The sequence below is a fragment of the Bosea sp. BIWAKO-01 genome, assembly GCF_001748145.1.
GTDB lineage: Bacteria > Pseudomonadota > Alphaproteobacteria > Rhizobiales > Beijerinckiaceae > Allobosea.
This window is the reverse complement of sequence record NZ_BCQA01000001.1, coordinates 5886362-5942179: the sequence shown is the minus strand read 5'-3', so window position 1 is coordinate 5942179 and position 55818 is coordinate 5886362. Positions and strand designations below refer to the sequence as shown.

Annotated in this window: 53 protein-coding genes (2 of these 53 only partly in view); 25 read left to right on the top strand and 28 right to left on the bottom strand. The window is 65.3% G+C overall.

Annotation, left to right across the window (positions count from 1 at the left end):
• The 3 genes from BIWAKO_RS27680 to BIWAKO_RS27670 form a co-directional block, all read left to right on the top strand.
• Positions 1 to 413: the 3' end of an ABC transporter ATP-binding protein gene (locus tag BIWAKO_RS27680; protein ID WP_244523567.1), read on the top strand. 625 nt of this gene lie to the left of the window's left edge; the window shows 413 of its 1038 coding nt (coding positions 626-1038); its start codon lies off the left edge, out of view; the stop codon is at positions 411 to 413.
• Positions 391 to 1485 carry an ABC transporter ATP-binding protein gene (locus BIWAKO_RS27675; RefSeq protein WP_069881383.1) on the top strand — a complete coding sequence of 365 codons (1095 nt, stop codon included), beginning with the start codon at positions 391 to 393 and terminating at the stop codon, positions 1483 to 1485. Before BIWAKO_RS27680 ends, BIWAKO_RS27675 begins: the two co-directional genes overlap by 23 nt.
• 125 nt (positions 1486 to 1610) lie before the next feature.
• Positions 1611 to 3053, top strand: coding sequence for a S41 family peptidase (locus BIWAKO_RS27670; protein WP_069881382.1), 1443 nt, complete (start codon positions 1611 to 1613; stop codon positions 3051 to 3053).
• A gap of 36 nt (positions 3054 to 3089) precedes the next feature.
• Here BIWAKO_RS27670 and BIWAKO_RS27665 read toward each other — a convergent pair whose 3' ends face one another.
• Positions 3090 to 3968 carry a LysR family transcriptional regulator gene (locus BIWAKO_RS27665; protein WP_069881381.1) on the bottom strand — a complete coding sequence of 293 codons (879 nt, stop codon included), beginning with the start codon at positions 3966 to 3968 and terminating at the stop codon, positions 3090 to 3092.
• Positions 3969 to 4153: 185 nt separating this feature from the next.
• On the opposite strand from BIWAKO_RS27665, the gene BIWAKO_RS27660 reads away from it, so the two are divergent.
• Positions 4154 to 5443, top strand: coding sequence for a TolB-like translocation protein (locus BIWAKO_RS27660; RefSeq protein ID WP_069881380.1), 1290 nt, complete (start codon positions 4154 to 4156; stop codon positions 5441 to 5443).
• A 1258-nt stretch (positions 5444 to 6701) separates the two neighbouring features.
• Here BIWAKO_RS27660 and BIWAKO_RS27650 read toward each other — a convergent pair.
• Positions 6702 to 7019 (bottom strand): hypothetical protein, encoded by a 318-nt coding sequence (locus tag BIWAKO_RS27650; protein ID WP_069881378.1) that lies wholly within the window; start codon positions 7017 to 7019, stop codon positions 6702 to 6704.
• A gap of 441 nt (positions 7020 to 7460) precedes the next feature.
• On the opposite strand from BIWAKO_RS27650, the gene BIWAKO_RS37430 reads away from it, so the two are divergent.
• Positions 7461 to 7868 carry a helix-turn-helix domain-containing protein gene (locus BIWAKO_RS37430; protein ID WP_069881377.1) on the top strand — a complete coding sequence of 136 codons (408 nt, stop codon included), beginning with the start codon at positions 7461 to 7463 and terminating at the stop codon, positions 7866 to 7868.
• Entirely contained in the window at positions 7865 to 8149 is a 285-nt protein-coding gene (locus BIWAKO_RS27640) for a BrnA antitoxin family protein (RefSeq protein WP_069881376.1), read from the top strand. Before BIWAKO_RS37430 ends, BIWAKO_RS27640 begins: the two co-directional genes overlap by 4 nt.
• A gap of 137 nt (positions 8150 to 8286) precedes the next feature.
• Here BIWAKO_RS27640 and BIWAKO_RS27635 read toward each other — a convergent pair whose 3' ends face one another.
• The 4 genes from BIWAKO_RS27635 to BIWAKO_RS27615 all read right to left on the bottom strand — a co-directional run bounded on the left by BIWAKO_RS27635 (position 8287) and on the right by BIWAKO_RS27615 (position 13412).
• Positions 8287 to 8547, bottom strand: coding sequence for a DUF7696 family protein (locus tag BIWAKO_RS27635; protein WP_069881375.1), 261 nt, complete (start codon positions 8545 to 8547; stop codon positions 8287 to 8289).
• A gap of 743 nt (positions 8548 to 9290) precedes the next feature.
• On the bottom strand, positions 9291 to 10316 hold the full coding sequence (locus BIWAKO_RS27625) for a helix-turn-helix domain-containing protein (protein ID WP_141740258.1): 1026 nt from the start codon (positions 10314 to 10316) through the stop codon (positions 9291 to 9293).
• A 445-nt stretch (positions 10317 to 10761) separates the two neighbouring features.
• Entirely contained in the window at positions 10762 to 12936 is a 2175-nt protein-coding gene (locus BIWAKO_RS27620; protein ID WP_069881373.1) for a xanthine dehydrogenase family protein molybdopterin-binding subunit, read from the bottom strand.
• 11 nt (positions 12937 to 12947) lie between these two features.
• Positions 12948 to 13412, bottom strand: coding sequence for a (2Fe-2S)-binding protein (locus BIWAKO_RS27615; protein ID WP_069881372.1), 465 nt, complete (start codon positions 13410 to 13412; stop codon positions 12948 to 12950).
• Positions 13413 to 13895: 483 nt separating this feature from the next.
• Between BIWAKO_RS27615 and BIWAKO_RS27610 the strand changes: the two genes are divergently transcribed.
• The 3 genes from BIWAKO_RS27610 (at position 13896) to BIWAKO_RS27600 (ending at position 16011) form a co-directional block, all read left to right on the top strand.
• Positions 13896 to 14126: a hypothetical protein gene (locus BIWAKO_RS27610; RefSeq protein WP_069881371.1), complete on the top strand. Its 231-nt coding sequence runs from the start codon at positions 13896 to 13898 to the stop codon at positions 14124 to 14126.
• Positions 14127 to 14180: 54 nt separating this feature from the next.
• A complete protein-coding gene (locus BIWAKO_RS27605; RefSeq protein ID WP_069881370.1) occupies positions 14181 to 15101 on the top strand; it encodes a cation diffusion facilitator family transporter in 921 nt (306 codons plus the stop codon).
• A 604-nt stretch (positions 15102 to 15705) separates the two neighbouring features.
• On the top strand, positions 15706 to 16011 hold the full coding sequence (locus tag BIWAKO_RS27600) for a hypothetical protein (protein ID WP_141740257.1): 306 nt from the start codon (positions 15706 to 15708) through the stop codon (positions 16009 to 16011).
• 12 nt (positions 16012 to 16023) lie between these two features.
• On the opposite strand, the gene BIWAKO_RS27595 is transcribed toward BIWAKO_RS27600, so the two are convergent.
• The gene (locus BIWAKO_RS27595; protein ID WP_069881368.1) at positions 16024 to 16584 is read right to left on the bottom strand and encodes an NADPH-dependent FMN reductase; all 561 of its coding nucleotides are present in this window, start codon (positions 16582 to 16584) and stop codon (positions 16024 to 16026) included.
• A 394-nt stretch (positions 16585 to 16978) separates the two neighbouring features.
• On the opposite strand from BIWAKO_RS27595, the gene BIWAKO_RS27590 reads away from it, so the two are divergent.
• Complete coding sequence (locus BIWAKO_RS27590; protein WP_069881367.1) at positions 16979 to 17734, top strand: HugZ family pyridoxamine 5'-phosphate oxidase; 756 nt, start codon at positions 16979 to 16981, stop codon at positions 17732 to 17734.
• A gap of 149 nt (positions 17735 to 17883) precedes the next feature.
• Here the strand turns inward: BIWAKO_RS27590 and BIWAKO_RS27585 are convergent, their stop codons facing one another.
• The 6 genes from BIWAKO_RS27585 to ehuB form a co-directional block, all read right to left on the bottom strand.
• Positions 17884 to 18909, bottom strand: a complete 1026-nt coding sequence (locus BIWAKO_RS27585; RefSeq protein WP_069881366.1) for an amino acid ABC transporter substrate-binding protein — start codon at positions 18907 to 18909, stop codon at positions 17884 to 17886.
• Between the two features lie 124 nt (positions 18910 to 19033).
• Complete coding sequence (metC, locus tag BIWAKO_RS27580) at positions 19034 to 20218, bottom strand: cystathionine beta-lyase (protein ID WP_069881365.1); 1185 nt, start codon at positions 20216 to 20218, stop codon at positions 19034 to 19036.
• Positions 20219 to 20308: 90 nt separating this feature from the next.
• Entirely contained in the window at positions 20309 to 21460 is a 1152-nt protein-coding gene (locus tag BIWAKO_RS27575; RefSeq protein WP_069881364.1) for an amidohydrolase, read from the bottom strand.
• A 99-nt stretch (positions 21461 to 21559) separates the two neighbouring features.
• Positions 21560 to 22219, bottom strand: a complete 660-nt coding sequence (gene ehuD / locus BIWAKO_RS27570; protein WP_069881363.1) for an ectoine/hydroxyectoine ABC transporter permease subunit EhuD — start codon at positions 22217 to 22219, stop codon at positions 21560 to 21562.
• Positions 22209 to 22868, bottom strand: a complete 660-nt coding sequence (locus BIWAKO_RS27565; RefSeq protein ID WP_069881362.1) for an amino acid ABC transporter permease — start codon at positions 22866 to 22868, stop codon at positions 22209 to 22211. Before BIWAKO_RS27565 ends, ehuD begins: the two co-directional genes overlap by 11 nt.
• 28 nt (positions 22869 to 22896) lie before the next feature.
• A complete protein-coding gene (gene ehuB / locus BIWAKO_RS27560) occupies positions 22897 to 23772 on the bottom strand; it encodes an ectoine/hydroxyectoine ABC transporter substrate-binding protein EhuB (protein WP_069881361.1) in 876 nt (291 codons plus the stop codon).
• Between the two features lie 281 nt (positions 23773 to 24053).
• Between ehuB and BIWAKO_RS27555 the strand changes: the two genes are divergently transcribed.
• A complete protein-coding gene (locus BIWAKO_RS27555; RefSeq protein ID WP_069882856.1) occupies positions 24054 to 25082 on the top strand; it encodes an alpha/beta hydrolase family protein in 1029 nt (342 codons plus the stop codon).
• Here BIWAKO_RS27555 and BIWAKO_RS27550 read toward each other — a convergent pair.
• The 3 genes from BIWAKO_RS27550 to BIWAKO_RS27540 all read right to left on the bottom strand — a co-directional run bounded on the left by BIWAKO_RS27550 (position 25072) and on the right by BIWAKO_RS27540 (position 28066).
• Positions 25072 to 26148 carry a helix-turn-helix domain-containing protein gene (locus tag BIWAKO_RS27550; protein WP_069882855.1) on the bottom strand — a complete coding sequence of 359 codons (1077 nt, stop codon included), beginning with the start codon at positions 26146 to 26148 and terminating at the stop codon, positions 25072 to 25074. The two genes, BIWAKO_RS27555 and BIWAKO_RS27550, sit on opposite strands and share 11 nt — an antisense overlap.
• 222 nt (positions 26149 to 26370) lie before the next feature.
• Entirely contained in the window at positions 26371 to 27246 is an 876-nt protein-coding gene (locus tag BIWAKO_RS27545; protein WP_069881360.1) for a LysR substrate-binding domain-containing protein, read from the bottom strand.
• Between the two features lie 103 nt (positions 27247 to 27349).
• Positions 27350 to 28066: an amino acid ABC transporter ATP-binding protein gene (locus BIWAKO_RS27540; RefSeq protein WP_069882854.1), complete on the bottom strand. Its 717-nt coding sequence runs from the start codon at positions 28064 to 28066 to the stop codon at positions 27350 to 27352.
• Positions 28067 to 28567: 501 nt separating this feature from the next.
• On the opposite strand from BIWAKO_RS27540, the gene BIWAKO_RS27530 reads away from it, so the two are divergent.
• The 3 genes from BIWAKO_RS27530 (at position 28568) to BIWAKO_RS27520 (ending at position 31306) form a co-directional block, all read left to right on the top strand.
• The gene (locus tag BIWAKO_RS27530) at positions 28568 to 28876 is read left to right on the top strand and encodes a BTB/POZ domain-containing protein (protein WP_069881358.1); all 309 of its coding nucleotides are present in this window, start codon (positions 28568 to 28570) and stop codon (positions 28874 to 28876) included.
• A 330-nt stretch (positions 28877 to 29206) separates the two neighbouring features.
• Positions 29207 to 29338 (top strand): hypothetical protein, encoded by a 132-nt coding sequence (locus BIWAKO_RS37170; protein WP_274533595.1) that lies wholly within the window; start codon positions 29207 to 29209, stop codon positions 29336 to 29338.
• 531 nt (positions 29339 to 29869) lie between these two features.
• Complete coding sequence (locus tag BIWAKO_RS27520; protein ID WP_069881356.1) at positions 29870 to 31306, top strand: DUF1254 domain-containing protein; 1437 nt, start codon at positions 29870 to 29872, stop codon at positions 31304 to 31306.
• 137 nt (positions 31307 to 31443) lie between these two features.
• On the opposite strand, the gene BIWAKO_RS27515 is transcribed toward BIWAKO_RS27520, so the two are convergent.
• From BIWAKO_RS27515 to BIWAKO_RS27495, 5 genes are all read right to left on the bottom strand, one after another.
• The gene (locus BIWAKO_RS27515) at positions 31444 to 32826 is read right to left on the bottom strand and encodes a TAXI family TRAP transporter solute-binding subunit (protein ID WP_069881355.1); all 1383 of its coding nucleotides are present in this window, start codon (positions 32824 to 32826) and stop codon (positions 31444 to 31446) included.
• Between the two features lie 201 nt (positions 32827 to 33027).
• Positions 33028 to 34155, bottom strand: coding sequence for a serine hydrolase domain-containing protein (locus BIWAKO_RS27510; protein ID WP_176733417.1), 1128 nt, complete (start codon positions 34153 to 34155; stop codon positions 33028 to 33030).
• Positions 34156 to 34218: 63 nt separating this feature from the next.
• Positions 34219 to 35736 (bottom strand): aldehyde dehydrogenase, encoded by a 1518-nt coding sequence (locus BIWAKO_RS27505; RefSeq protein ID WP_069881353.1) that lies wholly within the window; start codon positions 35734 to 35736, stop codon positions 34219 to 34221.
• A 20-nt stretch (positions 35737 to 35756) separates the two neighbouring features.
• The gene (locus BIWAKO_RS27500; RefSeq protein WP_176733416.1) at positions 35757 to 37112 is read right to left on the bottom strand and encodes an NAD(P)/FAD-dependent oxidoreductase; all 1356 of its coding nucleotides are present in this window, start codon (positions 37110 to 37112) and stop codon (positions 35757 to 35759) included.
• Positions 37099 to 37512 carry a RidA family protein gene (locus BIWAKO_RS27495; protein WP_069881352.1) on the bottom strand — a complete coding sequence of 138 codons (414 nt, stop codon included), beginning with the start codon at positions 37510 to 37512 and terminating at the stop codon, positions 37099 to 37101. Before BIWAKO_RS27495 ends, BIWAKO_RS27500 begins: the two co-directional genes overlap by 14 nt.
• A 245-nt stretch (positions 37513 to 37757) precedes the next feature.
• Here BIWAKO_RS27495 and BIWAKO_RS27490 point away from each other — a divergent pair, with 245 nt between their 5' ends.
• The 7 genes from BIWAKO_RS27490 (at position 37758) to BIWAKO_RS27460 (ending at position 47328) form a co-directional block, all read left to right on the top strand.
• Entirely contained in the window at positions 37758 to 38894 is a 1137-nt protein-coding gene (locus BIWAKO_RS27490; RefSeq protein ID WP_069882852.1) for an NAD(P)/FAD-dependent oxidoreductase, read from the top strand.
• A 169-nt stretch (positions 38895 to 39063) separates the two neighbouring features.
• On the top strand, positions 39064 to 40734 hold the full coding sequence (locus tag BIWAKO_RS27485) for a peptide ABC transporter substrate-binding protein (RefSeq protein WP_069881351.1): 1671 nt from the start codon (positions 39064 to 39066) through the stop codon (positions 40732 to 40734).
• A gap of 10 nt (positions 40735 to 40744) precedes the next feature.
• Positions 40745 to 41695: an ABC transporter permease gene (locus BIWAKO_RS27480; RefSeq protein ID WP_069881350.1), complete on the top strand. Its 951-nt coding sequence runs from the start codon at positions 40745 to 40747 to the stop codon at positions 41693 to 41695.
• A gap of 3 nt (positions 41696 to 41698) precedes the next feature.
• On the top strand, positions 41699 to 42589 hold the full coding sequence (locus BIWAKO_RS27475; protein ID WP_069881349.1) for an ABC transporter permease: 891 nt from the start codon (positions 41699 to 41701) through the stop codon (positions 42587 to 42589).
• 74 nt (positions 42590 to 42663) lie between these two features.
• Positions 42664 to 43566, top strand: a complete 903-nt coding sequence (locus BIWAKO_RS27470; protein ID WP_069881348.1) for a LysR substrate-binding domain-containing protein — start codon at positions 42664 to 42666, stop codon at positions 43564 to 43566.
• Positions 43567 to 43948: 382 nt separating this feature from the next.
• Positions 43949 to 46117, top strand: coding sequence for a TonB-dependent receptor (locus tag BIWAKO_RS27465; RefSeq protein ID WP_176733415.1), 2169 nt, complete (start codon positions 43949 to 43951; stop codon positions 46115 to 46117).
• A complete protein-coding gene (locus BIWAKO_RS27460) occupies positions 46117 to 47328 on the top strand; it encodes an ABC transporter substrate-binding protein (RefSeq protein ID WP_069881347.1) in 1212 nt (403 codons plus the stop codon). The genes BIWAKO_RS27465 and BIWAKO_RS27460 overlap by 1 nt, the downstream gene beginning before the upstream one ends.
• Positions 47329 to 47388: 60 nt before the next feature.
• On the opposite strand, the gene BIWAKO_RS35590 is transcribed toward BIWAKO_RS27460, so the two are convergent.
• The 6 genes from BIWAKO_RS35590 to BIWAKO_RS27435 all read right to left on the bottom strand — a co-directional run bounded on the left by BIWAKO_RS35590 (position 47389) and on the right by BIWAKO_RS27435 (position 50856).
• Positions 47389 to 47856 carry a hypothetical protein gene (locus BIWAKO_RS35590; protein ID WP_141740255.1) on the bottom strand — a complete coding sequence of 156 codons (468 nt, stop codon included), beginning with the start codon at positions 47854 to 47856 and terminating at the stop codon, positions 47389 to 47391.
• A gap of 253 nt (positions 47857 to 48109) precedes the next feature.
• On the bottom strand, positions 48110 to 48283 hold the full coding sequence (locus BIWAKO_RS27455; protein ID WP_201788657.1) for a hypothetical protein: 174 nt from the start codon (positions 48281 to 48283) through the stop codon (positions 48110 to 48112).
• Positions 48284 to 48438: 155 nt separating this feature from the next.
• Positions 48439 to 48663: a hypothetical protein gene (locus BIWAKO_RS27450; RefSeq protein ID WP_069881346.1), complete on the bottom strand. Its 225-nt coding sequence runs from the start codon at positions 48661 to 48663 to the stop codon at positions 48439 to 48441.
• Between the two features lie 576 nt (positions 48664 to 49239).
• Positions 49240 to 49464: a hypothetical protein gene (locus tag BIWAKO_RS27445; protein WP_069881345.1), complete on the bottom strand. Its 225-nt coding sequence runs from the start codon at positions 49462 to 49464 to the stop codon at positions 49240 to 49242.
• 483 nt (positions 49465 to 49947) lie between these two features.
• The gene (locus BIWAKO_RS27440; RefSeq protein WP_141740254.1) at positions 49948 to 50220 is read right to left on the bottom strand and encodes a hypothetical protein; all 273 of its coding nucleotides are present in this window, start codon (positions 50218 to 50220) and stop codon (positions 49948 to 49950) included.
• A gap of 324 nt (positions 50221 to 50544) precedes the next feature.
• Positions 50545 to 50856 carry a hypothetical protein gene (locus tag BIWAKO_RS27435; RefSeq protein ID WP_141740253.1) on the bottom strand — a complete coding sequence of 104 codons (312 nt, stop codon included), beginning with the start codon at positions 50854 to 50856 and terminating at the stop codon, positions 50545 to 50547.
• 348 nt (positions 50857 to 51204) lie between these two features.
• On the opposite strand from BIWAKO_RS27435, the gene BIWAKO_RS27430 reads away from it, so the two are divergent.
• Entirely contained in the window at positions 51205 to 51789 is a 585-nt protein-coding gene (locus BIWAKO_RS27430) for a YHS domain-containing (seleno)protein (RefSeq protein WP_201788656.1), read from the top strand.
• 76 nt (positions 51790 to 51865) lie between these two features.
• Here the strand turns inward: BIWAKO_RS27430 and pip are convergent, their stop codons facing one another.
• Positions 51866 to 52828, bottom strand: coding sequence for a prolyl aminopeptidase (gene pip / locus BIWAKO_RS27425; RefSeq protein ID WP_069882849.1), 963 nt, complete (start codon positions 52826 to 52828; stop codon positions 51866 to 51868).
• 172 nt (positions 52829 to 53000) lie between these two features.
• Between pip and BIWAKO_RS27420 the strand changes: the two genes are divergently transcribed.
• The 3 genes from BIWAKO_RS27420 to BIWAKO_RS27410 form a co-directional block, all read left to right on the top strand.
• A complete protein-coding gene (locus BIWAKO_RS27420; RefSeq protein ID WP_069881342.1) occupies positions 53001 to 53675 on the top strand; it encodes an HAD family hydrolase in 675 nt (224 codons plus the stop codon).
• 99 nt (positions 53676 to 53774) lie between these two features.
• Entirely contained in the window at positions 53775 to 54155 is a 381-nt protein-coding gene (locus tag BIWAKO_RS27415) for a VOC family protein (RefSeq protein ID WP_069881341.1), read from the top strand.
• A 143-nt stretch (positions 54156 to 54298) separates the two neighbouring features.
• Positions 54299 to 55818, top strand: the 5' portion of a protein-coding gene (locus tag BIWAKO_RS27410; protein ID WP_069881340.1) for an arylsulfatase. It continues 70 nt past the right edge of the window; the window shows 1520 of its 1590 coding nt (coding positions 1-1520); its start codon is at positions 54299 to 54301; the stop codon falls past the right edge of the window.

Genomic DNA, 55818 nt, shown 5'->3' with positions numbered 1-55818 from the left:
ACCTGCTCGTCGGCCTCCAGCAGGAGCGCGGCATGGGGCTGCTGCTGATCACCCATGATTTCGGTGTCGTCGCCGAGGTCGCCGACCGTGTCATCGTGCTCTATGCCGGACGCGCCGTGGAGGCGGGGACGCCGGACGAGATCCTGACCAACCCGGCCCAACCCTATGCCAGGGCCCTGGCGGCATGCGTTCCCCATCTCGACAGCAGCGTGCAGACGCTGCCTTCGATCCCCGGCCTGTCAGCCAGCCTCGCGACCGCCGGACCGGGATGCGGGTTCGCGCCGCGCTGCCCGCTGCGCCGGCAGTCCTGTCTCGAGACACGCCCTGCCTTGCGCGAGATCGCGCCCGGCCGGCGCGTCGCATGCCATTTCAGTGAAGAGGTTCTCGCCGATGCCAGCCGTGCCGTCGCCTAGAGCGGCTGACGCCTCGCCGCCGCTGATCGAGGTCAACGGTCTGGTCTGTCACTACCCGGTTCGCGGCGGCCTGCTGCGGCGGCAGGTCGGGGCGATCCAGGCAGTGTCGGACGTCTCCTTTTCGGTCAGGCGCGGGGAAGCGCTCGGCATCGTCGGCGAGTCCGGCTGCGGAAAATCCTCGCTGCTGAACGCCCTGCTGCGCCTGGTGCCGGCCACGGGCGGATCCTTCCTCTACGAGGGCAGCGACGTCCTGCAGATGGACGCGCGCGCATTGCGGCGCTGGCGCCAGGACGTGCAGCTGGTCTTCCAGAATCCGTTCGCATCGCTCGATCCGCGCATGACGGTGCACAAAATCGTCGAGGAGCCGCTGCGCATCGCCGGGCTCTCTCCGCGCGCCTCTGAACGGCATGAGCGCGTTCTGGCGATGCTCGAGAAGGTGGGGCTCGATCCGCAACATGGCGATCGCTATCCGCACCAACTCTCCGGCGGCCAGCGCCAGCGAGTCGGCATCGCGCGTAGCCTCATCCTGGAGCCAAAAGTCCTGTTTCTCGACGAGCCCGTCTCGGCGCTCGACGTCTCGGTTCAGGCCCAGGTGCTCAATCTGCTCGGCGAATTGCGCCGGGACCTCGGCCTGACCTTCGTCTTCATTGGCCACGATCTCTCGGTGGTTCGCTATGTCAGCGACCGGATCGCTGTCATGTATCTCGGCCGTATCGTCGAGATGGGTCCCCGCGACGCCATCTTTGCGCAGCCGCGCCACCCCTACACGATGGCCCTGATCTCGGCGATCCCGCAGGCCAGGGGGCGCGAGGCCAGCCGGCAGCGCCAGCGCATCACGCTCCAGGGCGACCCGCCCAATCCCGCCGATCCGCCCTCGGGCTGCCATTTCCGGACACGCTGCTGGAAAGCCACGGATCTTTGCGCACGCGTTAGCCCGGAACTCACGGCGGATGGTGCGGCGGGCGCGCATCTCGCGGCCTGCCATCATCCCGAGCCGGCCTCGCCGGACGCCGGGATCGGCCTGCCTCCCGGTCGTTCTCCTGCCGCGCCCGAGCTTCGCGAACACCAGTGAAAGGCGGCCGGCGCGGCCGCCCCGGCGATAGCCGAAGCCCATCACGGCAGATGGAATCGGGGCGGGGGGCAGACGGCCCCGTCGACCGTGATCACCACAATCGATCGTCAGAACCGTTGGATGCCATGACCGCCTTCGCAGCCTTCCTGAACAACCGCCTCGTCGAGCCCGGCCCGCTTGAACGACTGATCGCAGCTGAGGAGGCCCGGGCCGATCTGGCGACGCTGCAGGAGATCATTCGCACCCGCCATTCCTATGTGGCGGCAGTCGGCTATCCCTACGAGCGGGCGATCCAGGCTATGGCTGAGCGGCTTCCGGAACGGGTTTCTGTCCGCAATCTCACGCTTCAGGTCCAGAAGCTCGTCCAGCATCTCGGCGATTCACACGCCCAGGTCGTCGACTGGATGCAGGTTCTGCCGGACGGCCATAGCCCGGTCGCGATCGGCGTCGAACACAATCTGGCCTTTGCCTTTGATCCGGACACGCGGCGCCTGCTCGATGGCGCGCATCCGTTCGTCCGCTCGATCGACGGCCTGCCGTTCCTGCAATGGCTGGAGAAAGCCGGCGACATCACGAGCGGCCCCTATGCCTCGCGCTCGCAGCGCCTCACCCGTGCTCTGCGGCTGCTCCGCCATGTGAGCTACATGCGCCGGGAGCTCGGGCTGCGCGATGATCCGAATATCGCATTCGAGCTCTGCGACGCCGGCAATCAGTCGGTCAGGACGGTCCTGGTACCGGTCGCGGCGGCGCCGATGGCGCCCGGGCCCTTGCTGCCGCTGCCGACCGAAAGCGGCATCCGGCCGGGGAATATCGGCTATCTCCGCATCCATTCCCAGAATGACAGCGCGCTGGCTGCACGCATCGACGAGCTGATGGCGCCGCTGCGCGATACGGATGCCCTGATCATCGATGCGCGCCAATGTGGCGGCGGTACGCGGGAGTGCCTGTCGGCGCTCTTTCCCTATTTCATGACGCCGGAGGACGGCCCCTATATCCATAATGTCGCAAGGCTGCGGGCTCCGGTGGAGACCCCGCTGGAAAGCCTCGTCGATCTTCTCAAGGTCGATGACAAGGCGATGTCCTATCGGGCCGACCCCGATCTCCCTGCCGATGACAGGATCGCGCTCGAGGCACTTCTTGCCGGGTTCGAGCCGCAATGGCAGGTGCCGGATGGTGACTTCACCGACTGGTATTTCGGGGTGCTGCGCGCGGTTGCCGGCAAGCCGCACTATGACCGGCCGGTCTATGTCCTGATGGACTGGGGCGTAGGCAGCGCCGGCGACATCTTCGTGTCGACCTTCAAGGGCTGGCGGAACGTCACGCTGGTCGGCTCGGCCAGCAACGGGCGCAGCGGCAACAGCATCCCGTTCCTGCTGCCGCAGAGCCGCATCAGGGTGCGGCTCTCGACGATGGCCTCCTTCCAGAAGAGCGGGGAGATGTATGACGGTTTCGGCATCGCCCCCGATATCGCCATGGAAGCCCGGATGTCGGATTGGCTCGGTAAAACCGACACGATCCTCGACCGGGTCCTGGCCATGGCGCGCAAGGGCAGGCCGCAGGCGTTATGACGGCCGGCATCGCGCGATGCGTCTTCCCCGGGATGCCTATGACACGAGCATCTCGGAAAAGGCCTTGGTCAGCATGGACGGCGCCATGGTGATCGATTGCGCCAGCAACACCTCGACCGGGATCGGCGGGTTCAGGTCCTTGATCGCGAACTGTCCCGAGAAAGTATTGGCGATGAACGGATTGACGACGCCGATCCCGACGCCGGCCGCGACCAGCGCGCAAATGGTGATCGATGAATTGGTCTCAACCGCGACATCCTCGGGATAGCCGTTCTCGCCCAGCAATTCCCGCATCCGGATGACGATGTTGTCGGAGTCGTTGAGCAGGATCAGCCTGAAGCGCTGGAGCGTGTCGAGATCGACAGAGGGCAGGCGGGCGAGTTCATGGTCGTGGGGCACGATGCAGACGGCCTTGGCCCGGGCAATCGTCGAGCATTGAAACAACGCCGTATCCATCGCCCCGGTGGTGAGGGCGAGGTCGATCAGCTCCTGGCGCAGATGGTCTTCGAGCTGGGGCGTCGCCTCGGTCTGCAGGCTGATGAAGGTGCCGGGGAAGCGCTGCATGAAGCGCTCGATCACCTTCGGCAGCAGCCCGGTGGCGAGCGTCGGCGTGCTGCCGATACGCAGCACGCCTGCACCCGATTTCCTGAGGATGCCGACCACGGTTTCGATCTTCGCGAGCCCTTCGAAATGCTTGCGGACCGACTGGTAGAGATGGCGCCCTTCGCGCGTCGGGCGCAGCCGCCCGTGATGGAGCTCGAAGAGCTGCACGCCAGTGGCCTGCTGCAGGTCGGCGAGCTTGCGGCTGATCGAGGGCTGGGTGGTGTTGAGCGCGATCGCGGCCTTGGTCGTCGTGCCGGTTTCCATGACCGTCTTGAAGACCTGAATCTGTTGGAAGTTCAGTGGCCTGCCCATAAAACCTCGTCCTCCCCAGCATCTGAATCAGTGTATATCATTTCTGTATAAAGACGTTTCAAAAAAGAATTTTTCGTATTCCCCCGAAACCATATTCTCGGCGCCTGTTCGCTTCGCCGGCTCGGCGGAAACAACCGCTACGGGCGGCGCTCCGCCCGGACCTCTCGAGAGCACAAGTGACGCCGATGCATAGTCTGGTTCAACCGATCCCGCGAACCTGTCCGATCTCGCGGATCGGCAACGGCGCCGGCCATCACTTCTTCGGCTATTACGACAAGACCAATTGGGGCGCAGGGAACCGCATCCTGCTCGGGCACCGCGTCGCTGCGCGCGATTTCGAGCTCGCGCCCGACAGCGTCGCCGAGATCGGCTATTTCGACCTGGCAGGCAGCGGCGAGTTCCATGTCTGCGGCCGCACGACAGCCTGGAACTGGCAGATGGGCAGCCAGCTGCAATGGCTCGACGCGGCACGCAGCGAGAGGCTGATCTATAATATCCGCACCGATGGAAGCACTGGCCTCTATCCCGGCTTCGGTTCCGTCATCTTCGACCGCGCCAGCGGCTGCTCGCGCCAGTTGGACACGCCGATCTATGTCGCGGCCCCGAATGGTCGCTACGCGCTGACCGTCGACTATGAACGGCTCTACGTCACCCACAAGACGATCGGCTATGCCGGCCTCGCCGGGCGCCGCGCCGACCTGCAGCCTTGCCCGGGGGATGACGGCATCCACCGTCTCGATCTCGAGACCGGGGAAACCAGGCTGCTCGTCAGCTATGCCGATCTGAAGGCGCTGGATCACCGCCCGTCGATGGCCAAGGCGATCCACTGGGTCAGCCATATCGAGATCAACCCGTCCTCCAACCGCATCCTCTTCCTGCATCGCTGGACCGAGCGCGTCGAGGACGAGACCTGTTTCCTGCATCGGCTGATCACCATGGATCCCGATGGCGGCTCGATCAGGCTGCTGGAGTGCTCGGACCATCCGCTGCCGCAGCTGCAGGACGACTTCGACCCGACCGCGGTCGGCACCTTCGACTACGAGAAGTCCGAATATCAGATCTCCCATCCGCTCTGGCGCGATGATGATCACATCATCGTCTGGGGGCCGCATGCAGGCGCGATCCACTACCATCTCTACGAGGATGCCGAGCCTGCCCTTGTCTCCATCGTCGGCAAGGGCGTGCTGACCGAAAATGGGCACATGACCTATTCGCCGGTCGATCAGCGCTGGCTGCTGACCGACACCTATCCCGACCCTGTCAGCAATGAGCGGATCCTGATCCTCTACGACGTCGCCAACGACATCCGCTACGATATCGGCACCCTTTATGCCGACCCGAAGCTGACGAAGGAGAACCGCTGCGACCTGCATCCGCGCTGGAGCCAGGACGGCCGCACCGTCTGCATCGATTCGATGCACGAGCATGAGCGGCAGATCTATGCGATCGACGTCTCGTCGATCGTCGGGGCGTGACCTGAAGGCTGCTTCGCCAGGACGGCGGCTCCTCCCTGTCGCGACGCCGATCCCGGCGCAGTTGCCGTCCAATCCCGCCGCGGGCGGCGGGCCTTCATCGAGATGAGGGCCTGCCATGAGCAGGTTCGACCAAACCTGGCGCGTTCTTGCGGCCGGCGGGCTGTATTGTTGACGCAACGTGAGGAAAAAAGCCCGCGGCTCGCCCTTGGCCGATATTGCAACCCAGGGGCGCATCTGCAGGAATGAACTGCAGCTTGCGATCCAGCATCCAGGCCACGGCGTTCTGCGGGCAGGAAATGGGGGGCATTGTGACGTTGGCTAAGTTGCGAGCGCTTTTCATAGTTCATGAGAGCAGATTTAGAGCGCTTGCCATAGCTCATGAGAAGAGCTTCAGGATGCTGTTTGGTCAAACCTTTATGATGGTCTTGACCTTGCTCTATCTCATTATGTTCGACGTAGAGTCTTGGGGGGAGACTTTGCAGTTTATGACTTTTATCGGTGTGAGCGCGGGTGTGGGGTCGTTCCTGGCGGATAAGGTCGTCTCCTGATCGATGCAGAGACTGCTCGCCCTTGGCGGGCGGCGCCTGTCTGTGCTGTGAAGGTCCAAGAGGGGCCGCCCAGGGGCCCTTGGGGCGTGCCCCGGTTCTGACCCGGCTGCTCTGAATCCCGCCGCCAGCCGTCTGGCTGTCACTCTAGTATTCGCGGAATGTCCTGGCATTCGGGGGAGGGGGCGGCAAGAAATCGACCTGCGATTGCATTCTGGCGCTGCGTCCCAGGTGTGGCGCTTAAGCAACTGGCGCCGAATACTTGCGCCTCTGCAAGCCGAATTCGTGCGTTTCTGCTTGTCCTTTGCCGGCAACGGCGCCAGCCTCCGCCCCGTCGTTTGAGTGTGCGTGAGGGAGTTGCCCATGAATGCGCAATCAAGATCCGACCTGACGATGACGCGTTGTCACTGGGTTCTGTTCCGGACAGCGATCGTCGTGATCCTCGCAGCAGCCGTGTTGGCGCCGCTGACCCGGTGACAGGACAGCGCCGGCACGCTGCTGGATAAGATGCCCCGATCCGGTCGGCATATCTGGATCGGGGTCATGATCGCGAACATTCTCGTGGTCTACGCGTTCGCGCATCCGTTCCGGATCATGTTGCTCCGCGCGCTGGGCTATTGAGCGGCGCAACGCGGCATGCGGCGGCAGGCTTGCGCGGGCTCCGCCGGCCTTCCGCGCCGCGCGCAGAGGCTACGCGAACGAGGCGAGCTGGATCACGCTTCGGCGGCTCTCAGTGCGAGCGGGTTTCCTGACCCGGCGAGGGGATCGGCCGCCAGTGCGACGGCGCACGGGTCAGGCGGCACGAGCTTGCCGCCAAGGTGTTCATGGAAGGCGTGGGCGAGGCTCGCCTCGCGAAAACAGATCCGTATGGCGCCCTCGTCCCGCTTCACCGAGACGACGCGGTACATGATCTTCCAGCGCTCGAGCCAGGAGTCCATCTCCTCGAGCCTACAGAGGAAATCGTCGCCCTCGGCAACGAGCAGGACCTGATGTCGCCAGGGCCTTGTGGGCGTTTCGTCCCCCGCAATCATCGCGTCACCTGCACACGGGTCGTGACTGCGCCATCGCCGCCGTTCGTCCCGTTCAATGGTCGATCCTACATCCGCCTCGCTGACATTTCGCTGACAGGTCGTGTCAGCTTCGCGCGCAGGAGTTCCTGATAGATCGCGCCACTTCCAAGGGGGCGAACTTCGTCCGCTTGATCGTGACGAGACCGGGGACGAGCTCGACCGGACGCGGGGCTCAACGCCCGCCCGCCAAGCAATCCATGGGCTCCTGGGGGGGCATTTTCACCAGTTCGGGTTCGGAGACAGCCGGATTGACGCGGAACGAGGCGCCCTCCCAGGGCGCTCCTTGGTTTTCAACAATGTCCCTCCCAGCCAAAGACCCGGTCGCGAACATCGTGATCAAGGAAACTTGATATTAATCGTATATGGTGATAATACCACCATATGAAATCATATCAATGCCGAATGGCCCGTGCGGCCCTGAACTGGAGCATGCCCGAGCTGGCGCAGAAGGCAGGCGTCGGCGTCAATACCGTCAACCGCTTCGAGGCCGGCCAGGATGCAAGGATGAGCAGCGTCGAGAAGATGCAGGCCGCCTTGTCCGAAGCCGGCATCATCTTCATCGCCGAGAATGGCGAGGGGGCGGGCGTGCGGCTGCGGAAAGGCTTTGTGCCCACAATTGTCCCGACAGCGTCACATGCCTCGCTCAAGGTCAGCGCCAGCACGGTGCGAGCCCGCGCCGCTCGCGCGGCGGACCACGCCATGAGCGAGATGGACGCAAGCACGGCAGAGAAGACGGAACGCCGCGAGCGATTGACCAACGAGCCTGACGTCGTCAGGAAAGCCCGCAGCAAGAGCAGGGACGCATCATGAGTATCGACAGACCGCGCCGGCCGACCAGCGCCCGCGACCAGGCGGAAGCCCTGTTCAAGCCGGCCGCACCGAAGGCGCCGCCGGTGATCCAGAAGCGGCCCGCGCTTCCCGGCGCCAAGGAGATGGTGACGCTGCGGATCGATCGCGATGTGCTCGATCATTTCCAGGGCGGCGGACCGGGTTGGCAGGACCGCGTCAATGACGCGCTGCGCCAGGCCGCGGGCCTCGTCGGCGATGACACGCTGAAGACCGAGGATCTCAACTCGTCGAATGACGGCTGAGACGAGCGGCGACGAGCCACGCCGCGAGAGCATGCTGCGAAAGCGCGGCAACGGTCTTTCGCGCTGAGCATGCTCTGAAATATTGGATTCTATCGCATTTTCTGCATTTAGACGATTTCGTCCAAATCCGGCGTGATCTAGGTCTTGTTCTTGAGACCGTGCAGGCGGATGATTTCGGCGCGAAGCTTGGCCACCGCCGCTTCGCCGCGGACGCCCTTGATGCCGCGCTCTTCGCGATCGGTTGAGCCGGGAACGCCATCGAGGAAGGTGTTGCGCTTCGCGGTCGGCATCGCCAGCAGATAGGCGATCTCGCATTCGTGCCGCCACTCTTCCGACGAGGTCGAGACTTCGCGCCCGGCGAGATGGGACCAGGCGAGGGAAGGGGCAGGGGCAGACAAGGCGAATCTCCTGAGGCGATGAGGCTCAGCCTTAGCCATTCCGGCGGGGCCGTGACGAGCCCGATCGTCCGGGCATCCTCACATGTTTCTGTCGAGCTGCGGGTTCAGCGGCCGCATCCGCGTTCGGTTCGCGATCGCGATGGAAACCTGGAATCCCGAGCCCGACCTCCGGTAATGACGACTGGCGCTGCGCCTGTTTCCTGATCGCGCGCCGCTCGCGATTGCGCCGCCTCGCGCCGGTGCCTTGCCAGCCACCGAGCATGTCGAAGACCTCCTGACCGTCCCATGGTGCGTCCTCGTGCGAGCGCCGCTTCGCCAGCGTGACCAAGGCCCATGCCTTGCGGAGAGCCTGGCCCAGATAGGAAGGCTGCGTCGGCACGGGGGGCTCCCCAGGCGCTCCACGATCTTGCGGCTTCTGCATGAAATCGTCGCGCCCCACCCGGTACTTGTCGCTCGCGCCTTCTTGCCGAAGGCTGGTCTTGCTTGTCTTCGGGCAGATCGACCCGGCCTCTGGGGTCAGCCGGGAGGCTTCGGATCCGATCCGCAACGCTCGATCCCCGATATCGACCGCGCTGTCACGGCCCCGAACCGGGAGGAGCCACGCATTGGGACGTCGGGTCATCAAGATGAGATCGGCAGGCAAGGCGCGGGCAGCGCCGCTTCGGTAGAGCTTGAGGGCAGTCCAGTGCCGAGAGGCTCGGAAGGGGCGCCGACGATGAGAATGCAGGCCCGGAAACGCCGGTTCAGACGCGCGATGAGCGCCCTCGTCCTGCCCCTGCCCAGTCTCCGGTGCGAGCCGTGGCGAGCCAGGCTTCGGCTGTCGAACCCTCGGTTCCCACTTCGTCCTCCGCCCAGCCCAGATAGGCCAGGCTGCCATGCGCGTGCAGGGTCGAGGCCTGTGCCGCGCTTGGGCTCATGCCATAGCGCTTCCGGAACGCACGGCTGAAATGGGCCTCGCTGCGAAATCCGTGCTGATGCGCGACGGCCGAGATTTTCAGCTTTCCCGCAGACCTGATCATCACCTGCAGGCTGGCGCTCAGCCTGATGCCGAGCAGCCAGCGCCGCACGCCGCCATGAGCCTCAAAGGCACGGAACAGTTTCGAGCGCGATACGCCCAGCGCGGCCATCAGGTCGTCGGGGCCGAAATCCGGGTCGGACAGCCTGCCTCGGGCGAGCCGATGGGCGCGATCGAAGAGGGGGACATCCTCGCGCTCCCGCCTCGGCGCCCCGGTGGGAAGGGCGGCTGCGGCAAAGCGCAGGATGCCGTCGACGGCCGATTGTGCCTGGTCGACGCTGAGCCCGTCGATATGCTCCACCAGCGACCGGATCAGGGTGCCGAGAAGCTTACCCGCGCTGCTATGGGCCGAGAGCGCCATGCCATGCACATCGCCCTGAAGTCCGGCCGGCGCGCTGGCTCTGTCGAAGGTGAGCGTGATCCCCTCATAGCCCGGCGTACGGGATTCATAGGGCAGCGAATAGTCGACGGCGACGACGTCGCCCGGGCCATGGCTGCGCTTGCGTCCGTCATAATCGGCGACTGCGCTTCCGCTTGTCAGCACATAGAGCGACATCTGGGAGATCGGCCGGTCGTCGATGACGCGCTGGGTCCGGGACATCGACATGGCCGATCCGCCATTGACCTGCACGAAGGCCTCGGGGAGCTGCCAGGAGCGGCCGTGAAAATCGAACAGGGCCGGGTCTGCATCGGCCGGTATGGCGCAGTCGACCAGGCGCGACAGCGCCGTCTTCCAGGCGGCGAAACACTCCATGCCTGGGGGGAACGGCCAGACGATGCTGCGCGAGGCGCATGTTGGCGAATGGGTCTCGGGCCTGGGCAGGGGCGCCGGCCAGGGCCATCCCCCGAGAGGGCGGCCGATCCCGCCGCCCTGCGCAATGCGGGGAGAGAACGGTGAGGGAACGATCTGCGCGGCGCTGGGCCGATTTGCAATATTCATGTTTCCCCCGCGAATCCCATTGCCCATCACTGGGAATGAGGCGACTTGGGAGAAATCCTAGTCCAGGTAGCGTATTCGCTGGCGTTAATCCGGCGTTACACGGTCGTTAATCTTGCGCGCCGGGCTTTCAGGACGTGCGGATGTGGCTTTGGAGCGACTGGTATCGCCGGACCGTCGCAGCAGGCGCGATGTCGGTGGACGTACCGAGCAGCCCTGCCGCATGGGACGGGGCAGGGCACCGCCGGGGGGCTGCTGCTGATCATCCCGCCATCAGCATCTCGGGCTTGATCGGCAGCTTGCGGAGCCGGATGCCGGTGGCCGCATGGACTGCATTGAGCACGGCGGGCGCGAGCGCCGAGGTGCCGGGTTCGCCAAGGCCGCCAGGGGCCTCGCTACTCCCAACGATCTCGATCTCGATCGTCGGGGCCGCATCGATGCGCAGCATCTGGTAGCTGTCGAAATTGCTCTGCTCCACCCTGCCATTCCTAAGGGTGATCTCGCCGTACAGGGCCGCGGTGATGCCGAAGACGACGCCGCTCTCGATCTGCGCCGCGATGGTGTTGGGATTGACTGCGACCCCGCAATCGACGACCGCGACGACGCGGTCGACATGGACATCGCCGCTCTTCGAGACCGTCACCTCGGCGACCTCGGCGAGATAGCTGCCGAAGGATTGCGACAAGGCGATGCCGCGCCCCTGGCGTGGCCCCAGCGGTTTGGCCCATCCTGCCTTCTGCGCGGCACGTTCCAGCACATGGAGCGCACGCGGATTTCCAGCCAGAAGGGCGCGTCGATACTCGACCGGGTCCTTCTTCGCGGCCGCGGCGAGTTCGTCGATGAAGCTCTCGACCACATAGACATTATGGGTCGGACCGACGCCGCGCCAGAACGCGGTCGGAATACCCGGAGGTTCGACCCGGACATAATCGACATGCATGTTTGCAATGGCGTAGGGGATTTCCGCTGCTCCTTCGACCGCGTCGGGATCGACGCCGTCCTTGACGGCCGACGGGAAGTAGCGGGCCATGATCGACGAGCCGGCGATGCGGTGGTTCCAGGCGACCGGCATGCCCTGGGCATCGAGCCCGGCGCTCATGCGGTCATAGTAATACGGCCGGTACATGTCGTGCTGGATGTCCTCTTCCCGGCTCCAGACAACCTTGACCGGGCCCTTGGATTGCTTGGCGATGAGCGCCGCCTGGGCGATGAAATCGACTTCGAGCCGGCGCCCGAAACCGCCGCCGAGCAGGTGGTTGTGAACCCGCACCTGCTCCGGCTTCAGCCCGAGATGTTTCGAGACGACGAGCTGGGCGATATCGGGTACCTGCGAACCGACCCAGATATCGCAGCCGTCGCTCGTGACCTCGGCGGTGCAGTTGATCGGCTCCATCGTGGCGTGGGCCAGGAACGGGGCCTCGTAGATCGCCGCAACCCTGGTCGCGGCCTTGGCGAGGGCGGCGATCGCGTCACCTTCATTTGTGGCAACGGCGCCGGGTCTTTCCGAAGCCGTTGCCAGGGCGGCCACGATGTCGGCCATGGAGGTGGCCGCATGCGGTCCATCCTCGAACCTGACGGCGCAGGCCTCGAGGCCCTGCTTCGCCGCCCAATAGTGATCGGCGATGACGGCGATGGCGTTGTCGAGCTTCGCGACCTGATGGACGCCCGGAACCTTGAGCGCCGCCGCCTCATCGAAGGATGCGACCGTGCCGCCGAACACAGGAGACGCGGCGACGGTGGCGATCTTCATGCCAGGCAGCCTGACGTCGATGCCGTAGATCGCCGTGCCGTTGACCTTGGCCGAAGCATCGAGCCGCTTGGCCGGCGTGCCGATGATCCGGAAGCTGCCGGGATCCTTGAGCGTGACATCGCTCGGGACAGTAAGCTTGGCCGCGGCGTCCACGAGCTCGCCATAGCCGATCCGGCGGCTGCTTGCAGCGTGGACGACATAGCCCGGCTGCGTCGTCAGACTGCCAGCATCCGCGTTCAGCCTGGCCGCGGCTGCGGCAATCAGCATCTTTCGCGCGGCGGCACCGGCGTGGCGCAGCGGCAGATAGAATGCGCGGATCGAAGTCGAGCCGCCCGTCATCTGCACGCCGGAGATCAGGGGATTGCCGTAGAGCTTTGCATTCGCAGGGGCAGGTTCGACCACGACATGGCTCATGTCGACGTCGAGTTCCTCGGCGACCAGCATCGGCAGCGACGTGTAGGTGCCCTGACCCATCTCGATCATCGGGGAGATGACGGTCACCTTTCCCATGCGGTCGATGCGGATGAAGGCTCCGGGCGCAAAGGGTTTCGCTTGCGCGAGCTCGGCTGGCTGGGCACCCACCTGCAAGGGCCAGCCGATCATCAAGCCACCGCCGACGGCAGCGCTGGCATGGAGGAACGACCGACGCGAAACGACGTGATCCCCGAGATTTTCTGCATGTGCCATGGCTCTGGCCCTCACCGCGCGCCAGCGATGGCCGCGGCCTGCTTGATGGCTTCGCGAATGCGCAAATAGGTGCCACAGCGACAGATATTGCCGGACATGGCGGCGTCGATATCGGCGTCGGTGGGCTTTGGGTTGCCGGCGAGGAGCGCGCTCGCCGACATGATCTGCCCGGATTGGCAGTAGCCGCATTGCACGACTTCCAGGTTCAACCAGGCTGCCTGGATCGCCTTGCCGGCTGGTGTCGCGCCGATCGCTTCGATCGTCGTAACGGACATTCCCGCGGCATCGCTGATCGCCGTGATACAGGAGCGGGTCGGCTCGCCGTCGATATGAACGGTACAGGCGCCGCATTGGGCGATACCGCACCCGAATTTGGTTCCGGTCATGCCGAGAATATCCCGGATCACCCAGAGCAGCGGCATGTCGTCGGGAGCGTCAACCGAGAGGGAGTGGCCGTTTATGGTGAGATCATGCATCGCGCATCCTCCTCGGCCTGCCCTGGTCGTGCTGATGAAGCTGTCTATCCGGCACCATGCCCATTCCGTGGGCTCGGAAGTCTGCGGCCGGAAACCCCCGATGGAGCCATCGGCACGCCAGGCGATCTCCCGAGCGCGTTGGCAAATCGTTGGCTGATCAGAGGCGCAGGACGGAGCATGAGATTCGCCGATCAGGCGTCATCGCAGGACGGACTGCGCCCCCAAAACATGGCGGGAGTATGGAAGGGGAACGGGAAGGGGAAGGGGAAGGGGAAGGGGAAGGGGAAGGGTGGGCGGCGGCATCGGGACTGCGCCCCTGCGATCAGGTCCCGGTGCGGCGCCGCTCCTGGACCGGGCTGGCCTCCGCTCCCGTCCCCTGGCCGGCCTTCGACGCTGCGCGCTTGCGTTCCGCTCCCGGGCGCAACGGAACCAGCGCCACGCCCCAACAGTTACGCTTCGACACGCAACGGAGGAGTGAGCCCCATGAGACCCGTCGACGTGATCGCAAAATACGCCGGCGTCGAGATCGGCGTGCTGCTCCGTGCGCGTGACAAACATGCGGGCGAAGCCGAGACTGTCTACTGGATGGAGTATCCATCGATCGAACACGCCCTGGAGGCCGTCGCGGAGGACCTGTTCGAGGGGCGGGTGGAACAGATCACGGCAGATGGCGAGCCGCTGACCCAGGACGAAGTGAGTACGTTGACGCATTAGCGCGGCGCCGGGCGAGCCCGTCGGCACTGACCGAACCAGGCGGGGATCACCGGCATGGCAGCACATACCGGCTCGCACAAGGTGATCTACGCCGCCCTCGCTGGAAATCTGCTGATCGCCGTGACGAAGTTCGGGGCGGCCGCCTTTACCGGCAGCTCGGCGATGCTGTCCGAGGGCATCCATTCGCTGGTCGACACCGGCAATGGCCTGCTCCTGCTCTATGGCCTGAGGCGCGCGGCGCGCCCGCCTGACGCCTTGCATCAGCTCGGCCACGGTCGCGAACTCTATTTCTGGAGCTTCATCGTAGCCCTGATGGTCTTTGCCGTCGGGGCCGGCGTGTCGTTCTATGAGGGTGTCATCCATATCCTCGACCCCCGCCGCGCGACGAACCTGCTGGTGAACTACGTCGTGCTCGGGCTGTCGCTCGTCTTCGAAGGCTATTCCTGGCGCGTCGCTCTCAAGCAGTTCCAACGGACAAAGGGCAAGCTCGGCTACCTCGACGCGGTCCGGCAGAGCAAGGACCCGACCGTCTTCTCCGTTCTCTTCGAGGATTCCGCGGCCTTGATCGGCCTTGCCATCGCATTCGTCGGCATCACGGCGGCCGCATGGTTCGATCAGCCGATCCTGGATGGCGTCGCCTCGCTCGGCGTCGCGGCCGTTCTGGGAACCACCGCCATCTTTCTCGCCCGCGAGAGCAAGGCGCTGCTGCTCGGGGAGGCCGCGACCCCGGAGGTTCAGCGCGCCATCCTGGAGATCGTCCGCGCCGACGAAGAGGTCAGGACGGTCAATGGCATGACGACGGTCCATCTCGGTCCCAACGAGATCGTCGTCGCCCTGAGCCTCGAGTTCGAGGATGACCTGACCACGAGCGGGATCGAGGCCAGCGTCGAACGGATCGAAAGGCGGATCCGTGCGACCGAACCCGCCGTGACCTCCGTCTTCATCAAGCCCAGGGCCGCAGTCAGGCGGGCCTGAGGCCTCGCCAACGCTCTGAAAGGACATCCTTGGCGACGGGGGCTGGAGATCTCGGCTCGTTTGGGGCTGAACGGAGCGCTCCCGGCCGCTTTCACGTGCTGGCGTTCTGTCTTCTTGGCACTGCGGACACGGGTGCGGAAACCCTGGCCGTATTGGCTGTCTGGTGCTGCTCCGGCGCCCGACGCGTATAGTGCAGCGCAGCCGTTCTGAGCCGTCGCAATTCTATCGTTCGGATCGGGCTTGGCGGCTTGCTTTCGAGCTGTCCGATCCGTTCGCAAACCAAGCGGAACTCCCGATCTGTCCGGATGACAAGCAAGATGGGAAACTCGGGCATAGGCGAGGCCTCCAGCGTGGCTGTATCCCCAATCCATTGGAGTGTGCAGCGCTCGATCGGTTCCTGGCAAGCCTTCAAAATTGCGTCCCGGCATAGCACCGGATGCGGTTCGGCTGACAGAGCGCTGCGCCATTTTTCCGTTCCCCCGAGGCTACGATGCCCGGCCCCGATCCGCCCGCGAATGGACCCGGCGCCTGACCTTGGGGAACATCGGAGACGGCAGGGAACATGCGAGCCGCCCGATCGTTGAGTTCAGGGAGTGGCGTTGCGGTGTCGAAGATGGGTGTTCTGCCGAAAGCGTATCATCCGAGATGGCGGGCCAGCTGGTCCTTTGGTCGCAAGGCGATCCTGCCGGCACGCCCGCGCTCGATCGCAGCCATGCCGACCGAACTCTACCGCGAGCCCTGCGAGGACGGTGACGGCAACCGGTATACCGTGATTGTCTGGCGTCTTTACCCCGGCCTGAGCAGCACCTCGTATACGCTCGATACTGGCGCCCTGGTGACCTATGTCGACGAGCGCAGCTTCGAGATCGACCGGACAGGCGTGATCATCACACGGCTGGATTGTCTGTAGGCTCAGGGGCCTTCAGCGCGCCTGCGACGTCGCGAAAGCGGAAAAGCCGACCAGAAAGGCGCGCAAGCGATCCCGGGTAGCAAGATCGTTCAGTTCGCCCGCTTCATCGAACACAGTCTGCGCGCGCGAGACCAGCATGCGTCCCTCGAACCAGGGACGGGTGCCGAGCGTCCGCAACACCGGCAGCCAGGCCTCCTGTGCCAGCACGGTGCCGAAGCCGCCCATGGAGGCGCCAAGAGTGGCGATGGGGCGGCCACCGAAGAGCGGGCCGATATCGCTCGCCGGGCGGGACAGCCAGTCGATCGCGTTCTTCATCACGCCGGGGATCGAATTGTTATATTCCGGCGTGAACAGGATCAGCCCGTCAGCCTCAGCAAGTTGCCGCTTCAGGACCTGAACTGCAGGCGGAATGCCGGTCTCGGCCTCGTCATCGGCATTGTAGAGCGGGATACCGGCAATGCTGCCTTCGACCAGTTCCGCCCCGTCAGGCATCGACGCCTGGGCCGCCCGCAGCAGGGCGCTGTTGTAGGAGCCGCGTCGCAGGCTGCCGGAAATCCCGAGAATGCTGACCATTGCCTGTTTCCCTTGGCACGTGCTGCGGCGGATGTCGGGGCGGAATACCGGTTGCCGGCACCGCCGGCTAGCCACGCCGCTTCAAGGGCCACCAGCTAGATGTGGAACGCTCCTGGCAGGTCGATCGTCGCATGGGGTGCGATCGGGCCGTTCGCCCCGGCCTATGCGCCAGCCATTCGGGATCGGGGTCTGGGGAGGATGCCGATGGCGGCCCGATGACGGGCAGTACCAGCCGAGCGGCGCGTCACACCCGCCAGCGATGATATTGATCATAAGGGGAAACGGCCGTCGAGCAAGGAGCCCTGAAGCAGGGCCGGCTCGCACGATCGGATATATCGACCACGCTGGCGCGGCGTGTAGATCTCGGCCCCGCTCAACCAATGCGAGACGAACCATGCAGCTGCAGCCGACGACTCCGATCACGCCCCGTGGAATCGAACTCAACCTGGCTGCTGCCCGTCCCTTCGAGGCCATGCAGGAAGCCCGGAGCTTGCTGAGAACGGCCCGGCTCGTAGCCCTGGCAACGCTCGATCCGCAAAGCGGCTATCCCTATACGATGGCGACCAACCTGGCGGTCGAGCCGGATGGCACTCCGTTCTTCTTCGTCGCAAGGCTCGCCGTTCACGCTCGGAATATCGAAGCCGACAACCGTGTCTCGCTCGGGCTCGCCGAGGCCGGCGCTCCGGATGCGCTCACGCGCCCACGCCTGACGCTGGTCGGCCGCGCGCATCTGATCCCGGCTGCCGAGGAGGCTGACGCGAAGGAGCGATATGCCCGTCGCTACCCCAAAGCGAAGCTCTATCTCGATTTGCCCGATGCCTGCCTCTATCGCGTCGAGGTCGAGGCCCTGCAGATCAATGGCGGCCCGGCGCAGAATGCCAATGAAGTGACGGCAGCCGCCTTGAAGACGGAGCTTTCAGGGGCGGAAGCATTGATGTCTGGCGCAAGCGGCGAGATCGATCGCCTGAACCGCTCGGCCGCCGAACTCTCGGCTCTGGCCGCGCTGGCAGGAAACGGCCCGGGCCACTGGCGCGTCAGCGGCCTCGATCCGGACGGGATCGAACTGTCGACCAGCAGGGAGACCATTCGGCATTGGTTCGGCCGCAGGGTCACAAATCTCGAACCGCTGGCCGGGCAACTCAAGCGCTGAACCCCATTCCGGGTGCTGTGGGAAGGGGCCTCCAGGCGCGCAAGCGGCAGGACCGCCCCGTCTGCTCCCGCAGTCCCGAGGCGGCCCGCTCTCTTACGTCGAGTGATCAGTTGATCGTCACGCCGCTGAGGGCGGCGTGACGCCTGCGCTCAGCGGAAGGGCGGGCTGTATTGCAGGCCGCCATTGGTCCAGAGTGCGTTCGGCCCGCGCTGCAGCTTCATCGGCGAGTTCAGGCCGAGATGGCGCTCGAAGCTCTCGCCGTAATTGCCGACGGCCGAGACGACGCGCACCACCCAGTCATTGCGGACGCCAAGCGCCTCGCCATATCGGCCATCGCGGCCGAGGAAGCGCCGGATCTCCGGATTGGTGGAGTTCGCGGCGAGCTCCCTGGCATTGGCCTTGGTGACGCCGATCTCTTCGGCATTGATCAGGGCAAACAGCGTCCAGCGCACCAGGTTGAACCAGGCATCGTCGCCGCTGCGCACCCAGGGGCCGAGGGGCTCCTTCGAGATGATCTCGGGCAGCACGGCATGCTCGTCGGGATTGCGGAACTTGAGGAGATTGGCCGAGAGCGCCGAGACATCGGTGGTGTAGGCGTCGCAGCGTCCGGACTCATAGGCCTTCAGCGCCTCTTCGGGGGTGCCGAAGGCGGCGACCTCGTATTTCATCCCGGTGCGCCGGAAGAAGTCGGCGAGGTTAAGCTCGCTGGTCGTGCCCTGCGCCACGCAGATCGAGGCGCCGTCGAGCTTGGTCGCGCTCGTCACGCCCAGGCTCTTGTGGACCAGGAAGCCCTGGCCGTCATAATAATTCACGCCTGTGAAGGTGACGCCCTGGCCGGAATTGCGCGCGAGCGTCCAGGTCGTGGTGCGCGGCAGGACGTCGATCTCGCCGGCCTGGAGTGCGATCAGGCGGTCCTTGGAACTCAACGGCACGAAGGCGGCCTTCTCGGAATCGTCGAAGATCGCCACGGCGAGCGCGCGACAGATGTCGATATCGAAACCCTGCCAGCGCCCGGCTGCATCCTGCGTCGAGAAGCCGGGGACGCCGTTGCTCGTGCCGCAGATGATCTTGCCGCGATCGCGAATGGTCTTGAGCGTGTCCGCCGCCTGGGCGGAGGCCGCAGCGCAGGTCGCGACCAGGGCGGCGGCCGCAAGCCGGATGAATGGGCGTGTCATTGTAGCTTCCCTCACTGTTTGTTTGTTCTTGCTGGTCTTCTTGCTGCCTGGTTCCGGGCACAGTTCTCCCTGCGCGGCGGAAGCCTGCTCCCGCCGCGTCGGTCTTCGGTTCGGGTCGAGTGTCTCAGGCGACCTTGGCGGCCGGCCTGCGTTCGAGCGCGACGAGCAGCGCGTCGAGGTCGTTCCAGAGGTCGTCGGGGTCCTCGATACCGATGCTGATGCGCAGCACGGTGCCCTCCGCCGTCCAGGGGCTGACGGTCCGGTCACCCTTGACCGCCATCGGCGCGATCAGGCTGCGCGTCCCGCCCCAGGAGGCGCCGATCGCGAAGATCTTGAGCGCGGTCAGTGCCGCTTCGAGTTCCGCCTCGGCGACGGGTTTGAGGACCACGCTGAAGACGCCTGATGAACGGCCCATGTCGCGCTTCCAGAGGGCATGGCCGGGGCAGGAGGGCAGGGCCGGGTGCAGCACCGCCTCGACCGCCGGCGAATGCGTCAGCCGCCGGGCGAAATCCTCCGAGACCTTGCCCATATGGGTGAGCCGCAGGCCCATGGTCTCGATGCCGCGCAGAGCGAGCTGGCATTCATCCGGCGAGACGCCGACACCGAAGGCGCGCAGCGTCTCCTTCATCTTCTCGCGCAGCGCCATGTCGGAGACGGTGACCGAGCCGAGCAGCAGGTCGGAATGGCCGCCGACATATTTGGTCAGCGCCTCGCAGGCGAAATCGGCGCCATGGGCCAGCGGCTTGAAGATCAGCGGCGTCGCCCAGGTGTTGTCGCAGCCGACGAGCACGCCCTTGGCCTTGGCCGCCTTGACGATGGCGGGCACGTCCTGGACCTCCATCGTGCCGGAGCCGGGCGACTCGACCCAGACCAGCCTGGTGGCGTCGTCGATCAGGTCGGCGATGCCGGCCCCGATCAGCGGGTCATAGACGCCATAATCGATGCCGCGCGGCTTCAGGTACTCGTCGCAGAAGCTGCGCACCGGCGGGTAGACGTGGTCGGGGATCAGCACCTTGTCGCCGGGCAGCAGCACCGAGAGCATGACGATGGTGACCGCGGCCTGGCCCGACGGCACCAGCACGGTGCGCACCCCGCCATGCAGCGCGGTGAGCTGCGCCTCCAGCGTGCGGGTCGTCGGCGTGCCGTGCAGCCCATAGGTATAGCCGTCGAAGCCGCGATATTTGCGGGCCGCGAAGCTCGCGGCGTCCTTGTAGACGATGGTCGAGGCGCGATGCGTCGGCACGGCGAGGCTGGCATAGCCCTCCTCGTTGACGGCCGGATGATGAACGCAGCGGGTGAGGTCGTGCATGGCTGATCCCTTTCGTGGGACAAGGTGTAAGCGCTTGGCGGGGCGGGACAATCAGGCTGGGGGCATGAGACGATGCCCGGTCCTTATGGCTCACGCGGCGTCTGCGAGCGCGCGCCTGGCGACCTCGCTCATCCAGCCGACGCAGACCGGCAGGATGGCGTCGTTGAAATCGTAGCGGGCATTGTGCAGCTCGCCCTCCGGACCGGCCGGGCCGTTGCCGATCCAGACATAGGCGCCGGGCCGCTCCTTGATCAGGAAGGAGAAATCGTCGCCGGTGGTGCTCGGCCGCACATCGCGCCGGACCGGCGCCCCGATCGCCTGTCCCGCCTGCACCGAGAGCGCGGCTTCCGCCGGCGTGTTGATGATCGGCCGGCCGGTCGACAGGATCTCGACATCAGCCTGCATGCCATAGGCCTCGCAGATGCCGGCGATGATGCTCTCCATCCGCTTGATCACCGCCTCGCGCACCTCGGGCCGGTAGGTCCGCAAGGTGCCGAGCAGCGTCACGCTTTCAGGGATCTGGTTGCTGACGACGCCGCCGCTGATCTGGCCGATCGAGAGCACGACCGCGTCGACCGGATCGACATTGCGCGCCACGATGGTCTGGAGCGCGACGATCAGGTGCCCGGCGGCGACGATCGGGTCGCGGGTCTGGTGCGGGATCGCGGCATGGCCGGCAAGCCCGTGCAGGGTGACGCTCCAGCGCCCGCCCGCCGCCATGACCGGCCCGTCATGCACCGCAATGGTGCCGGCCTCGAGCCCGGGCCAGTTATGGAAGGAGAAGACGCGCTCCATCGGAAAGCGCTCGAACAGCCCGTCCTGGATCATCGCCTTGGCGCCGACGCCGTTCTCCTCGGCGGGCTGGAAGATGAACTGGACCTGGCCCTTCCAACCCTCGTCGGCGGCGAGCATAGCGGCCGTGCCGAGGAGGGCGACGGTATGGCCGTCATGGCCGCAGGCATGCATGGCTCCCTGCGTCTGCGAGGCGTAGGCTGCAGTGTTCAGCTCCTGGATCGGCAGCGCGTCCATATCGGCGCGTAGGCCGACGGTCCGGTTCGAGCCCGGCCGGGACAGCGTCGCGACGACACCGGTGCCGCCGACGCCCGCGACGAAGGGAATGCCGAGTTCGGTGAGTTTCTCCTGCACGAAGCGGGAGGTGGCATGCTCGTGCTCGGACAGCTCGGGCTGCGCATGCAGCTGGCGGCGCCATTGCGTGAGCTGGTCGAGGAAGGCCTGGTCCATGATCGGTCTCGGATGATGTGGGTTGCGGTGATGCCCGGGCAGAACGCTGCGCCCGAGCAGGATTCAACGCCCGGGCAGGATTCATGGCCTGGACGGAACTCAGCGCTGGGCCGAGAGCGCCAGACGCGCCTCGAATTTGCGGATGAGGAAGGAGAGCGTGATGGCGATAGCGAGGAAGAGCGCGCCGACGACAGCCATCGGTTCGCCGTAGCGGAAGGTGTCGGAGGCGATGTCGAGGGCCGAACCGAAGGATTCCGGCACGGCGATGACCGCGAGATAGGGCGTCGATTTGAAGATCGAGATGAAGTAGTTGCCCATCGGCGCGGCGATGTTGCGCAGCATCTGGGGGGCGATCACCAGCAGCACGGTCTTGGTCCGGTTGAGCCCGAGCGCCTTGGCGGCCTCGAACTGCCCCCTGGGAATCCCGTCGATCCCTGCCTTGAACACCTCGGCGAGATAGCCGCAGTAATACAGGCTGAGCGCGGCGACGCCGACGACCAGCGCCGGCAGCTTGATGCCGTAGACTGGCAGCACGTAGTAGAGGAAGTAGAGCTGCACCAGCACCGGCGTGGAGCGGATGAAGTCGATGACGAAGCGCATCGCGTAGCGCATCGGCTTGCTGGAGCGGCGGGTGATCTCCAGCCCGAAGCCGAGCAGGGCGGCAAACACGCAGCTCAGCAGCGTGACGGCGAGCGTGGTGGTCAGCGCACGCGCGATCGGCGGCACGATCGAGAGGGCGAAGGCAGGGTCAAACGTCATGGGCGAATTTCCGCCCGGCGCCGACCTTGCGCTCGAGCCAGCGCCCGACGATCGTCGCGGGATAGCAGAGCACGAAATAGGCGACGAGAAGGCCGGTATAGACCTTCACCGGGTCGTAATGGAGCTGCGAGATTTCCTTGGCCCGGAAGGTCATGTCGCTGAGCGTGATCAGCGAGACCAGGGCCGTGCTCTTCACCAGCTGGATGAACTGGTTGACGAAGGTCGGCATCATCGCCAGCAGCGCCTGCGGCAGCTCGATCAGTAGCAGGATCTGCCAGCGCCGGAAGCCGAGCGAACGCCCGGCCTCGGCCTGGCCGCGATCGAGCGACTGCAGGGCGGCCCGCACCGCCTGGCTGCCATAGCCGCCGATATTGAGGCCCAGCACCAGCCCCCCGACCGCGAGGCCCGAAAGCCGGATGCCGAAGCCGGGCAGCGTGTAATAGAACGCGTAGAGCAGGATGATCACCGGCGACGAGCGCCAGAACTCGATCACCGCGGTGATGGCCGCATGAGGCCAGCCGCGCGTGCTGAATTGCAGCACGCCGGCGATGAAGGCGAAGGGCACGGCGTAGGCCATGCCGAGCAGCGTCACCGAGGCGGTGACGCCAAAACCCTGATAGATCCCTGCAAGGACGTCGGCGAAGCTCATGATCGGGCTGGCGTTTTTGGGCCGGCGCTCATGGCTTTGCCGCGCAGAGATCGGCGGTTGAGGCCTCGGGCGGCATCTCGGCATCGGTGAAGCCGTATTTCGCCATGATCGTCTTCATGGTGCCGTCGGTCTTCAGCGTGGCGAGCCTGGCGTTGTAGAGGGCCTGCAGCTCCTTGTCTTTCGGCGCGAAGACGACGGCGGTCGCCATCATGTATTCCTGCCCGCCCGGCTTGACATAGCCCTTGAAGGGCAGAGCGCGCTCGATCGCGTTCATGCCGCCGGCCTCCATCAGCCCGGCGACGCTCGGCGCCGACAGCGTCGCGGCATCGACACGCCCGGCCAGCATGGCGCTGACCACGGCCTCGTTGTTCGGGAAGAGCAGCAGCCGGTCTTCGGGAACGCCGGCGGCCAGCGCGTTCTTCGCATTCTCCGTGCCGCGACCGCCGCCGAGCTTGACGTTCGGGTTCTTCACGATGTCCTCGTAGCTGTGCAGCTTGAGCGGATTGCCCTTGAGCACGAGCAGGCCGTCGCCGGCCGAGAGGTCGGGCTCGCTGAACAGCACCTGCTGGCAGCGCGCCGGGGTGATCGCGACGCCCGACGCGATGATGTCGAAGCGGCTGGCGAGCAGGCCGGGGATCAGCGCGCCGAAATCGGCGACGGTGAACTCGATCGCCTTGACGCCGAGCGGGGCCAGCGCCGCACGCACGAGGTCGGGGTGATAGCCGACGACATTGCCGTCCTTGTCGCGATAGCCCCAGGGCGAGCGGTTATGGATGCCGATGGTGATGGTCTTGCCCGAGAGGCTCTTGAGATCCGGCTGCTGGGCCTGTGCGGTCCAGCCACTCAACGCAGCCAGTCCGAGGGCGGCGACACCGAGCGCCAGGCGCCGGGAAGGAAAGCTCATCGGAAAATCCCCTGTCATTAGGGGCCGGCGCGCTACGGCGTGTTGCCGTTTGCTGCGTGGTTCCGGCCATCACCGCAGGCCAAGCCTGCTGCGCCACGATAGCGGCGGGGCCTCTCACGACAATTCAGCTGGGGCAATAGCTTGATGCCTAAACCTTATACCTGCTGGACCATTCCATGCCGGACGCATCAGCGAGCGCGCCCGGTGTCCTCGTGAAACTGGCGGAAAGCGGCGTTCTCGATCGCGTTCGAGGTCTCCGGCGGACGGCGTTCGAGGTTTCCATGCCTGGACGATTCCTTTGCGCAGCCGGTTTCTGGCTGATTACGACGGTCCTTGCCCATTCCGCCGCCGGCGTCGGTTTCCGGCAGGCGACGCTCGACGCTGGCGGGACGCGACCCCTCCAGGTCAGCATCTGGTATCCGACTAAGCAGGACGGCGGCACCGAGATCGTCGGAGAGAACCCGGCCTTCCATGGGGTTCCCGTCATTCGCGGCGCCGCGCCGCTCTCCGGTGATCTGCCACTTGTCGTCCTGTCGCATGGCTATGGCGGCAGCTGGCGCAATCTCTCCTGGCTTGCTGCGGAGCTGGCCGCACGCGGCAGCATCGTCGCGGCACCGGACCATCCGGGAACGACGACATTCGACATGGCCCCCGCGCAGGCGGCGATGCTGTGGGAGCGCCCGCGTGATCTGAGTCGGGTCATCGACGCCGTGGAGCGCGATGCCACACTCGCGGGCAAGGTCGATATCAGCCGGGTCGCCGCGATCGGCCATTCCCTGGGAGGCTGGACGGTTTCGGCACTGGCCGGCGCGCGCTTCGACACGAAACGGTTCGAGACCGATTGCAAGGCCAATACCAGCCCCCGTGCCTGTGTCCTCAAGGGTGAGCTCGGCCTGGACAGGCGCGAACTCGAAGACAACCTGGCCGACCCGCGCCTCAAGGCGTTCGTCTCCCTCGACCTCGGTCTTGCCCGTGGCTTTACGCCCGAAAGCCTGGCGCGCCTCGACATGCCGGCCCTGGTGATCGGCGCGGGGATCGATATCGACGGGTTACCCGCGAAGCTTGAATCCGGCTATCTCGCGGAGCATCTGCCGAAGCCGTCCGCGACCTCGGTCGTCATTCCCGACGCGACGCATTTCGCCTTTGTCGGGCTCTGCAAGCCGGATGCCGTCGCCCTTATCGAAAAGGTCGAGCCCGGCAGCGGCATCATCTGCAGGGATGACGGACCGCGCGGCCGCCAGGAGATCCACCGCGAGATCGCCTTTCTGGTGATCGGCTTTCTCGCCAGGTCGCCTCCGGTCAGGCCGTAGAAGCGCCGTTTGCCCCGGCAGGAGCACCACCCGAGCGGCGATACTCGCTCGGGGTCGTGCCGGCCACGCGCGCGAACTCCCGATTGAAATTCGATTTCGTCTGGAAACCGCATTCGAACATCGCGGCCGTGACCGGCAGGTCGGTTTCATCAAGCAGACGCATGGCTTCCCGAACCCGGTATTCGTTGACGAGCTGCGGCACATTGCGACCAAGCGTGCGGTTGATCGCGGTCGATATCGACCGTGACGGAACGCCAAGCCGGCGCGCGAGGCGGTTCAAGGTGAGATCGGGGTCGCGATAGAGCTTCTTCTGGCGCATCGCGGTCTCGACCATCGCCATGATGCCGGCGTCTTCCTCCGTCGCTGCGGGAGTTGTCGCGCCCGGCGCATGCCCGGGGTCGTCGGGCTGGCTCGTGCCGGATCGATCGCGGGCCTCGTCCTCCGGTACGCTCCTGCCGATCACCGCGATCGCATAGGCAATGAAGGGGAGGATGACGAGGTTGCCGGCCGCAACGATGGTGCCCGCATGGCTGCCCTGATGGGAACCGGAATCCACGGCGATCAGAAGATCGACGATGCCTGAGCAGATCAGGAGCGCGCCGACGCTGGACACGGCGCGGCCGGCGCCCACGGCATCGGACAACCGGACGCTGTCGAAGCGATCGGGCCCGACCTGGCCGTTGCGAACCAGGGCCGCGCCATAGCCGAAATAGAGCAGGGCCAGCATGAGGTCGATCGGCGCCTGCCAGCGCTGCCACAGGGCGGAGAGGACGAGGATCGCGACCGGAACCAGAAGGTGAGGCCAGGATCGGCGCGCGGGCGGCTGCTGCAGCCTTGCAAAGCAGAGCCAGGCGATGGGCGGGAGCAGGGCCGCCATGACGGGCTGCAGGAACCGGACCCAGCGTGCATCGATCGTCCAGCGCAAGCCGACCATGACCACCAGGACGATGCAGGCGCCGATGAAGACGGTGGCCGGCCGGACGAGCGTCCTGTCCTGAAGCACGACCCGGACGAACAGGATGGCCAGCAGCAGCGCGACGACGAAGGGCAGGGGTATCGCGGGCATCCAGTCTTCTCTCATCGCCATGGCGTCCGGGCCGACCATAGCGGGGGCTTCGCCGCCGACAATCGGCTGGGAGACGGCTTGATGCCGCAATCCTGGCCGCGTGTCTCGCGGGAGCGGGCTTTAGAGCATCGACCCGAAAAGTGGATTGCGGTTTTTGGATAAAGCCGATGCAAACACAGGAGATCAGGTCATCGGACTGGGTACGATGTCCGGTCCGATGATCTAACGCGAGGCGAGCAGGCAATCGATGAAATCGCGCACCAGCTGCGATTTCGGCCGGTCGAGCGGGAGGATCAGCAGGCTCTTGCTGTGCACCGCCGGCTCGAACGGCTTCAGCACGATCCGGCTCATATCGGCGCCGGCGACCGCATAGGGGCTGACCAGGCCGATGCCGACGCCTTCGGCGACGAGCGCACAGACGGTCGCGGCATAGATCGTCTCGACCACGACATGCGGGCTGACCTCGGCCTGGTGAAAGACGAGGTCGAGCCGCTGGCGGGTCCTGTCCTCCGGCACATAGGCGACGAAGGGCAGGCGGTGCAGGTCATGCGGCGTGATCAGGTCGCGCTCGGCCAGCGGATGCTCGCGCGGGATCGCGCAGAGCACGCGCGGCGAGACGAAGGGCTGGTGCAGCACGCCGCTGACATCGATCTCGTCGGCGGCGAGCCCGATATCGAACTGGCCGGAGACGACGCCCTCGCGCACGTCGCGCGAAGGCAGCACCATCAGGGTGACGCCGATATCGGGATGGCCCTCGCGAAAACGCCGGACGGCGCGGGGCACCAGCGACGAGCCGAGCGCCGAGAGCGAGCCGATCCGCAATTGTCCCGAGCCATGATCGCGGATGCGGGCAGCTGTGGCCCGCAGCGTGTCCATGCCGCGAAACGAGGCCTCGACCTGCGCATAAAACAGCTTCGCCTCGGGCGTCGGGATGATGCGGTTGCGCACCCGGTCGAACAGCAGGAAGCCGACCGAGCGCTCCAGTTCGGCGATGGTGCGGCTGACCGCCGGCTGCGTGATGCCGAGCAACTCGGCTGCGCGCGAGACGGTGCCGGACTTCATCACGGCGGCAAACGTCTCAAGCTGGCGGTGATTCAAGTCTTGGCACCTCGGCAGGGGGCGGCAGATTACACCGGCCGCGCCCCGTGGCGAGGCGCGTTCGAACGCGCCGCGCCTTCGGTGGATGCAGGGCCGCGAGCCCTCAATGGAGAATCTGCGACAGGAAGAGTTTTGTGCGTTCGTGCTGCGGATTCTTGAAGAACTCGTTGGGCTCGTTCATCTCGACGACCTGGCCGGCATCCATGAAGATGACCCGGTCGGCGACCTGGCGGGCAAAGCCCATCTCGTGGGTGACGCAGAGCATGGTCATGCCCTCTTCGGCCAGGGAGACCATGGTGTCGAGCACCTCCTTGACCATCTCGGGGTCGAGCGCCGAGGTCGGCTCGTCGAACAGCATGATCTTCGGGCTCATGCAGAGCGAGCGCGCGATCGCGACGCGCTGCTGCTGGCCGCCCGAGAGCTGGCCCGGATATTTCAGCGCCTGCTCCGGGATCTTCACGCGCTTGAGATAGTGCATGCCGATCTCCTCGGCATCCTTCTTCGGCATCTTGCGCACCCAGATCGGCGCCAGCGTCAGGTTCTCCAGGATCGTCAGATGCGGGAACAGGTTGAAGTGCTGGAAGACCATGCCGACATCGCGGCGGATCTCGTCGATCTTCTTCAGGTCATTGGTCAACTCGGTACCGTCGACGATGATCTGGCCCTTCTGATGCTCCTCGAGCCGGTTGATGCAGCGGATCATCGTCGACTTGCCCGAGCCCGAGGGCCCGCAGATCACCAGCTTCTCGCCCCGCGCCACCTTCAGGTTGATGTCGCGCAGCACATGGAACTCGCCATACCACTTGTTGACCCCGACCATCTCCACGGCTGTATCCGTGTTCAAGGAGGTCTGCTTCAGCCCGACAGGTCGATCGGCCGTCGCGCCGTGATCTCCCGGGCGCGTGTGCTCGGTGGTCGCATGTGCCATGAAGAGCTGATCCGAAGTGTGTGTGTCCTTGGGCCGAGCATAGGAACCGGGTCCCGGCCGGCAATCAGCCGGCAGGCATGACTTCATGCCGGAATGTTATGCCGGCGGGCGAGCGTGATCGATCGCGACGCCTCCCCGCGCTGCCGAAGGCGGAGCGGTTACGCGTCAACCGGATCGTCGCAGCGCGCGGCGATGACGCGCTACAGACGCTCCGGACGGCGATCGAGGCAGCACTGCTCCTTGCCCTTCAGAGCGGGCTGTTCCAGCGGGGGCTTCGCTGACCGGGAGCGCTGCGGCGACTGTCCTCCCTGCTGTCGACCTTATCGGCATGACCCATCGTCCCCATATCCTCGCGACCGGCACAAGCGCGCAACCGACCGGCCGGAGGCGTTCATGGACATCGTCGTCACGCAGCTCGAGCGCAGCGTTTGGGAAATGAAGGACCGGCTCGGTCGCCATTTCGGAACGATTGTCGCCGGGCAGGATGACGACTTCTGGATCGGCCCTCAGAACCGGGGTGTGCTGGTGCTCTCGATGATCCGATTTGGCCCCTACGCCTCGCTTGGCGCCGCGATGGCCGCGATCCAGGCCTATATGCGCTATGAGGCCGGCGACCTCAATCAAAGGACGAGCTTCGCTCCGCGGCGTTCCGGCGATCGCTTTACGCTTGTGCCTGTCAGCCCGTCGGCAAGCCGCGCCTGAGGCCCGGCCAAGATGACGCGGGCCGGCTGCTTGCTTAATCCGCCAATTGAGCGTCCAGTGAAGGGGCCGTCTCGCTTCGGACCGAACTGAGACCAGCCCCGACGCCGACCTTGCCTCGGCCCACCACGATCCCAGTCGCGCCCGGCAAGGGGCAGGCATTTGCGCGATACCGCACAAGTCCGATGCCGTTGGGATGATGTCGCCGACGGCCGTCGCCCGCCTCCGGATCGTCCTTCGCGGAGCGGCCCTCTGCCTTGGCCTCAGCCTCAGCCTTGGGGTTCAGCCGCGCCGTCGACGGGCAGAACCCGGCAACATGCAATGGAGCCCATCATGACAAGCATCCGGCCGAGCATGGATCATGTTCACGCCCTTGGGATGTGGCTGGCGCCGCGCTACCCCACCTGGATCGCTCTCTTCACGCTTGCCGCTGCATTCACGCTGATTGCCGCGGTCGTCGTCTGATGAACCGAATCCCCACGGCGACGGCGTCGCGATCTGCACCGTGACTGTGCGGCATTCGCGTATCCGCGACGGTGCTACAGCATTGGCCCGAGACGTGGATTGCGGATTTCAGGAAAGCCGGCGCAAACACGGAAGCTTAGATCGCTGGGTCGGACGATATCGACGCCGCTGATCCCAGGAGATAACAAGCTTCGATCGTCGCAGTCAGGCATCTGAGGCGGACAGAGCACCGGTTTCGTCGACAGGAGCGAGCCTTTTGGCCTCCGATGTCATTGCCGGGGCCGGTTCATAGCACCGGTCGAACAGCTCTTCGCACCCCGTGAGCCACAGTGTTGTTCCTCTCCATTCCCAATTGACGTGATCTCCTTCTTGGTCACAATGAATTCTGCGCGGCTCTTGCCGACCGAAGGTGTTCGTCGATCATAGACCATTGATTACTTAATCGGCGAATTGCTGCGCTGATTTGTGGAAGGCTGATTCTGGATTCAAAACTGTAATTTTAGATGACTCTGGTGGAAACGGGAGCGTGAAATGAATAAAATTGCGATTGGATTGTCTCTTGGTGTTCTTCTTGGTTTTGGATCCGTACACGGCGCGGTGGCCCAGAGCTCGCAGCCGGCGCTGACCGAAGTCGAGGCGCAAGCCATCGGTCTCGATGCCTATCTCTACTTCTATCCGCTGATCACCATGGATATAACCCGAAAGCAATCCACGAACATCGAGGCCGGAAAAGAATTCGGAAAGGGCCCGATGAACATGTTCGTGAACGTGCCAGCGTTCCCGCCGGCCGATATGAAGGTCGTCGTCAGGGTCAATTTCGATACGCTCTACTCTATTGCGTGGCTCGATCTGACCCAGGAGCCGCAAGTCGTATCTGCCCCCGATACGGGAGGGCGTTTCTATCTTTTGCCAATGCTCGACATGTGGACAGACGTTTTTGCATCGCCGGGATGGCGGACGACGGGGACGCAAGCCGGCAATTTCCTGCTCACGCCTCCGGGTTGGACCGGGACGGTCCCAGCCGGAATGACGGGTATTGGTGCGACGACGCCCTATGTCTGGGTCATCGGCCGGACGAAGACGGACGGCCCGCCGGATTATGAGGCCGTTCACAAGATCCAGGCCGGCTACAAGGTCACGGCTCTGTCCGACTGGGGCAAGACGCCGAAGCCGATCCAGGTGACGATCGATCCAGGCATCGACATGAAGACGGCGCCGAAAATTCAGGTCGACACCATGCCGGCGGCCAAATACTTCGCTTATGCTGCCGAGTTGCTGAAGCTTCATCCGCCGCATGCCACGGATCAGCCGATCATCGCTCAGATGAAGCGCATCGGCATCGTTCCGGGCGAAAGCTTCGATATCGACAAGCTCCCGCCAGCGGTGAAGAAGGGCCTCGACGCTGCGCCGGATGCCGGGCAGAAGCTCATGGAATGGAAGATCCCGACGCTTGCCCGGGTGGCGAACCATTGGTCGATGAACACCGACACCATGGGCGTCTACGGAAATTACTATCTCAAGCGCGCCATCGTTGCGCAGGCAGGCCTGGGCGCCAATCTCCCCGAAGATGCGATCTACCCTCTCAATCTCGGTGACGAAGCCGGCAGGCCGCTCAACGGCGCCAGCAAATACACGCTGCATTTCGATAAGGGCGCCCTGCCACCTGTGAACGCCTTCTGGTCGGTCACGCTCTACGACCCGGAGGGCTTCCAGGTCGCCAACAGCCTCAACCGCTTTGCGGTGAGCAGCTGGATGCCGTTCAAATTCAACTCTGACGGATCGCTCGATTTGTATTTCCAGAACGACAATCCGGGCAAGGACAAGGAGGCGAACTGGCTTCCGGCGCCGAAGGGCGAGTTCAATCTGACGATGCGCCTCTACGGCCCGAAATCCGAGGTCTTGACCGGCAAATGGAACCCTCCAGTCGTCACCAGGGCGCAGGGGCTTCCACTCGTCGTGGGCCAATAGCCCCAAAAGAGAGGGCACCGGAACGACCCCGCTCCCGGTGCCCCGGCCTCTGAAAGCCCTTGGTCTCGCGGTTACACCCGCGTGAGTGAATGGCGCGGAGGTGCGGTCGATCGGTCAGACCTGGTCGCGCTCGGCGCTCATGGGCTGCGCTCCCGTTGCAGTGACGCAGATCGTATAGCGGCCTCGGATGCCACATTGCCGCGAGCCGTGGGCGGTGGCCCGGCGCGCAGTGCGGCGACAGCGTCCCGAGCGCTCTCATAGGCGAGTTGCAGCGGCGCAAACTCCTCGTAGCTGCAATGGCGCTTGTAGCCGAGGGTTGCCATGTCGATCGCAAGGACGCCGAGCTCATGAGACAGCCCTGGCGCGTCGGCTGGATCGGTCGAGGCTCCGGCGCGTTCCGTGATGTCCTTCAGGCGATACAGGATCCCGCCGACAGGATCGGGACCGCCCTGGTGGAGGAAGCCGCCGGCGGCGGCGAGCATCGAACTGACGACCCCTCCGACCAGCACGACATTCCAGATCTGCTCACTGAAGAGGGTCGACCAGCTCGTGTCGGTATCTTCCAGATAGGCGGCGGTGCCGGGGTGAACCGGAAAACGTGCATCCTTCTCGCTGTCCGGCGCTGTGATCAGGCTGGCAAGCGGCACCTCGCGCGCCAGCTCGCTGCGCCGTTCGAGCAGGCCGCGCGTCACCTCCATGATCGCGTTGTTGTAGAGCCGCACGCGCATCGGGCCGGTTGCTGCGCGATTGGCGGCAAGCACGATTGGAACTCCGACCGTGTCGACGTCGTCATCGGGAATGGACAGGCGAGGAAATGCGTTCTTCTCGATCGTTTCGGAGCTGGCGGCCGGGGTATTCTGCTTCAGAGCTTCGCCAAGCTCGACACTGAGGATCGTCGGGGGATTCTTCCTCTTGTCGCCCACCGCGGCGACCACGTCCCTGACCACGGGATCGGCCGGGACGCCGAGCACGACGACACAATCGAGCTGTCCGCTGGCGATGAGCCTGGCGACGTCCTCGGGCTTCACGATCGTCAGGTGAACATCTGCCGGCGTGATGCCCAACAGGTCGAGCAGCCGAACGAAAGATGGCTCGTCGAGCGGTGAGCGGGAGACGAGACCGAGGCGCTTGCCCTTTGCATCGGCGAGCGTCTCCAGCTTGTGCCGGGCCGGTGCCGCGGCGATCACGAGAGTGGTGCGCAGCAATGCGACCAGCGCCGCCCCGGTTGGCAATGGATCGTCGAGCCGCATGACGGCCATATCGACGTCGCGTCTCTCCAGCAACCGATTGCTCTCGTGCATATCGGCTGTCGCGACCAGATCCAGGCGCGCCCCGGCATGGTTGACGTCGAGCAGGCGATTGAAGGCGATCAGCAGCTTGGCATCGATCCCGTCCCTGGGGCCTGCCGCGACGCGCAAATGCCGGGGCTGCGACCATAAGAGATAGCCCACGACACCCGCGGTGAGCAGCGCGAACGCCGCTGCGGTGATCAGCAGGAGACGCGAAATCGAGATGTTCATGGCACATCTCCCGAACTGCGGCTCGCTTCGAAGACGTCGGCTCAGCGCCTGCCGGCTACTACCGGGCGCTGGATCGCAGCAGCGGGCAGCCCACGATAGCGGCCGGGTCAGCTTAGCGCGCTGCGCGGTGACGTCACCCATGGTGTTGTCACGTGCTGTGCTCGCGCAGCACGGCGCGGTTGTGCCTCCGGACCGGTCATCTCATAGCGCGCGGGCCAGCGCGGCGAAGAAGGCGTCGTCATTGATCTCGAGACGCTGGCGAAAGCTCGGCTTCGAGCGCGCGCTCAGCACCACGACGACGAGGCGCTTCTGCGGGTTGATATGGATGTACTGGCCATAGATGCCCTCGGCCTGGAAGGTGCCCTTGAGCGCGGGATCGTCGAGGACAGGGATCCACCACATATAGCCATAGGGGATGAGCTTATCGCCGATCGGGAAGGCCGCTCCCGCCTCATGGGTCCAGCCCTCGGGCAGCAGCGTCACGCCGCCGATCCGCCCGCCATCCAGCACGAACTGCCCGAAACGGGCGTAATCACGCATGGTCGCGTGCATGCCGCTTCCGGATACGGTCATGCCGTCCGGGCTTTCCGACCACCAGGTCGCGTCGGCCTCCGCGCCCATGCGCGACCACAGCCGGGTGGAGAGATAATCGGCGAGGTTCGTGCCGGTCGCGCCTTCCATCACCGCGCTGACGAGGTAGGATTCGCCAGTATTGTATCTCCAGGACTGGCCCGGCGCCGTCTCGGCGGGCAGGCCGGCCATGTGGCGGGCGATGCCGCCTGTCTGCCACTGCATCTGGATGTCCAGCAGCTGCCTGCGGTCGGAGGTCGGGTCGGTATAGTCCTCGCGCCAGCGGATGCCCGACGCCATGCGCAGGAGCTGTCGGATCGAGACCTGCGCATAGACGCCGCCGAGCGGGGCATAGCGCGTCACCGGATCGTCGAGGCTCTCGATCGCGCCCTCGCGCAGCGCGATGCCGACCAGCGTCGCGGCCACCGATTTGGCGAGCGAGCAGGAATTCCACATCGTCTGCGGGCCGATGCCTAGCGAGTAGCTCTCCTCGACTACCTCGCCATCGCGCAGCACCATCAGCCCGGCGACGCGGTTGACCGAGAGATAGTCGTAGAGATCGAAGCTCGTTCCGTGGTCCTGGATCGCGAGCTTCGGCAAAGCCTGGCCGGATCGCTTCAGCACGGATGGCTTTGCTGAGCGCGGGATGGTCCGGGAGGGAAACCAGCCGCCATCCGTCGACATCGTCGCGACCATCTCGTCGGGCCGCAAGGTGCCGTCATAGAAGCGCTCGATCTGAGCGCGGGTGGAGCTGTCCATGCTCATCGCCTTGTCCATTGCCTGATCCTCTGGCCATGACTATGGCCTGCCTGTCTCGTCGCATCAGCCCTGGCGCAGCGGCGCGCTGATGCTGATCCAGGTCGTCTTCGTCTGCAGATACTGCCCCATGGCTTCCAGGCCCTTGTCGCGGGCCAGCGAGCCCGAGCGCTTATAGCCGCCGAAGGGCGTCTTGAGATCGCCTTCGGTGAAGCCGTTGATCGCGACGGTGCCGCAGGCCAACCGCCGGGACATGAACAACGCCCGGTCGAGATCCCTGGTGTAGAGCGTCGCGTGCAGCCCGTAATCGCTGTCATTGGCGACCGCCAGCGCGTGATCCGGGCCATCGACCGGGACCACGCCCAGCACGGGGCCAAAGATCTCCTCACGCGCGATCGTCATCTGCGGGCCGAGGTCGCCGAAAACAGTCGGTCCGAGGAAGTTCCCAGGCTGCACCTGCAATGCCGGGCTGGAGGCGAGGACGCAGCGCGCGCCGTCGCGATGCCCGGCTTCGACAAAGCCCTGCACCGTCCGGCGATGCTCGGCCGAGACCATCGGGCCGAGTTCGGTTGCAGGATCGAGCGGATCTCCGACGACGAGCGCGCGGGCGCGTTCGGTGACCAGATGGAGATATTCCTCCTGGCGCTTGCGATCGATGATCTGGCGCATATTGGCGGAGCAGTTCTGGCCGCCATTCCAGAAGGCCGCGGTCACGGCGTTCTCGATCAACTCCGGCGAGAGTTCGGCATCGTCGAGCACGATGAAGGGGCTCTTGCCGCCCATTTCGAGGCCGATCGATTTCAGGTTGCTCTCTGCGGCATAGCGCAGGAACAGCCGGCCGACCTCGGTCGAACCGGTAAAGGAGACGGCGTCGATATCGCCGTGCAGGCCGATCGCCCGTCCGGTGGTTTCGCCGAGACCCGGCAGGACATTGAGCACGCCGGCGGGAAGACCGGCATCAGTCGCCAGCTCCGCCAGCCGCAGCAGCGAGAGCGAGGTCTGCTCGGCCGGCTTGACGACGACGGAGCAGCCGCTGGCGAGCGCCGGCGCTAGCTTCCAGGCCGCCATCAGCAGCGGGAAATTCCAGGGCAGCACCGCGCCGACCACCCCGATCGGCTCGCGCGTGATCAAGGCGCAGGCCTCTTCGCCGGTGGGCGCGACCCTGCCAAAGCTCTTGTCGATCAGCTCGGCATACCATTGGAAGGTCGCGGGAACCTCGACCGTGATCTCCTTCAGGCAATCCCGGATCGGCTTGCCGCTGTCGAGGCTTTCCAGCACGGCGAGTTCGGCCCCGTGGATGCGGATCAACTCGGCGAGCTGCAGCAGCACCGACTTGCGCAGTTCCGGCGCGGAGCGCGACCAGCCGCCGTCGCGAAAGCTGCGCCGGGCGGCGGCCACGGCCCGGTCGACATCGATGGGCTGGCAATGGGCGATCGTGCCCAAAGCCTCTCCGGTTGCCGGGTTGACGGTTTCCAGGAGCGCTCCATCGGCCGGGCGGGCAAGCGCGCCATCGATGAAGGCGCCTTCGGGCAGCGCCAATGTGGCGGCGATGGCCCGGTAATGGGCTGCGGTCTCAAAGGTCATGACGACATCCCGAATGGGGCTCAGAGGGGGGCGTGCGGGCGCGAATAGGTGCCGCGCGCGAAACGGTCGAAGCGCAGCGGCGCGAGGATGGCGGCTGGTCCCGCACCGCTGGCCAGGCTCGCGACATGGCGCCCGACAGCGGGGCCGAGACCGAAGCCGTGCCCGGAGAAGCCGGTCGCGACGATCAGCCCGGCGATCTCCGAGGGGCTGTCGAGGACCGGCAGCGCATCCGGCATCACGTCGATCTGGCCGGCCCAGGATTTCACGATCTCGATGCCGTCCGCACCGGTGAAAAGCTGCCTGACGCTCTCGCCGGTCTTGGCTGCGCGAGCCTCATTGGCGGCGATGCGCGGGCGCCGGCGCGCTACCGGCCGCTCACGCTTCGGCACGGAGAGGCGCTCATGCAGATCGTCGAGGAGCGGCCGCCCGAGCCTGAAGGCGAAACCGCTGCGGTAGCGCAGCAGCCCGGGCAGGAAGAAGCGCGAGGCGCGGAAGGAATCGAGGGAGAGATCGATATCGGAGCTGGAATCGGCTGCGATGATGCAGGAACCATCGGCGCGCTGCCGCAAGCCAATGCCAAAGCCGCAGAAACAGGCTTCGCTGAGCGGCGGCAGCGGGGCGGTGAGCGAGACCGTGCTGCGCACGCTTTGCTGCGGCAGGGCGAGGCCGAGCGGGGCGAGCAGGCGGTGGCTTTGCAGGCCGGCGGCGCAGACGACGGTGCCGCAGCGGATCAGGCCATGCTCGGTCAGGACGCCGCTGACCCGGCCGGCGGAGGTCTCGATCGCGAGCGCCCCGCAATCGTCGAGCACGCGGACGCCGCGCCGCATCGCCGCCCGGGCGAAGGCCGTCGTCGCGAGCGCGGGCTCGGCCTGTCCGTCCGAGGGGGTGTGCAGTGCGCCGGGCGCCTGGCCACGCAGCGACGGCATCAGGCCAGCGAGCTCTGGACCAGACAGCATCCGGGCATCGACGGCGATGTCGCGCGTGACCTCGTGCCAATGCGCGAAGCTCTGCAGCTCCGCGTCGGTCTCCGCCACGAAGATGCAGCCGGTCCGGCGCCAGCCGATCGCCTGGCCGAGCTCCTGTTCCAGCTCCGGCCAGATCGAGAGCGCCTCGATCGCCAGCGGCAATTCGAACGGGTCGCGATATTGCGTCCGCACGAAACCCCAGTTGCGACCGGATTGCTGCGACGAGACCTTGTCCCGTTCGATCAGGGTGGTGCTGAGCCCGGCGCCGGCGAGATAATAGGCCGATGCCGCGCCCATGATGCCGCCGCCGATGACGACGACATCGGCCTGGCGCGGCAGGGCGACCGGTTCGGCGCCGAGCTGGGCGACGACATCGTCGGGCGCGTGCGGGAACAGGCTAAGCGCGGACATCGAGGATGGCATCCATGTCCATCTCGACGAAGATCTCCGGGTCGAACAGCCCGGCCTCGACCGTCGTGCAGGCCGGGTTCACGCCCCGAAAAGTCTCGGCGAAGACGGCCATGATCTCTTCGTAGTGCTCGGCCTGCGAAAGATACATCCGCACCCGCACGACATCGGCGAGCGTCGCGCCGGCCTGCGAAAAGGCCGCCGAGGCATTGCGGAAGAGCTGCAGGGTCTGTTCGCGCGCGCCCTTGGCCAGCGTGCTCGAGGCGTAGTCGTAGCCGGTCGTGCCCGAGAGCATGACATGGTGCCCGACGACCACGGCCCGGCTGTAGCTATAGGTCTGCTCGAATTCACTGCCCGAGGATATCAGGCGCCGCCCGCCCGCTGATGGTCTGGTGTCGCTCATGATCGCTTTCGCATGACGTTGGCTTGCGCCATGAGGGAGCGCAGCGACGGGCGCCTTGTCGATTTCAATTATTGGAGGCGGAGGGCCAGAAATTCGGTCCGGAAACTTGGCCCGGGGTGGTTCCAGTTTTTCAGCCCTCGACCTCGAATTATTGAAATCGACAAGCCGGCGTCCCGGTGCCCTCCTTCAGATCAGCGCAACCGGTCGTCGGTTGCCAGGCAGCAGTGCAGGAAAGCGTTCGGCCGATGCAGGTTGACGTCATCATCATCGGCGGCGGGATAGCGGGCGCGTCAGCCGCCTATTTCCTCTCCGCCCATGGCTCGGTCGCCGTGATCGAGCGTGAGGAGCATTTCAGCTATCACAGCTCCGGCCGCACCGCGGCGCAGTTCACCGTCGGGATCAGCGCCACGACGATGCGCAAGATGGCGCAGGCGAGCCGCGCCTTCCTGGAGACGCCGCCCGAGGGCTTCACCGATCACCCGATCATGACGCCGCGCGGTTGCCTGACAGTCGCGAAGGCGGGCCAGGAGGCGGCGCTCATCCGCCTGCGCGACAATCTCCACTCCGTCGGCGCCCGCGCCGACTATCTCGACGGCCCCGCCGCGCTCGCGCATTTCCCGGCCTTGGTCGCCGACAAGGTCGATGCCGGCGTCTACGAGCCCGACGCGATGGATATCGACGTCAACGCCTTGCTGCAGGGCTATCTGCGCGGTGCGAAGGCCAATGGCGCCACGCTCCTGACGAAGGCCGATATCCAGTCGATCCGCCGCGAGGGCGAGTTCTGGTCGGTGCGCCTGGGCGATCGCGAGCTGCGCGCCCCGCTGCTGCTCAATGCGGCCGGCGCCTGGGTCGACGAGGTCACGCGGCTCGCCGGCCTTGGCGCGTTGGGCGTGGTGCCGCACCGGCGCACCGCCTTTACCTTCGCGCTGCAGTCCGGCTTCGATACGCGCGACTGGCCACATGTCAGCAATGTCGGCTACGGCTGGTATGTGAAGCCGGAAACCGGCTGCCTGATGGGCAGCCTGGCTGACGCAGTGCCGACCGAGCCGGGCGATGTCTATCCCGACGACATGGATGTCGCCCAGGCGATCGAGAATATCGAGCAGGATACGCTTTTGCGGGTCGGCCGGCCGCTGAGCCAATGGGCGGGCCTGCGCAGCTTCGTCGCCGACAAGAACCCGGTGGCCGGCACGCGCCCGGACGCGCCGGGCTTCTACTGGCTGGCGGGGCAGGGCGGTTGCGGCATTCTGACCTCACCGGCCATGGGGCAGGCGATCGCCGCGATCATGGATGGCCGTGACCTGCCGTCGAAATTCGGCGAACTCGGCGTCACCGAGGCTGATCTTTCGCCGATGCGGGACGGGTTGCGGCGGGCGGCCTGAGGGCATCGGACGGAGATCCGGTTTCCGGAGGAAACCAATGCTCGAACAAGAATCCGGATCGCCGCTCCTGCATCCGAACGGATGCGCGGCGATCGAGGGCCTTTGCCGGCAGCGGCCGGCGATCATTCGAGGCTGAACACAGCCCGTAAGGATAAAAGGGGATAATGCGATGATCGATAGCAAGGCAGGCCGCGGCACGAGCCGCCGTGAACTTCTCGGCCTCGGGCTCGGCGCCGGAGCAGCCTCGCTGCTTGGCGGTCTCGGGGGCGCATATGCGCAGGCCCGCCCATTGGTGCCGCCGCAAAAGCCGCGCGGCCAAGTGATCGCGGGCATCTCGCAGGAACCGACCGTCTTCAATCCGCTGATGCCGGGCAGCGAGGTCGACCAGGGCGTCTGGTGGCAGCTCTTCAACCCGCTCTGGTCGATCGATCCACAGGGCAGGCTCGTCGCCGATCTCGCGAGCGAGGTCCCGAGCGTCGAAAATGGTGGGCTGTCCGCCGATGGGCTGGTCTGGAAGATCAAGCTGCGCCGGGACGTGAAATGGCATGACGGTACGCCGTTCACGGCCGAGGACGTCAAATACACGCTCGACCTGATCAATACGCCCGGCTTCAGGGTCCGCAACCGCGTCGGCCACAGCCTCGTCAGGGAGATCACCGTCGTCGCGCCCGACGAGATCCATTGGCGCATGGAGAGCGCCTATTCGCCCTATCTCTCGATCCTGGCGCTGACCTTCATCGTGCCCAGGCACATCCTGGAGAAGGCGCAGGATCCCAACACCGCGCCGTTCAACAGCGCACCCGTCGGCACCGGCGCCTTCCGCTGGGGCGAGCGCGTCGCGGGCGACCATCTGCTGCTCCAGGCCAACCCGGCCCATCACGGCGAGGGCCCCTATCTCGAGCGGGTCGTCTTCAAATACATCCCCGACCTGACGATGCTCTACACGCAGTTCCGGACCGGGCAGATCGACTATCTCGGGCTCAGCGGCATCTCCGCCCATTTCGTCAAGGAGGCGCAAGGCCTGCGCGGCCGCAAGCTCTCGCTCTCGCCGACCGCCTTCATCGAGCATATCGCGCTCAACCTCGAATTCGCCCCCTTCGCCGACAAGGCGGTCCGGGAAGCGCTCTATCTCGGCATGAACAAGCAGGCGCGGATCGAGGCCTTGTATTACGGCCTTCCCGTGCCGACCGAGTCCTTCCTGCCGCAGCAATCCTGGGCCTATGATCCCAGCCTGCCGGCGCAACGCCATGATCCGGCCAAAGCCAATGCGCTGCTCGATGCTGCCGGCTGGGCCCGTGGCTCCGACGGCATCCGGCAGAAAAACGGCGTGCGCCTCGAATTCGCCAACTCGACCACGGTCGGCAATCCCGGCCGCGAGCAGTCGCAGCAGCTCCTGATGCAGGATTGGCGGACGCTTGGCGTCGCCATGCGCATCAACAACATGCCGGGCGCCGTGATCTGGGGCGAGTTCTGGCAGAAGTCGAAATTCGAATCCGTGATGGTCGGCTCGAACTTCATGCTCGGCAACGACCCGGACGTGACGCCGCGCTTCAGCAGCAAGGCGATCCCGGCCAAGGCCGGCAGCGGCCTGAACACCTATCAGTACCAGAACCCCGAGATCGACCGACTGCTGGCCGAGGGCGCGAGCCAGTTCGACCAGGCGCAGCGCAAGGCGACCTATGGCAAGATCCAGAAGATCATCCGCGACGATCTCGTCCTGCTGCCGATCTACCAGACGGTGATGGCCGAAGGCATCAAGGACGGGCTGCAGGGCTTCGCCGCCAATATCAACTGCTCCTCGAATTGCTGGAACATGCGCAGCTGGTTCTGGGCTTCGTGAGCGGGCGCTGATGATCCCCTTTCTCCTGAGGCGGCTCTGGCAGTCCCTCATCCTGCTGACCATCGTCTCGATGATCGGCTTTGCGATCCTCTATCTCGCGCCGGGCGGGCCGATGTCGCAATTCGCCCAGTCCGCCCAGATGTCGCAGGAGGATCTCGACCGCATCGCTCGCCAGCTCGGGCTCGATCGGCCCTTGCCGGTGCAGTACTGGGACTGGCTGCTGCGCATGCTGAGCGGCGACTGGGGCCGCTCCTTCCGCGACAACAGCCCGGTCTGGAGCGTCATCGGCTCGCATCTGCGCGCCACCTTCGAGCTGATGGCTGTCTCGACGCTGATCGCCATCGCGCTTGGCTGCTGGATCGGCATCCTCGGCGCGATCCGGCGCTATTCCATCTTCGACATGGTGGCGACCGTCGGCGCCATGGTGGCGCTTTCGATCCCGACCTTCTGGTTCGGGCTGATCGCGATCTACCTGTTCTCGGTACAGCTCGGCTGGCTGCCGGCCGGCAATCGCCAGACCATCGGCGACGGCTCCTTTCTCGATGTCGCGCATCATCTGATCGCGCCGGCGCTCGTGCTGGCGCTGGTCGAGACCGCGATCTGGGCCCGCTTCATGCGCTCGGCCATGCTCGACGTGATCGGCCAGGACTATATCCGGACCGCCCGCGCCAAGGGCTTGCCGGAGCAGGCGGTGCTGCGCGGCCATGCGATGCGCAATGCGCTGCTGCCGCTGATCACGCTGGCGGGCCTGCAGTTCCCGACGCTGCTCGGCGGCGCGCTGGTGACGGAGACGGTCTTCACCTGGCCGGGAATGGGGCGGCTCTTCCTCGATTCCGTGGAATATCGCGACTATCCCGTGGTCATGGGCATCCTGATGTTCTCGGCCGTGATGGTCCTGCTCGGGTCGCTGCTGGCCGACATGCTCTACGCGGTGGCTGATCCGCGCATCCGGATGGGCTGAGCCATGACCGACGCAACGGGCCTGATCGACCTGGCCGACACCCGCGCAGGCAGTGAGCACAAGAGTGCCTGGAGCCGCTTCCGGCGCCACAAGCTGGCGATGGCGGGGGCAGCCACCATCGCGATCCTGGTGCTCGGGTCCTTCCTGGGGCCCTATCTCCTGCCGTTCAACGACACCCATATCGATGTGATGCATCGCTTCGCGCCGCCGCTTTCCGGCGCCCATGTTCTGGGCACCGACGAACTCGGCCGCGACATTCTCGCCCGGCTGATGATGGGCGGGCGGATCTCGCTCGCGATCGGCTTCACCGCCATGGCGATCGCGATCGCAGCCGGAACCGGCGTCGGCATGATCGCGGGCTATTACGGCGGCATCATCGGCTCGCTCTTGATGCGCTTCGTCGATGCGATCCTGTGCTTTCCGACGATCTTCCTGCTCCTGGCGCTGGCCGCGCTGGTCAAGCCCGGCCTGCTCTCGATGACCCTGCTGATCGCGGCGACCTCCTGGATGAATGTCGCGCGCATCGTCGAGGCGCAGATCAGGGCGCTGCGCGACCAGGATTACGCGGTCGCGGCGAGGGCGATGGGGGCGTCGAGCTTCCGGATCATGTGGCGCAACCTCCTGCCGAATGCGGTCGCGTCGATCGTGGTCGCCGCCACGCTCAATGTCGCCAAGGCGATCCTGCTCGAATCCTATGTCAGCTTTCTCGGCTACGGCATCCAGCCGCCCAACGCGAGCTGGGGCAATATGCTGAACAACGCGCAGATCTATCTGTCGAGCGCGCCCTGGCTTGCCATCATGCCCGGTCTCGCCATTACACTGGCGGTGACCAGCTTCAATTTCGTTGGTGATGGCCTGAGGGATGCCCTCGACCCGCGCATGGAGATCAGCTGAAGAGGTCGCTCGGGCGTGGTGACGCCCTCTGGCGTGGCCGGCGGCGCGACCCGAACACTTAGCAGGAGGTCGCTTTGACCCGCAGGCTCCCCTCGCTGAATGCGCTGCGCTGCTTCGAGATCGTGGCAGCCGAGCTCAGCATCAAGAAGGCCGCGCTCGCGTTGCATGTCAGCGAGAGCGCGGTGAGCCGCCAGGTCCGCATCCTGGAGGAGCAGCTCGGCGCTCAGCTCTTCCTGCGCAATCACAATGGCCTGGAGATCACCGATGCGGGCCAGCGGCTCGCGGTCAGCGTCAAGGAGGCGTTCGACCACATCGCCAATGCGGTGAACCCCTTCCAGAACGACCGCGAGGCCGTGACCATCAAGGTGCTGCCGACCTTCGCGCTGCGCTGGCTGCTGCCGCGGCTGCGCTCCTTCCAGGAGCGGCACCCGCTGATCAAGGTGAATGTCCAGACGCGCCTGAACGACATGACGCTGAACGACACCGATGCCGATCTCGGCATCCGCTATGGCGTCGGCAACTGGCCGCGCGACTACACGACCGAGCTCTATGCGGAATGGATCCTCCCGGTCTGCGCGCCGGGCTATCTCGCCGGGCGCCAGGCCAGCGAGACCGATCTGGCCCAGGCGACTCTGCTCCACCCCTTGCCCGATCGGCAGGACTGGGCGACCTGGACGGAGAAATCGGGGACGAATCTCGATCCGCGCAGCGGCCTCGATTTCGACGCCCTCGACATGGCGCTCAGCGCCGCGGAAGCGGGCCTGGGCGTCGCCATGACCGATGTCGTGCTCGCCCATGAGGCGATCCAGGCCGGCAGGCTCGTCGTGCCGCTGCGCAAGGCGGTGCCGACCGGCGCCTCCTATTACCTCGTCCGTCCGCCCGACATGCGGCGCCGGCGCGAGGTCAAGCTGGTCGATGAGTGGATCTGCGACGAAATCTCGTCCGCGCGCGATCTCGTCCGCCTCTACGCGGCCTGACCCCGCCGCCCTCTCGCCAGGTCGAGCCTGCTGCCTCTGATTTTGTCCGGGCGGCCTGCAAAAATTGAAATCGACTGGCCTCTGCGAATCCGGCGCGAGTGCCCGGCAGGAACGGGCTGGGGCCTGCACCGGGGTGCATGATCCGTTTTGGGCCGAGATGGGCTCGCGTTAAGTGGTTGTATGTTCGAAATTATTTTCGCTCTTCGTAGTCATGTTTGAATTGTTCAAAAGTAATAATCTGTATTTCAGATGAGAAGTGAAATGTATGTTCGTATATCATTCCCGTGTTGTTGACGGTTAATAGGGATTGATCGATACGAAGCTCCATGATGCACGCCGCTATTGTTCGATGCGGCCTGTTCTGAATTTTCATGAGGGCGTGATGAAACTTCGAAGCGATCCGATGGTGAGCCGCGTGGTCCCGGCGTTGCTGGGCATGGGGATGGTCGGCCTGGGCGCAACCGGCGCCTTGGCTCAGGACGCTGCGCCCGCGCGGGTGCAGCTCGACGAGATCATCGTGGACGGGCAGGGCATGAAGGGCGAGGTCCCGCCCCCCTTTGCCGGCGGCCAGGTGGCTGAAGGGGCCAGGCTCGGCCTGCTCGGCAATACGCAGACCCTGAAGTCGCCGTTCAACATGACGAGCTACACCGCGGCCCTGATCCGGAACCTGCAGGCGGCGACGGTCGCCGATGCGCTGATCCTCGATCCCTCGGTGCGCAGTTCGCACCCATCAGGCGGCATCGTGGATTCGTTCAATATTCGCGGCTTTCCGATCTCAGAAGGCAATAATGGCGAGATCGCCTTCGACGGCGTGTTTGGTGTCGCGCCGAACTATCGCGTCTTCACCGACTATGCCGAGCGGATCGAGCTCCTGAAGGGGCCCGCGGCGGCGCTCGGCGGCATCGCCCCGAACGGCGGCGTCGGCGGCATCATCAACGTGGTGCCGAAGCGGGCGGAAGGCGATCTGACCCGGGTTGGCGCGGAGTTCGCCTCCAAGGCTTATGGCGGCGCCACGTTCGACATCGCCCGGCGCTATGGCGCGGGCCGCGAGTTCGGTGTGCGGGTCAATGGCAGCCTGCGCGGCGGCGATACCGCGGTCGACCGGCAGTATAACGGCACGGGCATCGGCTCACTCGCGCTCGACTATCAGGGAGAACGCTTCCGCAGCTGGCTCTATGTCCTGGCGCAACGCGATTATTGGGATGCACCGACGCGGCCCTTCCTGGCGAGCCCCGGCGTTGCGGTGCCGGCCGCCCCGAGCGGGCGTCGCAACGTGATCCAGCCCTGGGAGCATTCAAGGATCGACGATGGTTCGGTTCTGTTGAAGAACGAGTTCGATCTTACTGAAAACGTGACGCTCTTTGCCAATGCCGGCGGCTCGCAATCCCATGTCGACCGGTTCTTCGGCAATTCGCCGCTGCCGACGATCCTGAACGGCCGAGGCGATGTCACCTACACCCCGCAATATCTCGATCTGGCGATCGGCCGGCAGATCTATGAGGGCGGTCTTCGGGCCCGCTTCGAGACGGGTTTCGTCAAGCACGAGCTGGCCTTCCAGGCGTCCTATTATCACGACGAGATCGAGCGGGCGCTGACCGTCGGTCGGGCCGTGAGCTCGAACATCTACGCTCCCGCGCTGACCCAGCCGCAATTTGCGACCCGCGTCCCCCGCGCCAGGACCTCGGACAGCGATCTCACCAGCGTCGCGCTGGCCGATACGCTCTCCGTGCTGGACGAGCGCATCCTGCTGACGCTGGGGGTGCGTCGCCAATCCGTGGCGACGAACAACTATTCGACCACGACCGGCGCGGTGACCTCGGCCTATGACGAGGCGGCCACGACCCCGGTGGTCGGCCTCGTGCTGCGTCCGCTCAATAACGTCTCGCTCTATGCGAACTATGTCGAAGGGCTGAGCCGCGGCGACATTGCGCCGACCAATGCAACCAATGCCGGCGAGGCCTTCGCACCCTATCGGGCCAAGCAATACGAGGCCGGCGTGAAGGCGCAGTTCGGCACGTTCGGTGCCGGGATCAGCGCCTTCCAGATCACCAGGCCAAGTGCCGAGCTGAGCAGCAGCGGATTCTTTTCGGTCAGCGGGGAGCAGCGCGTGCGCGGTCTCGAGCTGAATGTCTATGGCGAGGTCACGCCCGAGCTTCGGCTGCTTGGCGGTGCGACCCTGCTCGACGGGGAGCTGACCAAGACGGCCCTCGCGGCCAATCTCGGCAACCGGCCGATCGGCGTTCCCTCCATGCAGCTCAATCTCGGCGCCGAATGGGATCTGCCCTGGGTGAAGGGGCTGACCTTGACGGGCACGCTGATCCATACCGGCAAGCAGTTCATCAACACCGCCAACAGCCAGTCGCTGCCCGAATGGACGCGGTTCGATCTCGGCGCGCGCTATGCGACCGAGATCGCCGGGCGCAAGACGACCTTCCGCGCCACCGTCCAGAACGTCGCCGATAGCAAATACTGGTCGAGCGTCGCCTCGTTCGGCACCTTCTATGCCGGCGCGCCGCGCACCTTCCGGCTCTCGATGTCGGTCGATCTGTAATGGTGGGTCGCGGCGAAACCCCTCAGCGTGCCCGCCGCGGCGCAGGCGGCCGCGCGCTCGCGGCGCTCCTGCGCTGCCTTGCGCTTGCGTTCGCGGTGATCGCAGGCGCCGGGCCGGCCTGGGCCGAGCAGGTCTCCGTGACCGACGTGCTCGGGCGCGTCGTCACGGTGTCGGTTCCGGTCCAGCGCGTGATCCTGGGCGAGGGGCGGCAGATCCATGCCGTCGCCGCGCTCGACCGGGAGGCGCCGTTCCGCCGCATTGTCGGCTGGCGCGATGATCTGCAGAAGGCCGATCCCGATAGCTACCGCGCCTATCTCGAGCGCTATCCCGCGATCGCGACGCTGCCGGCGCTCGGAAACATCAGCGAGGGCAATCTTGATATCGAGACGGTGATCGCCCTGAGAGCGGATGTGCTGTTCCTCAATGTCGAGGCACAGATCGCCGGCGCAGAGACAAAGCTCGTCGAAAAGCTCGCATCAGTCGGGATTCCCGTTGTCTATGTCGATTTCCGTCACGCGCCGTTCGTGAACACGGAGCCGTCGCTTCGGCTGATGGGGCGGCTGTTTGGCCGGTCGGAAGTCGCCGAGGAGCTCATCGCCTTCCGCGCCCGCGAGATTGCACGCGTCACCGATCGCCTCGCGGCGGTGGCCGATCTCAAGCGGCCGCTCGTCATGGTCGACCGCATTCCCGGCTATTCCGACGATTGCTGCATGACCTTCGGGCCGGAGAATTTCGGCAGGATGGTCGAGGTTGCGGGCGGGCGGAACCTCGGCAGCCTCATCCTGCCGGGCACCTTCGGCACGGTGAACCCCGAGACGATCATCGCCATGAACCCCGATGTGGTGATCGCGACCGGCGGCAACTGGGGTGCGCTCGCGCCGGGCGGCGCCTGGGTCGGGCTCGGACCGGGCGCGGATCTGACGGAAGCCAGGCGGAAACTCGCCAATCTTGCGAAGCGCCCGGCCTTCGCCCATACGGCGGCGGTGAAGAGCGGGCGCGTCCACGCGATCTGGCATCAGTTCTACAACAACCCCTATCAGTTCGTTGCCATCCAGCAGATTGCCCGCTGGCTCCATCCGGACCTCTTTGCGGATCTCGATCCCGAGGCCACGCTGCGGGAGCTGCATCAGCGCTTCCTGCCGCTGCCCTATCAGCCAGGCTATTGGGTCGAGCTCGGCGGGGAGGGAGGGGCCGGTCCGTCAGTGCGCTGAGCGCGGGCAGGGGGCGTTGCGCCTACCCGTGTGCCGTTCGCTTCGGGCCGCGAGCGGGGTCTATTCGCGTACGTTCCGAACCCAAGCTCCAGAGATCGGGCAATTGGCGAGGACGAAGCTGGCAGCATCGGGCGCCAGCTCAAAGCGGCAGGAGTACCGGAGAGGCGGGTTGTCGTTCCGGCTCGGCCAGCCGTCGGCCGACTCTCGGTCTCGCGTGATGACAAGGCGACCGTGCGTCAGGCGATAGCGCCCTTCGGAGCCAAGAGCTTCGCCTGATCCTCGTCCCAGGCCGCTGGGCATATGAACGAAGCTATCCAGGACGCCGTTCTCTCGGAAGTTGAATGCGAAACTTGGCTCGCTCTGCTGTCTTTCCCTGGGTTCTGCCGCAGAAATCCCACTCTCGTTCCAAATCCACCACCCCAATATGGCGCTGCGCTGATTTGGCTTCGCCAGCACAGGTCCAGCGGACGATGCCAGCAGGAAGAGCGTTGCGACCAGCGTTCCAGCGCCCGTGATGTTCGTCGCCATGCGTCTGAAATCCAATGTCGCTCCGTTGACTGAAGCCTTGCACTCACCCTGCACGCTCGCAAGCGTCCGGGAGCGGCGGTTCCGGTCGCGTCCATGCCGCAGAGCTTCAATCCGGTGGGGATTTTGGGCCGGGGCAGGTTCCCGCGCCGTATGGGCTTGCCTCCATCGCCGTCGCCGTGATCGCTGGCCGGCAAGGCCAAGGGGTGCTCGCCGGTCCATGAGCGGCATGCCCCCTTGGCCCCGCCGCCAACCTTCAGGATTGCCGAACGCTGTGTCCCTTCGCGGCGAGCCAGGCATCGTGCAGCCACTTCTCCGTCCCGCGATGGCCGGGGAAGCTGATCCAGACGATGTCGCGCTCGAACACCATGACCTTGCGGTCCGCGCCGACGATCACCCACATCCAGCGGCCATCGGCGGCGTTGCGCATTTTCACCTTCATGCCCGTGAGCGTCAGGTTCTGCGCGCGCCCTCCTATACCGGAGGGGCGGCCGACGGCACAGCGATTGGTCCAGGCCCGGGCTGATCCCGAGGCATAAAAAAGGGCCGCGGCGGCGGCCCTCTTCTTCGAGGCGTGCTTGCTTCTCAGCTGCGATGCTGCGGCATGGCCGGGGCGACGAGCTGATGAGCGCGCAGCTCCTTCATATGTTCGTGATAGGCGCGATACTGCTGCTGCTCGCGCAGGGCCAGCGGGTTCTCGGCCTGCTCATGAATGATGCTCTCGACGCCGAACTCGGTGGCCTGCGCCGTGTTGGCAAGGCCGAACAGAGCGAGAAGGCCTCCTGCGAGGGCTATCTTGTAAGTGATCATGACTGATCTCCTGAGTTTTAATCCACGAGGCCGGGGTGAATTCCGACTTCGTATCTATCATACTGCCGAGACGCCGAAATGTTCATACAAATAAACGTGATATTATTTCTTCGTGAATCTGTAGATTGTCAGATTTTGAATCCTATTGCAGGTTTGCATTCTGGATTAAATCTATCTGAATATAGAATTACCAAGTGTTAATCTGCGATGCTGACGCTTTGGCGCGATCTTTCTTCGGGAGCCGGCCCCGGCCCCATTGTGGCAGGCTCGTAGGGATTGCTGACCGAGCGCGCCGTCTCCGAATGGAGCCAGCGGCAAAGCCGAGAAGCTGGTCCGCGTCGCTGCAGGACTGACACGGCCCGCTTCAGAGACGATTGAACGAGGAGCGCTTTAGCCAGGCAGGTTTCAGGCAAAAGCGACGCGGAGCTTCGGCTGGCCATCATTGCCCGAGCGGGGAGCTCCGCAAAGTGGCCATTTGGCCCTGCAGCCCAGCCAATCGGCCGCAGGCCGACGGGGCGAGCCCCCCCAAACAGAGGGGCCGCTGGTGCGGCCCCTTCACCTGGATGTGCGCGCCTCTCAGCCGTGATGGCGCCGCGTCGCCGGCGCGACATAGGGATGCTCGCGCAGCTCCTTCATGTGTTCGTGATAGGCGCGATACTGCTGCTGCTCCTGCAGGGCGTACGGATTCTGGTACTGCTCGTGGACGATGCTTTCGGGGCCGAACTCGTAGGCTTGCGCCGTGTTGGCCATCCCGAACAATGCGAGAAGGCCTCCGACAAGGGCTATCTTGTAAGTGATCATGACTGATCTCCTGTAACCCAATGCACGAAGTCGGGCTGAAATCCGACTTCTTATCCATATTACCGTCGGTGAATTGAAATGTTCATGCAAATGACCGTGATCTGATTTCCTGTGAAATTCATCAAATACGCAAATTGTCGCCCCAAACCGGGATTCAACCTGGGATCAAGGCTGTTTGAATGGCGCCTTAACAAATGTTAACTTAACGATGCCAAGACTTCGGCATTGCGTGTTTTGGCCAGACGACCTCTCGTCGCGTGAAATAGAACCGGAGAGAGCGGCAAACCAGGCACGCGTTCAGTGAGCGAAGCTTGCGACGAGCGGCCCGGAGATGCCTTTCCTAAGTTGCAAGAGCGGGGCGGCATGACAGTAGAGGTCGAAAAGGAATGACAGCGCTTCGCGATCGCGAAAGGTTTTATGCTGCAACGCACTGATCATAGACTAGGGCGACGAGGGGGGCGGGGCGCTGCCACTGTCCAGCTCTCACTGCGCCCGGCGGTCGAGCAGCGACCGTGCGGCGCGCCCAGCTGCCCATGATCCGACGGCCAGAGCCGTGTTCACGACGACGCCGAGCAGCGACCAGAAAACGATGCCGTCCAGATAATGCCGATCGGGAGGCTGGAGCGCGGAATATACGGCAAACACGGCGCACGATGCGATGGCCAGCGTGGCGGCCTGAATGTGTGGCCGTCGAGCCCAGCCGAGCAGGAGTGGGCCGACAACGATCGTCGTGAGCCATAGAGCAAGCAGCATCATGTCCATTGACCGTCGTCTGTGGCCCCCGATCCTGATCTTTACGTAACGCACTAAATGTATGCGGTCAGCTGGATGCGGAGGCGAGCAGCTCCTTGCGAGGCGAGATCGTTCAGTGACCTTCCATAGACCGGCGATGCGCCGTCCCCGATCCGTCATACCCGTTTCGTATCGCCGTCGTCCGCGGCTATGTTGCCGGCGAGTGGCTGGGGGCGATATCGCTCGCGTCGCATGAGGGGTCGAGTGACGCCTTGCGATCACGCGATGCCTGGCAAGGCAGGGCGGACCGCTGACCGGCGTCCGGCCCGGACCGTTCGCGTGGCATGCCTACTGCGTCAATGACGCCCAGACCGACATCGCCGTAACGGTCAGGCCAACGATCGAATAGAGCAATGACCCAGATAGCTCCTTCAAGCTCGCCGCGAGCGAGCTATCATCGGGATGTCCGCCTTCCATTCGCTTGACGAGGGTTTGCATCGCGACAAACGCGCCAGCAAAGAAGAAGCTTGCTGCGCCGATTTGTTGAATGGGCCCCATGTCTTGAAACAGGTCCGGGAATTGCACGCTGATGGCGGCAATCACGATCCCCAAAAGGAAACTCACCGAACCAACGGCCTTTGCCACCCTGGAAAAACTCAATTCCATCTCCTTGTGTCGCGGTGTTGGGGACGTAGCGCAGGACTGTAAACAAAGCTGCTCGTCGGCTCCGACGAAATCTCCGTGAAGGGGGACAGATCGCGAGGGGGCGAGAGAGTTCTGGGGCGGAGGCTGACCACGTCCATGTGCCGCAGGAACAATGGGCGCGCCCGATCCTTCCTCGCCGCCGTGGTCGATACTGCAGCCCACGGCTGTGCATGGGGATGGTTCTGCTAGCGCTCATCTCCGCCTCAGCCAGGCGCTCACGTCTGCGTGACGATGTAACCAAATCGCCCCGCCGCGCGATCTCTCCCCCAAAGCCGCCTGGGGCGGCTGCTCCGGAGAGACGAGATGGACCACGAAACGATGCCTCCGATCCGCAGCGCGGGGGCGGCCGATGATGATCTCGGCGCCGGCCCTGCCGGACGCGCGTTCGTCGCGAATGGCGAGAGGGACGGGAGGCATGCCGTGCTCGGCAGACGCAGCTTCATCCTGCTCGCTGGCGCGGTGCTCGCAGCATCGGGTGTCCGGGCCGAGATGCCCCGCCCGGTCAACACGCTGGGTTCACCGGACGGGGTCGCGATCCGCGGCTACGATCCCGTCGCCTATTTTCGCGATGGCGGCCCGAAGCTGGGCAAGCCGGAGTTTTCCGTCGGCCTTCACGGCGCCACCTGGCGCTTCGCCAGCGCCGCGCACAAGGCGTTGTTCGAAGCCGATCCGGCGCGCTACCTGCCGGCCTATGGCGGCTTCTGCGCCTATGGCACCTCGCGTGGCTATCTCGTGAAGATCGAGCCCGAGGCGTGGTCCATCGTCGATGGCAAGCTCTACCTCAATTACGATCGCGCTGTCCGGAAGACCTGGCTCGGGGATCCCGCAGGGTTTATCGCCAAGGCCGACCGCCATTGGCCGCGATTGAACGCGGCGCATATCCAGTAGGAGACGCGGGCGCCGCATTAGCCTCAGGCCTTCGCGCGCCAGACAGCAGATGGATGGGGCAGGGCTGCCGCGCCCGTTACCGACTCTGCGCGAATGCGTCGAGCGCCAGCCGCATCTGCGCGAAGCATTGCGGGCCGCCATGCCCTTCGCCTTCCACGATGATCAGGCGGCTGGCCGGCCAGTGCTGGTGCAGAGTCCAGGGGGTGATCGCGGGGCCGCCGAAATCGCGGCGGCCATGGATGAGAACGGCGGGAATATGTGCGATTTCCGCGATGCGCCCGAGGATCTCCTGCCCATCCCGCAGAAATCCGTCATGGGCCCAGTAATGGGTGACCAGGGTTGCGAAGGCGAAAGCCCGGTCCTCGTCGGGCGGCTGGCTGGCCGGCTCCCAGCCCGGATCGAGCGAGATATGCGTCGCTTCCCAGTCATTCCAGGCGCGAGAAGCGAGCAAGCGGTCCCGGAGGTCGCCCGTGGCGAGCCGCCTGGCATAGGCTTCGACGACGCGCTCGCCGGGGCTCCGGCCGGACTCCCGCTCGAAGCGCTGCCAGGCTTCGGGAAACAGGCGCCCGACGCCTTCGGTGATCCAGTCGACCTCCTCGCGGCTGGTCGTGGTGACCGCGACCAGCACCAGCGCTGAGACCCGGTCCGGAAGCGCCTGCGCATAGGCCAGCGCCAGCGTGGAGCCCCAGGAGACGCCCGAGACGAGCCAGGACGCGACGCCAAGATGCGCTCTGACGGCCTCGATATCCCCGATCAGCGCCTGCGTCGTATTTCGCTGCAGTTCGCTGGGAGCGTCCGGGGCGAGGGGGCGGCTTCGCCCGCAGCCGCGCTGGTCGATCCCAATGATGCAGTAGCGTTGCGGGTCGAAATGGCGGCGATAGCTGCCGGAGCGGAGCCCGGTGCCCGGGCCGCCATGCAGGTACAAGGCGGGCTTGCCGTCGGGATTGCCCGAGATTTCCCAGTAGATCTCGTTGCCGTCGCCGACGGTGAGGAGTCCGGTACGGAACGGATCAGGGAGGGGGCGAGGTTCCGCGTTCATGCCGGTGCTGTGGGGCAGCAGGGGAAGCCCGTCAACCGGCGGATGGGCCTGCCCGTTCTGGAATGCTTCCGATCGAGCCTTCCATGCTTGCATCGGCTCTCCCAGAAAACCGCAATGCACTTTTCGAGGCGATGCTTTAGCGAGGACATCGCCTGAAACCGGACGGCCCTCGATGACGCTCATCATCTTCGATTGCGACGGCGTGCTTGTGAACAGCGAGGAGATCTATCTCGCTACCGAACTTGAGTTCCTGGCCTCGGTCGGCGTCGTCCTCGAACGCGATGTCTACACGGATACATTCATGGGGCTGTCCCCGCCGATGTGGCAGGCAAGGCTCCAGTCGATCATCGCGGAGAGGCGCAGCGCTCCCCTCCCGTCCGATTTCTTCAAGCAGTTGGATGACCACACGACGGCCCGAATAGAGCTTCATCTGGCCGCGCTGCCGGACGCCCGGCAGACCATCGACGGCATCGAGGCGCGCCGTTGCGTCGCATCGAGCACGCCGTCCGCGCGGCTGCGCTGGAAGCTGCAGCAGACCGGCCTGATCGGCCTGTTCGATCCGCATATCTTCTCCTCGGACATGGTTTTGAACGGAAAGCCCGCGCCCGACCTCTTTCTCCATGCCGCCGCGGCCATGGGCGTACAGCCCGGCGAGTGCGTGGTGGTCGAGGACAGCGTCAACGGCGTCATGGCGGGCAAGGCAGCCGGCATGCAGGTCATCGGCTTCACCGCTGGCGCCCACTGCGCCGGCAATCATGGCGCGCGGCTGGCGACGGCCGGCGCGGATCGCGTCGTCGGCAGCTATGGCGATCTCGCTGCCGCATTGGCCGGGTTGGGGGCATGGTGACTGCTCGGGGCCGCCCAATGGCCCTGGCCACCACACAGGCGATTTTTTGCACTTTCGCCGGCGGTGGATTCCGGCCCCGGCCGAAACTAAACTGCGACAATGACCGTTACGCGCCTCGACCACGTGCAACTCGCCATGCCGCCCGGTGGTGAAAGCGAGGCGCGCGCCTTCTATGCGGATGTTCTCGGCATCGGCGAAGTCGCCAAGCCCGCTCATCTCGCAAGCCGGGGCGGATGCTGGTTCGAACAGGGAGGGTTGAAGGTCCATTTGGGAGTGGACGCCGATTTCAAGCCAGCCCGCAAAGCGCACCCGGCCTTCATCGTGAGCGATCTCGCAGCGCTGGTCGCCGCGCTGAAGGCGCGCGGCTACCGCGTGTCGGAGGACCAACCCTTGGACGGATATGACCGCATGTATGTGGACGACCCGTTCGGGAACCGTATCGAGTTGATGGAGCCACTGCCGGCGGCAAGTCTCGGCTGAGGGCGAAGCCTCCGACGCGGCGGTCGTGCCCGTTCGGCTCTGCCCCGACCGTTCCAGCTCACGCAGCTTTGCGCAAATACCGATTCGCCCTCGAGGCCATGCGTCACTAGCCTGAGTTTCTCTGCCTGACTCAGGAGGAAACCATGGCGACCGATGGACCGGACCTTATTCGCAGACGCATTCTTCTTGGCGGCACCGCGCTTGCCGCGTCGGGCCTTGCATCCGCGCCGACGATCCAGACAGCGCAGGCCCAGCAGCCCGCGCCCGCGCCGGCCTCCGGGCGCAAGCCCAATATCCTGATGATCATGGGCGACGATATCGGCTGGTTCAATCCGAGCATCTACCACCGCGGCATGATGGGCTATCGCACCCCGAATATCGACCGCATCGGCAATGAAGGCGCGATGTTCACCGACTGGTACGGGGAGCAGAGCTGCACCGCCGGCCGCGCCGCCTTCATCACTGGCCAGTCGCCGATCCGCACGGGCCTCACCAAGGTCGGCCTGCCCGGCGCCGATGTCGGCCTGCAGCCGCAGGATCCGACGGTGGCCGAACTGCTGAAGCCCCTCGGTTATGTCAGCGGCCAGTTTGGCAAGAACCATCTCGGCGACAAGGACGAGCACCTGCCGACCAATCACGGCTTCGACGAGTTCTTCGGCAACCTCTACCACCTGAACGCCGAGGAGGAGCCGGAGAACCCCGACTACCCCAAGGATCCGGAATTCAAGAAGCGTTTCGGACCGCGCGGCGTCATCCGCTCCTCGGCAGACGGCAAGATCGAGGATACCGGGCCGCTGACCAAGAAGCGGATGGAAACCATCGATGACGAGACGACGGCTGCCGCGATCGACTTCATCGACCGGCAGAACAAGGCACAGAAGCCCTGGCTCTGCTATTTCAACTCGACCCGGATGCACGTCAACACGCATCTCAAGCCGGAATCCGCCGGCAAGACCGGCAAGGGCATCTATCCCGATGGCATGGTGGAGCATGACGGGCATATCGGCCAGCTCCTGAAGAAGCTCGACGATCTCGGCATCACCCAGAACACCATCGTCGTCTATACCAGCGACAACGGCGCCGAGGTGATGACCTGGCCGGATGGCGGCTCGACCCCGTTCCGCGGGGAAAAGGCGACCAATTGGGAAGGCGGCTATCGCGTGCCGACCCTCATCCGCTGGCCGGGCGTGATCAAGCCCGGCACGATCTATAACGAGGCCTTCTCGCATTACGATCTGATCCCGACCTTCTGCGCCGCGGGCGGAGAGCCGGATGTGGTCGCCAAATGCATGAAGGGGCACCAGGCCAACGGCAAGAGCTTCAAGGTGCATCTCGACGGCTACAACCTGATGCCGTTCTTCACCGGCAGCGCCAAGGATTCCCCGCGCCGGGATTTCCTCTACTGGAACGACGACGGCGAACTGGTGGCGGTGCGGGTCGCCGACTGGAAGGTCGTGTTCAAGGCGCAGGAGCATGAGGGCATCGACGTCTGGCGCAGGGAGTTCACCAATCTGCGGGCGCCCAAGCTGTTCAACCTGCGGGCCGATCCCTTCGAGCGCGGTGACACCTCGATGGAATACGAGAAATGGTTCTTCGATCGTTCCTTCGTCGTGGTCCCATCGCAGGCGGTCGTCGGGAAATGGCTGGAAAGCTTCAAGGAGTT

Excerpts from the sequence above, each read along its gene's own strand:
- BIWAKO_RS27540 (WP_069882854.1), bottom strand. The coding sequence starts at position 28,066 with ATGGTCGGGGTCAACAAGTGGTATGGCGAGTTCCATGTGCTGCGCGAC.
- BIWAKO_RS27495 (WP_069881352.1), bottom strand. The coding sequence starts at position 37,512 with ATGAGCGACACCAGACCATCAGCGGGCGGGCGGCGCCTGATATCCTCG.
- BIWAKO_RS27490 (WP_069882852.1), top strand. The coding sequence starts at position 37,758 with ATGCAGGTTGACGTCATCATCATCGGCGGCGGGATAGCGGGCGCGTCA.
- BIWAKO_RS27430 (WP_201788656.1), top strand. The coding sequence starts at position 51,205 with ATGGACCACGAAACGATGCCTCCGATCCGCAGCGCGGGGGCGGCCGAT.
- BIWAKO_RS27460 (WP_069881347.1), top strand. The coding sequence starts at position 46,117 with ATGGTGGGTCGCGGCGAAACCCCTCAGCGTGCCCGCCGCGGCGCAGGC.
- pip (WP_069882849.1), bottom strand. The coding sequence starts at position 52,828 with ATGAACGCGGAACCTCGCCCCCTCCCTGATCCGTTCCGTACCGGACTC.
- BIWAKO_RS27515 (WP_069881355.1), bottom strand. The coding sequence starts at position 32,826 with ATGAACATCTCGATTTCGCGTCTCCTGCTGATCACCGCAGCGGCGTTC.
- BIWAKO_RS27555 (WP_069882856.1), top strand. The coding sequence starts at position 24,054 with ATGCCTGGACGATTCCTTTGCGCAGCCGGTTTCTGGCTGATTACGACG.
- BIWAKO_RS27530 (WP_069881358.1), top strand. The coding sequence starts at position 28,568 with ATGGACATCGTCGTCACGCAGCTCGAGCGCAGCGTTTGGGAAATGAAG.
- ehuB (WP_069881361.1), bottom strand. The coding sequence starts at position 23,772 with ATGAGCTTTCCTTCCCGGCGCCTGGCGCTCGGTGTCGCCGCCCTCGGA.
- BIWAKO_RS27480 (WP_069881350.1), top strand. The coding sequence starts at position 40,745 with ATGATCCCCTTTCTCCTGAGGCGGCTCTGGCAGTCCCTCATCCTGCTG.
- BIWAKO_RS27520 (WP_069881356.1), top strand. The coding sequence starts at position 29,870 with ATGAATAAAATTGCGATTGGATTGTCTCTTGGTGTTCTTCTTGGTTTT.
- BIWAKO_RS27415 (WP_069881341.1), top strand. The coding sequence starts at position 53,775 with ATGACCGTTACGCGCCTCGACCACGTGCAACTCGCCATGCCGCCCGGT.
- BIWAKO_RS27505 (WP_069881353.1), bottom strand. The coding sequence starts at position 35,736 with ATGACCTTTGAGACCGCAGCCCATTACCGGGCCATCGCCGCCACATTG.
- BIWAKO_RS27640 (WP_069881376.1), top strand. The coding sequence starts at position 7,865 with ATGAGTATCGACAGACCGCGCCGGCCGACCAGCGCCCGCGACCAGGCG.
- BIWAKO_RS27605 (WP_069881370.1), top strand. The coding sequence starts at position 14,181 with ATGGCAGCACATACCGGCTCGCACAAGGTGATCTACGCCGCCCTCGCT.
- BIWAKO_RS27660 (WP_069881380.1), top strand. The coding sequence starts at position 4,154 with ATGCATAGTCTGGTTCAACCGATCCCGCGAACCTGTCCGATCTCGCGG.
- BIWAKO_RS27465 (WP_176733415.1), top strand. The coding sequence starts at position 43,949 with ATGAAACTTCGAAGCGATCCGATGGTGAGCCGCGTGGTCCCGGCGTTG.
- BIWAKO_RS35590 (WP_141740255.1), bottom strand. The coding sequence starts at position 47,856 with ATGGCGACGAACATCACGGGCGCTGGAACGCTGGTCGCAACGCTCTTC.
- BIWAKO_RS27510 (WP_176733417.1), bottom strand. The coding sequence starts at position 34,155 with ATGGACAGCTCCACCCGCGCTCAGATCGAGCGCTTCTATGACGGCACC.
- BIWAKO_RS27440 (WP_141740254.1), bottom strand. The coding sequence starts at position 50,220 with ATGATGCTGCTTGCTCTATGGCTCACGACGATCGTTGTCGGCCCACTC.
- BIWAKO_RS27615 (WP_069881372.1), bottom strand. The coding sequence starts at position 13,412 with ATGCATGATCTCACCATAAACGGCCACTCCCTCTCGGTTGACGCTCCC.
- BIWAKO_RS27620 (WP_069881373.1), bottom strand. The coding sequence starts at position 12,936 with ATGGCACATGCAGAAAATCTCGGGGATCACGTCGTTTCGCGTCGGTCG.
- ehuD (WP_069881363.1), bottom strand. The coding sequence starts at position 22,219 with ATGACGTTTGACCCTGCCTTCGCCCTCTCGATCGTGCCGCCGATCGCG.
- BIWAKO_RS27550 (WP_069882855.1), bottom strand. The coding sequence starts at position 26,148 with ATGCCCGCGATACCCCTGCCCTTCGTCGTCGCGCTGCTGCTGGCCATC.
- BIWAKO_RS27650 (WP_069881378.1), bottom strand. The coding sequence starts at position 7,019 with ATGATTGCGGGGGACGAAACGCCCACAAGGCCCTGGCGACATCAGGTC.
- BIWAKO_RS27625 (WP_141740258.1), bottom strand. The coding sequence starts at position 10,316 with ATGGAGTGTTTCGCCGCCTGGAAGACGGCGCTGTCGCGCCTGGTCGAC.
- BIWAKO_RS27455 (WP_201788657.1), bottom strand. The coding sequence starts at position 48,283 with ATGCGCAACGCCGCCGATGGCCGCTGGATGTGGGTGATCGTCGGCGCG.
- BIWAKO_RS27670 (WP_069881382.1), top strand. The coding sequence starts at position 1,611 with ATGACCGCCTTCGCAGCCTTCCTGAACAACCGCCTCGTCGAGCCCGGC.
- BIWAKO_RS27675 (WP_069881383.1), top strand. The coding sequence starts at position 391 with ATGCCAGCCGTGCCGTCGCCTAGAGCGGCTGACGCCTCGCCGCCGCTG.
- BIWAKO_RS27485 (WP_069881351.1), top strand. The coding sequence starts at position 39,064 with ATGATCGATAGCAAGGCAGGCCGCGGCACGAGCCGCCGTGAACTTCTC.
- BIWAKO_RS27585 (WP_069881366.1), bottom strand. The coding sequence starts at position 18,909 with ATGACACGCCCATTCATCCGGCTTGCGGCCGCCGCCCTGGTCGCGACC.
- BIWAKO_RS27665 (WP_069881381.1), bottom strand. The coding sequence starts at position 3,968 with ATGGGCAGGCCACTGAACTTCCAACAGATTCAGGTCTTCAAGACGGTC.
- BIWAKO_RS27595 (WP_069881368.1), bottom strand. The coding sequence starts at position 16,584 with ATGGTCAGCATTCTCGGGATTTCCGGCAGCCTGCGACGCGGCTCCTAC.
- BIWAKO_RS27450 (WP_069881346.1), bottom strand. The coding sequence starts at position 48,663 with ATGATCACTTACAAGATAGCCCTCGCAGGAGGCCTTCTCGCTCTGTTC.
- BIWAKO_RS37430 (WP_069881377.1), top strand. The coding sequence starts at position 7,461 with ATGGCCCGTGCGGCCCTGAACTGGAGCATGCCCGAGCTGGCGCAGAAG.
- BIWAKO_RS27565 (WP_069881362.1), bottom strand. The coding sequence starts at position 22,868 with ATGAGCTTCGCCGACGTCCTTGCAGGGATCTATCAGGGTTTTGGCGTC.
- BIWAKO_RS27590 (WP_069881367.1), top strand. The coding sequence starts at position 16,979 with ATGCAGCTGCAGCCGACGACTCCGATCACGCCCCGTGGAATCGAACTC.
- BIWAKO_RS37170 (WP_274533595.1), top strand. The coding sequence starts at position 29,207 with ATGACAAGCATCCGGCCGAGCATGGATCATGTTCACGCCCTTGGGATG.
- BIWAKO_RS27610 (WP_069881371.1), top strand. The coding sequence starts at position 13,896 with ATGAGACCCGTCGACGTGATCGCAAAATACGCCGGCGTCGAGATCGGC.
- BIWAKO_RS27445 (WP_069881345.1), bottom strand. The coding sequence starts at position 49,464 with ATGATCACTTACAAGATAGCCCTTGTCGGAGGCCTTCTCGCATTGTTC.
- BIWAKO_RS27575 (WP_069881364.1), bottom strand. The coding sequence starts at position 21,460 with ATGGACCAGGCCTTCCTCGACCAGCTCACGCAATGGCGCCGCCAGCTG.
- BIWAKO_RS27475 (WP_069881349.1), top strand. The coding sequence starts at position 41,699 with ATGACCGACGCAACGGGCCTGATCGACCTGGCCGACACCCGCGCAGGC.
- BIWAKO_RS27420 (WP_069881342.1), top strand. The coding sequence starts at position 53,001 with ATGACGCTCATCATCTTCGATTGCGACGGCGTGCTTGTGAACAGCGAG.
- BIWAKO_RS27500 (WP_176733416.1), bottom strand. The coding sequence starts at position 37,112 with ATGTCCGCGCTTAGCCTGTTCCCGCACGCGCCCGACGATGTCGTCGCC.
- metC (WP_069881365.1), bottom strand. The coding sequence starts at position 20,218 with ATGCACGACCTCACCCGCTGCGTTCATCATCCGGCCGTCAACGAGGAG.